The sequence below is a fragment of the Sphingobium sp. BYY-5 genome, assembly GCF_022758885.1.
Classification (GTDB): domain Bacteria; phylum Pseudomonadota; class Alphaproteobacteria; order Sphingomonadales; family Sphingomonadaceae; genus Sphingobium.
Map to the genome: position 1 here is coordinate 2331562 of NZ_JALEBH010000001.1, position 50939 is coordinate 2382500.

Below are 50939 nucleotides of genomic sequence, written 5' to 3' on the forward strand. Positions count from 1 at the left end.
TTGCCCCGCCAGACCATCGGGCAGGCCAGGATGGCGAAGCCGATCAGCAGGATCGACAAGCTGGCCGACCCGCCGGTCGGCATATCCTGCCGCAGGGCAAGACCCGCGAACAGGCCGACGAAACTCAGAAACCAGCCGATCAGCGCCATGCGCATCCCCTTTTCTGCCACAGCATAGGCCCGCCGCAGCATAAGAGGGCGGGGTTGCCGAAGGCTTAAGCCGGCCCTGCCCAGGGATCGTAGCTGCCGAAACTCCAGACATTGCCCTCCGGATCGAGCGCGGTGTAGCCGCGGCCGGGATAGCCGTCATTGTCCTTCGGCTCCTGCACCACCACCGCGCCTTCGTTGCGGGCGTGGAGGCAATGGGCGTCGGGATCGGGCACCACGATATAGAGGCAGCCGGTGACGCCGCCCAGGTCGCGCGCGGTGGACCAGGTGTAGAGCGATTCGCCCTCCACATCCTTGACGCTGCCCAGCATCACCATGCCATTTCCCAGCACCAGTTGGGCATGATGGATGATGGTCGGGTCCTGATCGTCCGGATAGACGGCGTGCCGGTCAAAACCGAAGGCGTCGCACAGGAAGGTGATGGCAGCGGGCGCGTTGGCGTAGCGCAGGCATGGAATGACAGGCGAACCGGACATAGTTCCTCTCCTTCTCACATCTGCCGTTCAGTCTAGCGCAGCGGCGCCCTAACCGCTAGGCGAAGGGACATGACCACCCGCGACGACCTGACCCTTGCCAACCGCCTTGCCGACGCCGCCGGCGCGGCCATCCGTCCCTTTTTCCGCGCTCGTTACGATCTGGAGATCAAGGCGGATAAGTCCCCCGTAACGGAGGCCGACCGCGCCGCCGAAGCCGCGATCCGCGCGATCCTGGAGAAGGAGCGTCCTGGCGACGGCATCATCGGCGAGGAATATGGGTCAGTGCGGGAGGATGCGGAGCGGGTGTGGATTCTCGATCCGATCGACGGGACGCGCAGCTTCATCGCGGGGCGGCCGATCTTCGGCACGCTGATCGCGCTGACGCAAGGCGGCTGGCCGACCATCGGCATCATCGACCAGCCGATCGCGCAGGAACGCTGGGCGGGCATGGCCGGGCAGCCGACGACCTTCAACGGCCAGCCGGTCCGCACCCGCGCGTGCAAGGCGCTGGAAGGCGCAGGCATCGCCACGACCAGCCCGCACCTCTTCGACGATGGTGACGTGCCCCATTATATGGCGCTGGTTGCCGCCGTCTCCGGCGGGGCGCCGCGCCAGGGGCCGGTCTATGGCGGGGACTGTTATAATTACGGACTGCTGGCGTCCGGCTTCCTCGACATCGTCGTCGAATCGGGCCTGAAAAGCTATGACTTCGCCGCGCTGGTGCCGGTGGTAGAGGGCGCGGGCGGCCTGATGTGCGACTGGAATGGCGAACCGTTGACGGCGGAGAGCGAAGGCCATGTGCTGGCGCTGGGCGATCCGGCGCGGCTGGAGGATGTGCTGGAGGCGCTGCACGACGCCGGGCATGACCACGACCACAGTCATCATTGATTCATTCTGACGTCATCCCCGCGGAAGCGGGAATGACGAGACTATTTTATGAGTCTGAAGTTTCATCCCTGACGGCGGCGTCGAACAGCGCGGTGGTTGCTTCGTCGAAACAGACGAAGCGGATCTGGTCGAAGGCTTCGGGATCGCGGCGCAGCGCGGACGCCACGGCGGCGGCGGCGATGCGCGCCGCCTGATCCTTCGGGAAACCATAGACGCCGGTCGAGATCGCCGGGAAAGCGATGCTGCGCAGCCCATGATGCCGCGCCAGGGCCAACGAATGGGCATAGCAGCTTGCCAGCAGGTCGCGCTCGCCCCGGCTGCCGCCGCTCCAGACCGGCCCGACCGTGTGGATGACATAGCGGGCGGGCAGGCCATAGCCGCGCGTGATCCGCGCCTCGCCCGTCGGGCATCCGCCGATGGCGCGACATTCGGCCAGCAGTTCAGGCCCGGCGACGCGATGGATCGCCCCATCGACGCCGCCCCCGCCGAGCAGGCTGTTGTTGGCGGCATTGACGATGGCGTCGGTGGCGCAGCGAGTGATGTCGCCAGTCACGACATCCCATCGGGTCGCGCCGACGATCATCCGCTTACGCCTTTACCGGGCCACCGATCGACCAGACATGGCCGAACGGATCGATCAACTGGCCGTAGCGCGCGCCCCAGAACTGGTTGTCGATCGGGAAACGGACGCTGGCGCCGGCTTCCAGGGCGCGGTTCCACCAGCGATCGGCGTCGTCCACTTCCAGATGGAGCGTGACGCTGGCCGGCGGCGGCGCGGGATTGCCGTCGGCCATCTCATGGAAATGGTCGTTCAGCATCAGCGGGCCGTCATTGACGATGAGGTGCGCGTGCATGATGCGGGCGCCGTCATCGGCCAGATGGCGCGTCTGCTCGGTCGCGCCGAAGGCCGCCTTGTAGAAGCCGATCGCATCGGCCGCCTTGCCGTCGGCGATAGTCAAATGCGCGGTGACGCCCGGCATGACGAAGGGTGTCTCGCTCATGATCCTCTCCTTCTCGAGTCGTTGATGGCCAAAGATAGACCCTGCCCGTGACGATCAGAAGAGACTGGCAGAAGAGACTGGCAGAAGAGACTGGCAGAAGAGACTGGCAGAAGGGGCCGGACGCGCCGCACCGGGATTTCCGCTCCGAATCGCTTGCTTTTGCGAGCGCGCCCGACTATGCGCGCCCTTCGCGATATTCGGAAGAACCGCCCGGCTAACTAGGGCTGCCGTGGCCGTTCGTAATCGTCGCGCTCAAAAAGGAGACGAAAATGCCCAAGATGAAGACCAAGAGCGGTGTGAAGAAGCGCTTCAAGTTCACCGCCACCGGCAAGGTCAAGCACGGCGTCGCTGGCAAGCGTCACCGCCTGATCTCGCATAACGCCAAATATATTCGCCAGAACCGCGGCACGTCCGTCCTGTCGGATTCGGATGTTGCCCATGTGCGCCTCTGGGCGCCCTACGGCCTGAAGTAAGGAGTAGAGGCACATGGCACGCGTCAAACGGGGTGTAACCACCCGCGCCAAGCATAAGCGGATTCTGGATCAGGCGAAGGGCTATTATGGCCGTCGCAAGAATACGATCCGTATCGCCCGCCAGGCCGTCGAAAAGGCCGGCCAGTACGCTTACCGCGACCGTAAGGTCAAGAAGCGCACTTTCCGTGGCCTGTGGATCCAGCGCATCAACGCCGGCGTCCGCGCCGAAGGCCTGACCTATTCGCAGTTCATGCACGGCCTGAAGCTGGCCGGCGTGGAGCTGGACCGCAAGGTTCTGGCCGACATCGCGATGCACGAAGGCGAGGCGTTTAGCGCCATCATCGCCCAGGCGAAGGCTGCGCTGCCCGCAGCCTGAACCAGTCGATCGCAAGATCGTCAAAGGGGCGCCGGGGCAGATGCTTCCGGCGCCCTTTTTGTTTTCCGACTACCCCAATCCCCGTTCGGGCTGAGCTTGTCGAAGCCCTGCACTTTCTTGAAGAGAGGAGCGGCCCTTCGACAGGCTCAGGGCGAACGGATTTCATAATGAGCCTGCGGCCTTGAGGAGACCAATCCCATGTCGCTGCATCTCTGGTGGTTGTACGTTACGGCGGTTTTCCTGATCTCGGCCACGCCGGGTCCGAACATGCTGCATGTGATGACGCAGAGCATCGCCCATGGCCCGCGCAAGGCGCTGGCCACGATGGCGGGCTTGATGAGCGCGGTGCTGCTGTGCCTGATAGCGTCGGCGCTGGGCCTTGGCGCGCTGCTGAAGGCGTCGCCGGGGCTGTTCGACATATTGCGCTATGCCGGCGTCGTCTATCTGGTCTGGCTGGGCGTCAAGGCGTGGCGCGCGCCGGTCGGCGGCAGCGCGAACAGCGCCACCAACGCCCGCTCGCCCCGCGTGCTTTATGGGACCGGCCTGCTGACCGGCCTCGCCAATCCCAAGCTCATCATCTTCGCGGCGGCGCTCTTCCCCCAGTTCATCGACCTCAATCGCCCCTTCTGGCTGCAACTGGGCATCCTGATCGTCAGCTTCGTGGCGATCGAGAGCTTCTGGTATTCGGTCTATGCGCTGGGCGGCCTGCGCCTCGCCCGCTGGCTGGAACCGATCAACCGGCAGAAGCTGTTCAATCGCGGCACCGGGCTGCTGTTCATCGGCTTTGGCGGGGCGCTGCTGGGAGCACGGGCGTAACCCCAAGTCCGTCATCCCCGCGAAAGCGGGGACCCATCTCCGGGGATGTGAATGAAGCGCGAGATCAGCCCAACCGTCTATATCCTTGCCAGCCGACGCAACGGCACGCTCTACACTGGCGTCACGGCTGACCTGATAAAGCGGCTATACGAGCACCGAAACGGCTTGATCGAAGGCTTCACCAAAGACTACGGCGTCAGGCGCCTGGTCTGGTTCGAACCGCATGACAGCATGGACAGCGCCATCCTGCGAGAGAAACGGATCAAGGAATGGAACAGGCAGTGGAAGATTGAGCTGATCGAAGCCGGCAATCCCGATTGGGACGATCTGGCACTAGGCTTTGGCTTTGAGCCTTTGTCCTCTTTACGTGGCGATTGACCGACAGGTCGGAAGATGGGTTCCCGCTTTCGCGGGAATGACGAAGGTTTGAAAAGATGACTGAGATTGCCAATCTGAAAGCCGGCCTGATCGCCGACATCGCCGCCGCCGGCACGCTCGACGCGCTGGAAGGCCTGCGCGTGGGCGCCTTGGGGAAGAGCGGCGTCGTGACCGGCCTGCTCAAGACGCTGGGCGCGATGTCGCCTGAAGAGCGGCTGGCGAAAGGCCCGCCGATCCAGGATTTGCGCGAAGCCGTCACCGCCGCGATCGCGGACAGGAAGGCCGCACTGGAGCAGGCCGCGCTCGACGCCCGCCTCGCGTCGGAAAAGATCGACATGACCCTGCCCGCCGATCTCGGTGCGCAAGGGTCCGTCCATGCCGTCAGCCAGGTGATGGACGAGCTGGCGGAAATCTTCGCGGACCTGGGCTTCTCGGTCGCCACCGGTCCGGAGATCGAGGACGACTGGCATAATTTCACCGCGCTCAACATCCCCGAAACGCACCCGGCGCGCGCCATGCACGACACCTTCTACTTCCCGGACGAGGACGGGCAAAAGAAGATGCTGCTGCGCACCCATACCTCACCGGTGCAGATCCGCACGATGATGACGACGCCCCCGCCGATCCGCATCATCGCGCCCGGCCGCGTCTATCGCAGCGACAGCGACGCGACGCACACGCCGATGTTCCATCAGATCGAGGGGCTGGTGATCGACAAGGGGATCACGCTCGGCCACCTCAAATGGACGCTGGAAACCTTCCTCAAGGCCTTTTTCGAGCGCGAGGATATCGTCCTGCGCCTGCGCCCCAGTTACTTCCCCTTCACCGAACCCTCAGTCGAGGTCGATGTCGGCTATACCCTGACCAATGGCCAGCGCGTGATCGGCGGCGACGGCGATGCGCCCGACGGCGGCTGGCTGGAAGTGCTGGGCAGCGGCATGGTCAACAGGCGGGTGATCGAGGCGTGCGGCCTGGACCCCGACGAGTGGCAGGGCTTCGCCTTCGGCACCGGGGTCGATCGCCTCGCCATGCTCAAATATGGAATGAACGACTTGCGCGCTTTCTTCGACGGCGACCTGCGCTGGCTCAAACACTATGGCTTCTCAGGCCTCGACGTCCCCACGCTGAGCGGAGGAGTGGGCGCATGAAGTTCACCCTCTCCTGGCTCAAGACGCATCTCAACACCGATGCTGACCTTGCGACGATCCTCAAGACGCTGAACGCCATCGGGCTGGAGGTCGAGGGTGTCGAGAATCCGGCGGAGAAGCTGGGCGCGTTCAAGATCGCGAAGGTGCTGACCGCCGAGCGTCATCCGCAGGCCGACAAGTTGCAGGTGCTGACCGTCGATCATGGCGACGGTACGCCTCTTCAGGTCGTCTGCGGCGCGCCCAATGCACGTGCCGGGCTGATCGGCGTGTTCGGGGTCGAGGGCGCGGTGGTGCCGGTCAATGGCATGGTCCTGAAGAAGACCGCGATCCGTGGCGTCGAATCCAACGGCATGATGTGCTCCACGCGCGAGCTGGAACTGGGCGAGGATCATGACGGCATCATCGAGCTTCCCGCCGACGCGCCGGTGGGACAGGTCTATGCGCAATGGGCGGGTCTCGACGATCCGGTCATCGACGTGTCGATCACCCCCAACCGTCAGGATTGCATGGGCGTGCGCGGCATCGCCCGCGATCTGGCGGCGGCGGGCCTGGGCACACTCAACGCCATCATCGTGCCGACCATCGAAGGCGCGGGTCCGGGACCAGACGTGCGTACGGACGACACGGACGGCTGCCCCGCCTTCTTCGCGCGCACCGTGCGCGGCGTCACCAATGGCGCGTCGCCCGAATGGATGAGCAAGCGCCTGAAGGCGATCGGGCAGAAGCCGATCAGCACCCTGGTCGACATCACCAACTATATCATGATCGACCTCGGCCGCCCGCTCCACGTCTATGACATGGCGCCCCTCAAAGGGGGTCTCGTCGCGCGCAAAGGCAAGCCGGGCGAAGAGGTGCTGGCGCTCAACGGCAAGAGCTACACCGTCGACGAGACGATGACCGTCATCGCCGATGATGAGGCTGTGCATGATATCGGCGGCATCATGGGCGGCGAACATTCGGGCGCGCAGGACGGCACGACCGACGTGCTGATCGAATGCGCCTATTTCACGCCGGAGCGGATCGCCGTGACCGGACAGAAACTCGCCCTCACCAGCGACGCGCGCGGCCGGTTCGAGCGCGGAGTCGATCCCGCTTTCCTGGATGACGGCCTGTCGATCGCGACCAGCCTGGTCGTCAGCCTGTGCGGCGGCACGCCCAGCGAAGCGACCCGCGCCGGCACCCCGCCCGCGACACAGAAGACCGTCCTCTATACGCCCGACCAGTGCCTGGCGCTGGCCGGGGTGGACGTGCCCGCCGACGAACAGAAAAGCATCCTGCAAAGCCTGGGCTTCGGGGTCGAGGGCGACGCATCCTATGTCGACTATCAGGACGGCGTGCCCGTCACCATGCCCGAACGCTGGACGATCAGTGTCCCGACCTGGCGCCGCGACGTCGATAGCTGGCCCGATATCGTCGAGGAAGTGGTGCGCATCGTCGGCCTCGACCAGGTGCCTTCCACCCCGTTGCCGCGCGTGCCGGGCGTCGCCCGCCCGACCGCCACGCCGGAACAACTGGTGGAACGCCGCGTGCGCCGCACCGCCGCCGCGCGGGGCCTGGCGGAAGCGATCAACTGGTCCTTCATCTCGGACAAGGAAGCCGCCGCCGTGGGCGGGGGCGACTGGACGCTGGCCAATCCGATTTCCGAAGACCTCAAGGTCATGCGGCCCTCGCTGCTGCCCGGCCTGCTGTCGGCGACCAAGCGCAATATCGATCGCAGCGCCACGAGCGTCCGCCTGTTCGAACTGGGCCGCCGCTATTTCAAACAGGGCGAGCGCGCGACCGTCGGCTTCGTGCTGGCGGGCGAAAAGACCGCGCGCGGCTGGCAGTCGGGCAAGGCACAGTCGTTCGAGGCCTTTGACGCCAAGGCGGAAGTGATCGCCCTGCTCGCCGCCGCCGGTGCGCCGGTCGGCAATCTCCAGAGCTTCGGCGAAGCTTCGGCCGCCTATCATCCCGGCCAGTCGGGCACGCTGCGCCTCGGCCCCAAGGTGGCGCTCGCCGAATATGGCGTGCTGCACCCCAGCCTCGCCAAGCAGTTCGGCCTGACCGGCACCGTCGTCGCGGGCGAGATTTTCCTCGACGTCATCCCGGCCAAGCGCAAGTCGGGCTTCATGCGCGCGCCCTATGCGCCGCCCGCCTTGCAGGCGGTGAAGCGCGACTTCGCCTTCCTGGTGCCGAAGGCTGTCGAGGCCGATGCGCTCGTGCGCGCGGTCAGGGGCGCGGACAAGAAGAGCATCGTCGACGCCCGCTTGTTCGACGTCTTCGTCGGACCGGGCGTGGACGACGGCAGCAAGTCGCTCGCCATCGAGGTCACGCTCCAGCCGGGCGAGAAGAGCTTTTCCCAGGAAGAGCTGGAAGCGATCAGCGCCGCCGTGGTCAAGGCCGCGCAGAAGCTGGGCGGTTCCTTGCGGGGATAATCCACATCGGGACTGGACCCCGGCCTGCGCCGGGGAACAAGGCGTCATGGTATAACCCCCTTCGTTTCGAGCGAAGTCGAGAAACGCATCTCGACACGTGCGAAGCGAACGGACGATAGTTACTTCTTCTCGCCTTCTTGCTTCTCCGCCGCCACCGGCCTGGGCGGCGCGATCGGCGCGATCTTGCAGCCTTTGGCGCTCGCCAGCCCGCGCAGATAGCCGCGCCGCGCGATGCCGGCCGTCACCGCCGCCTGCAACCGGCGCTCGGCCGGCGCCGCGCCGCTGATCTCACGCACCAGGCCGCGGAAGGGGATCACCGAATTGACGATGGTCTTGCCCACCGCCTCGGCGATCTTGCCGGTGCGATTCTCATTGGCTTCCTTGCCGACGGTGAAATCCTCGCCCAGCACGGCGTTCAGTTCGCCCAGCCCGGCATTCAGCCCCTTGCAGGTCCGGCTGGCGGGCGCGGCATAGGGATTTTCCACGGCCTTTAGCAGCACCGGCGGAATCTGGTCCTTGTCGATGCCCACGTCGCGCGCAGGCTGGGTCGCGATCTTGCCGGCCTTGTCCAGCGTCTGGTCCCTGGGCCTGTCCTGCTCCTGTGCCAGCGCCATGGCAGGCAGCAGCAGCGACAGGGTGATGGCGGTCATGATCCGTTGCATTTGCATTCTGATCCTCCTGTCCCCCCAACCTGTGGCGGCATCGATCGGTTCCCCTGCCGAAACGATCACGCTCCTGAAACGATTCCAGGACAAGACTCTTGTCCGACGCAACGCTATGCGAAACCGCACCCCGCAGGAGGCCCCATTGTCCGACACCCGCATCGCCATCGCTTCATCCGCCCTGTCCGCGCAGATCGACCCGCTGGGCGCGGAACTCTGGTCGTTGAAGGACGCGCAGGGGCGCGACCTGATGACCGATGCCGATCCGCGCTGGTGGACCGGCCATGCGCCCCTGCTCTTCCCCTTCGTCGGCCGGTCGCGCGGCGATATCTATCGCTTCGACGGACGCGACTATCCGATGCCGCAGCATGGCTTCGCCCGCCACCATGCATTCGCGCTGGTCGAACGCAGCGACGACAGGGTGCTGTTCCGGCTGGACGCGGATGGCGAGACCCGCGCCGCCTATCCCTTCGACTTCCGGCTCGACATGGGCTTTGCGCTGGAGGAAGCGACGCTGCGGATGACCGCCACCGTGACCAACCGGGGTGAGGCGGACATGCCCTTCTCCTTCGGCTATCATCCCGCCTTCGCCTGGCCCCTACCCTATGGCGGCGCGGCGGAGGCGCATCGCATCGTCTTCGAACAGCCCGAACCCGCCCCGATCCGCAAGGTCGGCAGCGAACCCGGCCTGATCGCGCGCGAGTCCGTTCCCTCCCTGGTCGAGGGCGCTACGCTCGCGCCGACCCATGCCATGTTCGAAGGCGACGCGCTGATCTGGGACGATCTCGCCAGCCGGTCGCTGACCTGGGGCGTACCGGGCAGGCCGCATCTCAAGATCGATTTCCCCGACACGCCCTGGCTCGGCCTGTGGCAGAAGCCGGGCGCCCATTATCTGTGCGTCGAACCCTGGGCCGGCATGGCCGATCCGGTCGGGTTCGAGGGCGATGTCTGGGACAAGCCGGGCATCATGCGGCTGGAACCTGGCGATTCACGATCCTTCCGCATGGACGTGAGCCTCGTGGACGTGTAACGGGCGCACCCAAGGTTCCGTTCGGGCTGAGCGAAGTCGAAGCCCCCCACTGAGCGCAGCGAAGTGCCTCGCCTCCGCTCGGCATGGCCCTTCGACTTCGCTCAGGGCGAACGGGTTTTGTTACTCGCGACCCAGAAAATCATCATGACCATCCCATCCCGCCGCACCTTCGCGATCATTTCCCACCCGGATGCGGGCAAGACCACGCTCACCGAAAAGCTGCTGCTGGAAGGCGGCGCGATCCATCTGGCAGGGGAAGTCAAGGCGCGCGGGCAGAACCGCCGCGCCCGGTCGGACTGGATGAAGATCGAGCAGCAGCGCGGCATTTCCGTCACCTCCTCCGTCATGACGTTCGAACGGACGCGCGATGGGGAGACAATCACCTTCAACCTGCTCGACACGCCGGGGCATGAGGATTTCAGCGAGGATACCTATCGCACCCTGACCGCCGTCGACAGCGCCGTCATGGTGATCGACGCCGCCAAGGGCATCGAGCCGCAGACGCGCAAATTGTTCGAGGTCTGCCGCCTGCGCAACGTCCCCATCATCACCTTCGTCAACAAGGTGGACCGAGAGGGCCGCGAAACCTTCGGCCTGCTGGACGAGGTGGCGGACCAGCTCCAGCTCGACGTCTGTCCGATGAGCTGGCCGGTCGGCATGGGCGGCGAGTTCGAGGGGATTTACGACTTCGCGACCAACCGGCTGATGCAGCCCACGGGGCCATCCAAGGAGTTTGACGGCACCCGCCACCAGTTCACCGGCCTCGATGATCCGAAGCTGGCCGATTTTCTTTCGCCGCAAGGGCTGGCGAAGCTGCGCGAGGAAGCGGAACTTTCCCAGGGCGGCTATGCCCATTTCGACCTCGCCCGCTATCGTCATGGCGACCTGACGCCGGTCTATTTCGGCTCAGCCTTGAAGCTGTTCGGCGTCACCGAACTGATCGACGCGCTCTCCGCCCACGCCCCGCCGCCGCGCGCCCAGCCCGCCGAACCTGCGGCCGTGGAGCCGGAGCAGAGCGAAGTCACTGGCTTCATCTTCAAGGTGCAGGCCAATATGGACCCGATGCACCGCGACCGCATCGCCTTCATGCGGCTGGTGTCGGGCAAGTTCAAACGCGGCATGAAGCTGACGCCGAGCGGATCGGGCAAGCCGCTCGCCGTCCATTCGCCCATCCTTTTCTTCGCGCAGGATCGCGAACTGGCGGACGAGGCCTTCCCCGGCGACATCATCGGCATCCCCAACCATGGCGCGCTGCGCGTGGGCGACACGCTGAGCGAAAAGCCGGGCCTGCGCTTCACCGGCCTGCCCAATTTCGCGCCCGAAATATTGCGCCGCGTGGCGCTGAAAGACCCGACCAAGACCAAGCAGTTGCGCAAGGCGCTGGACGACCTCAGCGAAGAGGGTGTGATCCAGGTCTTCTACCCCGAAATCGGCAGCAACTGGATCGTCGGCGTGGTCGGCCAGCTCCAGCTCGAAGTGCTGATCTCGCGCCTTGAGGCGGAATATAAGGTCGCGGCGGGGCTGGAACAGTCGCCCTTCGACACCGCCCGCTGGATCAGCGGCGACGATGCGGCGGTCAAGGATCTCGTCTCCTATAACGGCGCCAACATGGCCAAGGACCGCGACGGCAACCTCGTCTTCATGGCCAAGAGCACCTGGGACATCGGCTACCAGCAGGAACGCCACCCCAAGGTGAAGTTCAGCGCGACGAAAGAGCGCTAGGACCAGTCATCCTCCCCTGGCAGGGGAGGTGGCTGGCCGCAGGCCAGACGGAGGGGTGTCCCGCTATCGATAGGGTGACACCCCACCACTTCGTGGTCCCCCTCCCCTTACAGGGGAGGATTTTCAGGCCGCCACCCAATCCTTGCGCAACGCCCTGCCCGCCAGCGCCATGAACAGCCCCGCGAGCAGATAGAAGCCAAGCGCCGCAACAATGGCGTAGCGCAGCGCCTCCACCCCATAGGCCGGCGTCAATGCATCGGACAGCGCGCCCACGCTCCACGAGCCAAGCCCCAGCCCGACCAGATTGTTGATGAGCAGGAAGCTCGCCGCCGCGCTCGCGCGCATATGGGCGGGGACGAGATGCTGCACGGCGGTCAGCACCGGGCCGAGCCAGACATAGACCAAAGCCTGCGGGATCAGGAACAGAGCGAAGGCCAGGCCCACGCTGTTCGACAGCACGCCGACCACGAACAGCGGCATCCCCACCACATAGCTGACCGCCGGCACCCAGGCGTAGAAGGCCTTGTCCCGGCCGCCCATCGCATCGCCCAGCCAGCCGCCCAGCAGCACGCCCGCCACCCCGCCGATCAGCAGCAGCGCGCCCAGAAACTGCCCTGCCCCAAGGATGTCGAGGCCGAAGCTGCGCATCAGCAGGCTGGGCAGCCAGAAGGCGACGCCATAGCCGCACATCGAACTGCATGCCGCACCCAGCGCCAGGAACCAGAAACTGCGCTTGGCCGCGAGGATGCCGAACACCGCCGATACCGGCACCGCATCCGCCGCCTGCATCGGCCGCGCAGGCTCCCGCACCACCAGGCGGAAGACGGGGGCGATCAGCAGCCCCATGACGCCAACCGCGATGAAGGCGGTGCGCCACTCGACGGTCTGCGCGATATAGCCGCCCAGCAGCACGCCCCCCGCCGATCCCAAAGGGATGCCGAGCGAATAGATGGACAGCGCCCGCGCCCGCTGATGCGCCGGGAAATAGTCGGAGATCACCGCATAGGAGGGGGCGACGCCGCCCGCCTCCCCCACGCCCACGCCGATGCGGAACAGGAACATCTGCGCGAAACTGCCCGCCATGCCGCAAAGCGCGGTAAAGCCGCTCCAGACGGCGAGGCTGACGGTGATGACCCAGGTCCGGCTGGTCCGGTCGGCCAGCAGCGCCAGCGGGATCGCCAGCGTCGAATAGAGAAGCGCGAAGGCTATGCCGCCCAGTGCGCCAAGCTGCGTATCGGTCAGATGCAACTCCGCCTTGATCGGCCCGGCCAGGATGCCGAGGATCTGCCGGTCGAGGAAATTGAACGTATAGACCAGCAACAGCATCGCCAGCACGACGCCACGATAGGCGGGGGAAGAGGTTCGGTCGGTCATCACGCCTGCTTTATTCCTTGATAGCCGATCATGCCACCCGGCCGTTCCCCGGCGAAGGCCGGGGAACGATCCCTGTCATCGGGCACCGTGAACCGCCCTAAAACTTCACCGTCCCGGTCACGAACACCTGCCGGGGATTGCCGTAAAAGGCAGTCAGCGTGCCTTCGCGGCCCAGCGAGGGGGTCGGGAAACCGGCAGCATTGTTGATGATCGCCCCCGTCACCGGATTGGCCGCGACGAAGGTGTAGCCCGACGTCTTATATTCCTTGTCCAGGATATTCTTGCCATGGACGCCCAGCGTCCAGCGGTCATTGGGCGCGGTATAGACGATGCTCGCGTCCCACAGCGCGTAGCCCTTCTGATCGATATAGGGGTTGGGAATCTCGAACTGATAGGTCTTGGACCGCCAGGACAGGGTGCTGCCGAGATAGACGCTGCCGTCGCCCACCGGCGCGGTGTAGCTCAGCGTCCCGCTGGCGGTCCATTTGGGCGTGTTCTGCACGCGCCGATATTGCGCCACGTCGGTCGGCACGCTGGCGATATTGGCGATATATTCGCGATATTCCGCATCGATATAACCGATCGCGGTCGACAGGTTCAGCCGGTCGCCGCTGGACAGGATATCCCGGCCCAAACGCGCATTGCTTTCAAACTCCAGCCCCTTGAAGCGCGCCTTGCCGGCATTGGACACGATGCCGCAGAAGGAAGGCGTCGCCACGCCGCCGACATTGACGGAGCAGGCGACGGACCCCGGAATCTGCACATCCTTGTAATCGGCATAGAAGCCGGCGACTGCCACAAAGAGCGCGCCGTCCATGAAATTGCCCTTGTAGCCGACCTCATAGCTGTCCACCTGTTCCGGGCGGAAGCTGAGGAAGGACGCGATCTCGCTCTCCTGCCTTATGCCGTCGCCATTCAGGTCCGGCGCGTTGGTGCCCACCCCGCGCGGGTCGAAGCCCCCGCCCTTGAAGCCCTTGGAATAGCTGGCGTAGAGATTATGATCCGGGGTCGGCTTGTAGCTGACCGAGAAGCGCGGCGTGAATTTCTTATATTTGGCCGATCCGCGGAAGTCGGTGCTGGGCGCGCCGAAGGGCAGGCCAGCCCCGCCGAAGATAGGCGATCCGCCACCGACATAGCTTTGCCGCAAAATGTCCGCCCGCCGCTCGTCCCACGTATAGCGGCCGCCCGCCGACACGCTGAACCGGTCGCTGAAATCATAGGTGAAGTCGCCGAAGACCGCATAGGTTTCAGTGTCGACATTGGCCTGGGTGAAGGCGGTCAATCCCGCTACGGTCGTGAAGATGCGCGTATCGAACGAGGTGTCGGCGCTGGCGTCCAGATAATAGAAGCCGACCATGCCCTTGAGCGGTCCGGCGTCGAGCAATAGCTGGAATTCCTGGCTGAGCTGTTCGTTGAAATAATAGGCCGGCACATCGACATCGACGGCAGGCAAGGCATCGAAGTCGATCGGCGACGCGCTGTCATCCTTGCGCCAGGCGCTGATCGACCGCAGCGTCACCGCGTCGCTCAATTCCGCCGTGACGTTCATCGAAAGCCCGTAGGATTTCACATATTGCTTCGGGTCGATAAGACCGCCGCGCGTGTCGAACACATTGTCCAGCACCGGCGCGCCCGACAATTGGCCGGGGATCAGGCGATGGCCGCCGCGCGGATTGCTGTTGTCCTTGGTATAGTCGCCGGTGATGCGCATCAACACCGGCTGGCCATAGCCGCCCATTTCGAACGTGGCGCGCCCGGCCCAGATATCCTTGTTGTAATTCTCCTCCCCGGTGGTGAGGTTCTTGCCGAAGCCGCCGCGCGACAGGCGAGCGAAGGCGCCACCGACGCGGATCAGGTCGCCGATCGGGGCCGAAGCCGTGATGATGCCGTCAGCCTGGTCATAGGTGCCATAGGTGCCCTTGATCTTCAGCGAGAAGTCCTGCGGCAGCATCCTGGTCACATATTTGACCGCGCCGCCGATGGTGTTGCGGCCATAGAGCGTCCCCTGCGGCCCGCGCAAAATCTCGATCCGCTCGACATCGTAAATGTCCAGGATCGCGCCCTGCGGCCGGTTCAGATAGACATCGTCCAGATAGATGCCGACGCCCTGTTCGAAACCCGACACCGGGTCCTGCTGGCCGACGCCGCGGATGAAAGCGGTCAGCGTCGAATTGGTGCCGCGCGACGCCTCCAGCGTGGTGTTGGGGGTTACATTGGCCAGATCGGTGATGTCGATCGCGCCGCCCCGCTCCAGCGCTTCGCCGGAAAAGGCGCTGACCGCGATCGGCACGCTGACCAGTGTCTCCTCGCGCCGGCGGGCGGTGACGACGATCGCGGCCTCGTCGTCCGACGCGGCCTGCGGCGCGCCTTGCTGCGCCAGCGCGGGAAGGACGGTCGCCCCGCCCCAGGCGGCGGAGGCAAGGGCAAGAGCGCGAATGGTCTGATGAGCCTTCATCGGGTCGATCCTCTCCTGAAAACGGCGCCCGGTCTGCCGGATCGCTTGCGTTGCCTGATTCGATAATGAAAGTTGAACCATCTTTCAACTTGAAATAAGAGGCAGGTGACGGAACCCTATCGTTGCGGCAAAAACAACACAGGATGGCAGGAGTAGAGATGACCGACGAAGGCAAGGCGTTGGAGGGCGCGAAGGACGACAAGACCCCGCGCACCCCCAGGGGCGAACGCACCCGCCGCGCATTGCTGTCGGCGGCGGCGGCGGAGTTTGGCGAGAAGGGATTCCACGACGGGTCGATCAGCGGCATTACCCGCCGCGCCGGCTGCGCGCTGGGCAGTTTCTACACCTATTTCGATACCAAGGACGACATCTTCCGCGCGCTCGTCGCCGACATGTCGGGCCAGGTGCGCGACTATGTGGGACCGCGCATCGCGCAGGCGCGCGACGGCATCGACGCCGAACGCATCGGCCTGCTCAGCTTCCTGGAGTTCGCCCGCACGCACAAGGAAATCTACCGCATCATCGACGAAGCCGAGTTCGTCGATCAGGCCGCCTACCGCGCCCATTATGAAAATACGGCGACCCGCATGGCCGCGCGCCTGGCGAAGGCGGCGGAGCATGGCGACATGCGCGCGGACGTGGAGGAAGTCCATGCCTGGGCGATCATGGGCATGAACGTCTTCCTGGGCCTGCGCTACGGCGTCTGGGACGACAGCCGCCCGGCCGAGGAGATAGCGGCGATCGCCAACGCGCTGATCGAACGGGGGATCGGGAAGCGGGGATAGGGTCCGCCCCCTTATCGGACGTTCAGGCCCAGCTCGCCAAGCAATTGTCCGGCCTGATTGCGCGAAATGGTCGCGCCCCTGAACAGCCCCGCATCGACCAGTCGCAGGCCGCCCAGATCCGCATTGCGCAAATCCGCGCCCTCGAACCGCGATCCGGCCACATTGGCATCACGCAGGCTGCAATCATCCAGGATCGTGTGCCGGAAATCGCATTTGCGCAGATCGGCCTGCGAGAAATCGACCTTGCTCACCGCCTGTTTGAGGAAGGAAAAGCCGACAAGTTTGGCGTTGATAAGCAGGCTCTCCTCGAACCGCAGGTCCAGCGCCCTGGCGTCGGTGAAATCGGCGCCCGTCAATTTCGATCCCGCAAATGCGGCGGAGGTCAGGACCGTCCGGCGAAAGCTGGCATTGTTGAAATCGCTGCTCACGAATCGCGCTTCGCTCGCGTCGGCCCCGGTGAAATTCGCAAAGGCGCCCCGGCAGGACTTCCAGACGCTTTCCGAAAGCCTTGCCCCGCTCAGGTCGCTCTTGCGAAGATTGCACCGTTCAAAGACCCATCCCGTCAGGTCCAGGCCGGACAAATCCGCTTCCTCAAAATCGCAGTCGACCAGCCGGTGCGAGGCGCCGGACAGCCCTTCAACATCGGCACGCGACAGCGTTTTGCCTTCGACCGCACGTTCGGAAAACAGATCGTCCATTCCCGGCTGGTAGCGCATGTTCGGGGACCGGGCCAGCGCCGCCGATCGGGAAGGGAAGCCGGCTCTATTTCCGCAGCAGGAACACCGCATGTTCGGCGAACAGGTTCGCGTTGGCGTGGGTGGTTTCCCGGTCGCCCTTCAGGAACCATTGGCCCTCGATATGCCAGCCGCGTTCCTTCACCAGCGCGCGGAAATCGTCGACCGTGACATGGTGGATGTTGAGCGTGTCGTACCAGGTGTCGGGCAACAGCCGCGTCACCGGCATCCGCCCGCCCAGCATCAGGGACAACCGCCCGCGCCAATGCGCGAAATTGGGGAAGGAGACGAAGGCCTGCCGCCCGATGCGCAGCAATTCCTCCATCACCTGGTCGGGCCGGCGCGTGGTCTGCAGCGTCTGGCTGAGGATCGCATAGTCGAAGCTGGCGTCGGGATAATAGCTGAGGTCGGTGTCGGCATCACCCTGCACGATGGACAGGCCGCGCCCGACGGCGGCGGCCACGTTGGACCCGTCAATCTCCAGCCCGCGCGCATCGACCTGCTTGGCGTCGCGCAATGCCGCCATCAGCGCGCCGTCGCCGCAACCCACGTCCAGCACGCGCGCGCCCTGCCGCACCGTGCGTGCGATCAGGGCCAGGTCCGGCCGCAACGCCTCTCTCATGCCCGGCCGCCCCGCAGGAAGCCGTCCACCACCCGGTTGAGTTCGGGGCATTCGAGCAGGAAGGCGTCATGGCCGAAGGGGCTGGACAATTCGACGAAGCTCGCCTGCGCGCCGCTGGCGTTCAGCGCATGGACGATCACCCGCGATTCCGCCGTGGGATAGAGCCAGTCCGTATCGAAGCTCACCAGGCAGAAGCGCGCGCTGGTCGGGGCGAAGGCCTTGGCCAGCAATCCGCCATGATCCTCGGCAATGTCGTAATAGTCCATGGCGCGGGTGATATAGAGATAGGAGTTGGCGTCGAACCGCTCGACAAAGCTCAACCCCTGGTGGCGCAGATAGCTCTCCACCTGGAAATCAGCGTCGAAGCCGAAGGTCTTGGCGTCACGCCCCTGCAACCGCCGCCCGAATTTCTCGGTCAGCCCCGCTTCGGACAGATAGGTGATGTGCGCCGCCATGCGCGCCACCGCCAGCCCCGCGCTCGGCACCTGCCCATCGGCATAATAATCGCCGCCGCGCCAGTTGGGATCGGCCATGATCGCCTGCCGCCCGACCTCGTGGAAGGCGATATTCTGCGCGCTGTGCCGCGCCGTAGAAGCGATGACGATGCAGCTTTCGACCCGATCGGGGAACAGCGTCGGCCAGGTCAGCGCCTGCATCCCGCCCATCGACCCGCCGATGACGGCGCTCAACCGGTCCACGCCCAGATGGTCGAGCAACAGCGCCTGCGCCCGCACCATGTCGGCGATGGTGAGGACCGGGAAGCGCATGGCGTGCGGCTCTCCGGTGGCGGGATCGATGCTCGCCGGGCCGGAAGAGCCCATGCAGCTCCCGATGACATTGGAGCAGATGATGAAATGCCGCGCCGGATCGACCGGCTTGCCCTCGCCCACCAGCCGCCACCACCAGCCGGGCTTGCCGGTGACGGGATGGTCCGACGCGACATATTGGTCGCCGGTCAGCGCATGGCAGATCAGGATGACATTGGATTTGTCCGCATTCATCGCGCCATAGGTTTCATAGGCGATGTCGACCGACGCCAGGCTGGCGCCGCTGGACAGGCGCAGCGGGCTGGCGAGGCGGGCCTGACGGCGCAGGCCGAAACGGCTGTCTTCGCTGATGGGGACGCTGGCCATGATCGAGTGGGGCTAGGACCATGGCCCCTCCCTGTCAATCTGGCCCCGGCAATCTGGCCCCTTCAATCTGGCACAGTGGCGACAAAGCCCCTAGAGGAACCGCATGACCGATGCCCAACGCCCCCCGATCGTCGCCTATGGCCCGCTCTACCCCTATCTGACGCAACAACTGGAGCGGCGTTTCACCGTCCATGCCGTGGCGGCCGACGCCGACCTGGCCGCCCTGCCGCCGCCGGTGCGGGAAGCACGGGCGTTGGTGAGCTTCGGATCGGTGGGCGCATCGGCGGCGGCCATGGACGCGCTGCCCAGGCTGGAGATGATCGGGCTGTTCTCGGTCGGCTATGACAAGGTCGATGTCGACCATGCCCGCGCGAACGGCATTCGCGTCACCAACACGCCCGACGTACTGACCGACGATGTCGCCGACCTCGCCGTCGGCCTGCTCTACGCCACGATACGCAACATCGCCGCCAACGACCGGATGGTGCGATCGGGCGCCTGGGCGCGGGGCGGGAAGCCACCCCTGTCCGGCCGGGTCACGGGATCGCGCATCGGCATATTGGGGCTGGGCCGTATCGGCCGGGCGATCGCGAAGCGGCTGGAGCCGGTGGCGGGCGAAATCCTCTACCACAACCGGCGGGAGGCGGTGGACACGCCCTATCGCTATGTCGCCGACCCGATCGACTTCGCGCGGGCCAGCGACGTCCTGATCGTCGCCACATCGGGCGGGCCGGAAGCCGCAAAGCTGGTCGATACGGCGATGCTCGACGCGCTGGGGCCGGAGGGGGTGATCGTCAACATCAGCCGGGGCGGCGTGATCGACGAAGAGGCGATGGTGGCGGCGCTGGCGGACAAGCGCATCGCCGGCGCGGGGCTGGACGTATTCGCCCACGAACCGCATGTGCCGGAAGCGCTGCTCACCATGGACCATGTCGTGCTGCAACCCCATCAGGGCAGCGCCACGGTCCACACCCGCAAGGCCATGGCCGACCTGGTCCTCGCCAATCTGGACGCATGGTTTGCGGGCGAGAAGCTGCTGACGCCGGTGGTGTAGGGCGTGGGCAGGTAAATACCGGGTTGTATTGATTGGAACCATGCCGATCCGTTCCCCGACGCAGGCCGGGGTCCAGCTCCAGCGTCAGAACTGGACCCCGGCCTGCGCCGGGGAACAAGCAACCGAAGTTGATGAGTCATTCTCTACGCAGCTCGGTATAAGTCGCATCACAGAAGAGGGGGGCGGCAGGCCTGCGAGAGCATAAGCTAAACGGCTGTGACTGACCGATTGTTGCCATTTTTCCCACGTCATGCCGAGTTTAACCCGGCATCCCACTTCTTTCTCAAGCAAAAGCGGGACCCCGGATCAAGCCTGTCCTGAGCCTGTCGAAGGGTCCGGGGTGACGGTCGTATAAATGGCTGAAGTGTCGTTATCGAAACCGTAATTGCTTCAAATGATCTAACGTCCAGCCGTTCAATTCCATCATTCCTTCAAGGTAACTGGCGAACTGTTCAACGTCGGTGAAAAATTGCGACTCCCGTATCCGTGGCGAACTGGATCCACGTTTGAAAGCGGCGTCGCTCCAATTGGTCACGAACGCAACTGCGTGAGCATCGGATAACAGGAACGCTGCCAACGCCCGCGCCATGATGTGTTGCACAGCGGGCGGGTATCGCTTGAAGATTGCTTCAGAGCACAGCCGGGCATATTCACGGCATGACAGGAGTGCGTGGGCTTGGCTGTGACGCAACTCTCCGAAGTCAGTTTGGTAAAACAGTTTCACGGATTCGGCTTGGCGTTCGGTCGCTGGCATTTCACATGTTGCGTCGGGCAGTGTGAAATTTAGGTGCATACCGAAGTCGTGGCGTTCTGGACTGCCCACGGGCAGGGCGATTTCGCTCCAATCCATTATTGCAACTTTCGTCGTTGGAGGGCCGCAGCGTCCGTCGCTGACGGCTTGAACCATTCGCCGTTAGTGCGCCGGTTATCGTTCCATGCGGCCGAACCCGCCGATATGAACAAATTATACATGCATCCTTGCTCCCATTTTCATGGCCTAACCTACGTGAACAAGGGCAGCAACCGTGCTGTATGCCTATAACCTACCCGCGCCTGCCACCCTTAGCTATCCATCCGCACATCCCCCTTCCAATGTAGGATTTCCTCTGGTTTATCCTGTCGGATGGAACAGCCTTCTCCCGCTCCCGCCATCCCCCTCTCCCCCAGCCGCGCGTCCGCCCAACTGTCGCGCAGGTGGCGCGTGCGTGGCGCGCTACTGGCGCGTCGGTGTCGCCCATTCGTCGCGCTGCTGGCGCGTCGCGGTAGCGTTCCTGGCGCGTCCCCGGCGCATTCCTGTCCCGATTTCCGCGAATCGCGCCAAAAAATTTCCCGGAACGGTGTGAACTTCTGGCTGTGACCTTCGCGAAACCCGGTCGGTCTGGTGCTTTGCCTTTGGCGCGGAAGCCGCTAAAGCCCGCGTCCATGACAAAACCTGCTCCCAAGGACTGGATCCTCGGCATTTCGCCTTATGTGCCGGGCAAGTCGGCGGCCGACGATGGCCGTCCTCTCATCAAGCTCAGCGCCAACGAAAATCCGCTCGGCACCGGCGCAGCCGCCCGCGCGGCGCTAGTCGCGGCCACCGCCGACCTCGCCACCTATCCCGATCCGGGCGCGGCGAAGCTGCGCGAAGCGATCGGCGCGGCGCACGGGCTGGACCCGGCGCGGATCATCTACGGCACCGGGTCGGACGAACTGCTGCACATCGCCGCCAGCGCCTATGCCGGGCCGGGCGATGAGGTGCTCTTCGTCCGCTACGGCTTTTCGGTCTACGACATCGCCGCGCGGCGCGTGGGCGCAACGCCGGTGGAAGCACCGGACAAGGATTATGCGACCGATGTGGACGCGCTGCTGGCGGCGGTGACGGAGCGGACCAAGGTCGTTTTCCTCGCCAACCCCAACAACCCGACCGGCACCATGACCAGCCGTGAAGAGATTGCCCGGCTCCACGCGGGGCTGCGCCCCGACATATTGTTCGTGCTGGATCAGGCCTATGCCGAATATCTAGATGCAGACGAGGATGATGGTGGGCTGGAACTGGCGAAGACCGCCGCCAACATCTTCGTCACGCGCACCTTCTCGAAAATCTACGGGCTGGCCGCCGAACGGATCGGCTGGGGCTATGCCTGTCAGGATGTGATCGACATCCTGCACCGCATCCGCGCGCCGTTCAATGTGACGACGGCGGGCCAGGCGGCGGCGATAGCGGCGATCGGCGACACCGCCTGGGTCGAACAGAGCCGGACGCACAATGCCCGCTGGCGCGAATGGCTGGCGGGGGAGATCGCCTCGCTCTCCAATTACGGCCTGCGCGTGGTGCCCAGCAAGACCAACTTCCTGCTGATCCTGTTCGACGGCAAGCTGACTGCGGAGGCCGCGATGAAAGGGCTGTGGGACGAAGGCTATGCCACGCGCTGGCTGCCGGGGCAGGGCCTGCCCAACGGCCTGCGCATCACCATCGGCACCAAGGCGCAGACCCGCGCGGTCGCGAACAAGCTGCGCGCCATGGCGGAGGCGGCCTGAACCGATGCTGCCTTTCGCCCGCATCACCATCATCGGCCTGGGGCTGATCGGTTCCTCGCTCGCCCGCGCGATCCGGGCGGAGATGCCGACCGTGCGCGTGACCGGCCATGATGCCGATCCGGCGGTGCGGGACATCGCCCGGCGCATCGACCTGTGCGACGATGTGACCGACACGGCGGGCACATCCGTCACGGACGCCGATCTGGTGATATTGTGCGTGCCCGTGCGCGCCATGGGCGCGGCGGCAGCGGAGATTGCCGACGACCTGCCGGCCGACGCCATCGTCAGCGATGTCGGATCGTGCAAGGTGGATGTGCTGGCGCAGCTCAACGCCGCCCTGCCGGGGCGGACGATCATCCCGGCCCATCCGGTGGCGGGGACGGAGAATAGCGGGCCGGAAGCAGGCTTTGCCACCCTGTTCAAGGGCCGCTGGTCGATCGTCACCCCGCCCGCCGACGCCGATCCGGTCGCCGTCGAGCGGGTCGCCGAACTGTGGCGGCGCGTGGGCGCCAATGTCGAGATGATGGACCCGGCGCATCACGACCTGGTGCTGGCGGTGACGAGCCATCTGCCGCACCTCATCGCCTACACCATCGTCGGCACGGCCAGCGATCTGGAGAATGTGACCCAGTCCGAAGTCATCAAATATTCGGCGGGCGGCTTTCGCGACTTTACCCGCATCGCCGCGTCGGACCCGACCATGTGGCGCGATGTGTTCCTGGCGAACAAGGATGCGGTGCTGGAAATGCTCCAGCGCTTTTCGGAAGATCTGTCCGCGCTCCAGCGGGCGATCCGCTGGAATGACGGCGACGCTTTGTTCAACCTCTTCACCCGCACCCGCGCGATCCGCCGGTCGATCATCGAACAGGGGCAGGACGACGCCAAGCCGGACTTCGGCCGGTCGCACTGAGCGTCAGTTCAGGGCGTTGATCGCGGCATGAACCCGCGCCTCGGCATCCTTGCGGTCGAGGCCGACGGGGACGATCTCCCCCACCTTGTAGGTGATGACGCCGGCGTGCTTCAGGAACTTGCCGCGCGGCGAGACACGGCCGCTGTCCACCGCGATCGGCACCACCGGCAGGCCCAGCAAGCTGTAAAGTCCGGCGAACCCGGCCTTGAGCGGCGGTGCCTCACCATGCGGCACGCGGGTGCCTTCGGGGAAAAGGCAGACGGCGCGTCCCTGCGCGGACGCCGCCTTGGCCGACACACGCAGCGCCCGCAATGCGCTGGCCCCTGCGGTGCGCTCGATCGGGATCAGGCCGTAGCGCCGGGCGATCTCCCCCCAGAGCGGAATATCGAGCAATTCGCGCTTAGCACCGATCGCCGGTCGATCGAACAGGCAAAGCAGATCGATCGTCTCGAACATCGATTCATGTTTGAGGATGTAGAGATATGGTCCCTGCGGCAGGTCGCCTTCCACCACCACCTTCTGCCCCAGCAGCCAGCGCGCGCTGGCGCGATGGAAGCGGCTCCAGCCGGTGGCGATCCGTTGCACCGACGTGGGCGCGATCCAGGCGAACAGCAGCGCCGACAGGACGAAGAGCAGGCTGCCGCTGTAGAAGACCAGCATGAACAGAAGGGAGCGGATGGCGGTAATCATAAGAAAAAGCCGTCAGATGCCGATCAGCGCCGCGCCGCGCCGCAGCAGATATTTATTATATTCGCGCAGCAGCATGGTCAGGCTTGGGCGGCTGGGAACGGCGTCATAAACCAGCGTGACACGGCCGGGAAGCGCCTGCCGCAGTTCCAGCGCGGAACGGCGCATATGCCAGTCGGTAGTGATGAGCCGCACGGTCTTATAATCGCGCCGCTCCAGCCAGCGCGCCGTCTCGATCGCATTGGAACGGGTGTCGATCGCCTCGCGGCCCAGCGTGATGCAGCAGGTGAAGAGCTGCTCCGGCGCCTTATATTGCGCCGCCAGCTCGACCGGACGAACCGCGCGGTCGACGCCCGATATCAGCATCCGCTTGGCCGCGCCGTCCCGCAACAGGGCAATACCGCGGTCGATCCGCCCCGCCCCGCCGGTCAGCACGACGATGGCGTCGGTCCGGCGACCGTCGAGCGGCTGGGGCAGGAAAATGGCGAACCAGGCAAAACCCAGCATCCAGGCCAGCAAAGTGACGGCGGCAAAACGGACGATCATAGCGATCGTCCCAGCGCACGCAGCACCGTCCAACGTGCGGTGAGCATGGCAAGAACCACCCCCAACACCGGCAGCAACGCCAGCAACACCCAGCTCAGCATGTCGAGCGTGACGGCGCCCAGCAGGTCCGATCCCATCGCCGACAGGCGCAGGCCGATCACCATGATGACCAGAATGGCGAAGGCGAAGCCCAGCGCGCTGCCCAGAAAGGCGTCGAGGCCGATGCGCCGCTGGAACAGGCGGGCGATCTGCACATCGGTCGATCCCATCAGGTGCAATACGTCGATCGTCCCGCGATGGCTGTCATGCGCGCCGCGCGCCGCCAGCACCGTCACCGCACCGGTGGCGAGGATCATCAGCGCAACCACTCCCGCGGCCAGCCAGCCCAACGCGCTGAGCAGGCCAGCGAGCGGCTGCAAGAAGGTGGCGTGCGGCTCGATCCGCAGCTTGGGCGACAGGCCGACCAGCAGGCGGCGCACGCGATCGACCTTCGCATCCGCCTCACCCGGCGTCAGCGTCACGTCGATCAGCGCCGGCACGGGCAGATCACCACTGGTCGCCGCATCGCCCAGCCAGGGACGAAGCTGGTCGGCCAGTAATGCCGGATCAACCGGATCGGCAGACCGCACGCCCTGCGCCCCGCGCAACAATTGCAGTGTGCGGGCCGCCAGCCCGTCGCGCGCTTCCGCATTGGCCTCCACCACCTGCACGCTGGCGCGCCCGGCCAGGTCGGCGCTCATCGACCGAACCGCCGCGCCCAGGCCCAGGCCAGCGGCAGCGGACAATATCGTCAGGAACATCATGATTGCGATGATCCAGGGCATCGGTCCCGCCACCCGGCCCGCAGGCAGCAGGCGATGACGCGCGGCGGCGGCAGCCCTGCGGTTGGCGCCGCTTGCCATCAGGTCCGCTCCTGCGGACGCGGCGGATAGCGCAACATGCCGGTGGGATCGGCCAGCCTGCCCCTGTCCAGCTTCATCATCTGCGCGCCCTTGACCTGTGCGATCAATGGCAGGTCGTGGGTGGCGACCACGATGGTCGTCCCCAGGCGATTGAGCGCTTCGAACAGGCTCATGAGGCGGCGGGCCATGTCGGCGTCGACATTGCCGGTCGGTTCGTCCGCGACCAATATTTCCGGACGGCCGATCACCGCGCGAGCGATGGCGACGCGCTGCTGTTCCCCGCCCGACAGGGTGGCGGGCCGCGCTTGCCCGCGATCGCCCAGCCCTACCCAATTCAGCATTTCGACGACCGGTGCGTCGATCGCGCTTTCCTCCATCCCCGCGACGCGGAGCGGCAGGGCGATATTATCATAGGCCGACAAATGCGGGACCAGCCGAAAATCCTGGAAGACGACACCAATGCGACGGCGGAAGCCGGGCAGGCGCTTGCGGGGCAGCGTCACCACATCTTCTCCGAACAGCCGGATGACGCCGCGACTGGGGCGCTGGGCGAGATAGAGGAGCTTGAACAGCGAGGTCTTGCCCGCGCCCGAAGCACCGGTCAGGAAGTAAAAGCCGCCACTGGCGAGGGTGAAGCTGACGTCGGATAGCGTCTCGCTGTCCAGACCATAGCGCAGACCGACATTTTCGAACTGGACGATGGCCGACATATGCTGCGATGTGGCGCTGGTGCGCTCCCTGCTTCCCGAAGGTGCAGCCATGGCACAGGCAACGGGCTGCCGTAAAGCCCGCGCCGCGCGATCTCGCGAGTCGCGCCTATGTTGTTGGCGCTTGCGCGCGAGTCCCTGCCATGCCTATGAAGCGACATGATCCTGGTGTGTCCCAATTGCGCGACGCGATATGTCGTGCCCGATAGCGCCGTAGGCCCCAATGGTCGCCAGGTCCGCTGCGCGGCGTGCAAGCATAGCTGGTTCCAGGAGCCGGTTGCCCTGCCGGTGCGCGAGGAAGCGCCTGTCGCGCCGTTGCCCGTGCCTGCTCCGGTCGAAACAGTTGCCCCTCCGCCGCCACCTCCTGCCGCGCCGGAAACGCCCGTGGCCGAGCGGGAGCCGGAAGTCCCGGCCGTCACCGAACCTGTCGCGCCTGAACCGACGTCACCGGAAGAGGTCGCGCCGCCCAGCGCCGCGCCGGCCGATCATCGTTTCGATGACATTTATGCCGGAGTCCGGGTCGACCCGGCGGAAGAGGATTCCTTCGCACCGCTCGCGCCGATCAGGCCCCGTCGCAACATGCTCAAATTCTGGACCTGGGCTGCCGCCGGTTTCTTTCTGCTCGTGGCCGCGGCGGGCGGGGCGCTCTATTATTTCGGACCGCCCGCCTGGATGGTGGCCATGGGCATCGTTCCCGATGAAGGCGATCCCGACCTGCTCTTCTACCTGTCCAAGCCGGCCGAGCGACGCAAACTGCCGACGGGCGAGGAATATTTCGCCTTCGGCGCGCGGATCGTGAACAGCGGCGCCCAGGCGCTGCCTGTCCCCCCGGTGCTGGTGCAGTTGCGTGACCGGCAGAACCGGTTGGTCTTTAGCTGGACCACCAAGGCCGACAAGACCAGCCTCAAGCCCGGCGAGGAAGCCTCCATCAATGAGAGCCGGATCGACATTCCCAAAAATGCCGAAAATCTCTCACTGACCTTCGTGCAGTAATGTCCCGACCGGACGGGGCTGTTCCCGATCCGGATCGAAACGAACGGCGGTCGATCAGGGATAGCTGACCGTCTTGGGCCGTCCCTGCGGGATGGGGATGAACTCCTGATCGTCGCCGGGGATGAGGGGGAAGCGCATCGCGTCCCAATCCTCGCGCGCCTGCATCAGCCGGTCCTGGGTCGAGGCGACGAAATTCCACCAGACGTGACGGGGCGAGGTGAAGGCTTCGCCGCCGCACAGGACGACCCGGCCGCCATCGACGCTCATCAGCGTGGCGGAGACGCCGGGACGCAGGACATAGAGCATCTGGGGCGCCAGCATCTGCCCGTCGAGCGCCGCGTCGCCGCCCGATACATACAGAGCACGCTCGTCCGCCGACGGATCTATGGCGATGCGTCCGCCGGGGGCCAACTGGATGTCGGCATAGATGGTGTGGGCATAGGTGGTGACAGGCGACGTCTCACCCCAGAGCGACCCCATGATGACACGGGCGCGGACGCCCCCATCCTCGATCACGGGCAGGCCGCCCTCCCCCACATGCTCGAAGGCGGGGTCCATTTCCTCGAACCGGTCGGGCAAAGCGAGCCAGGTCTGGATGGCGGAGAGCTTGGACGCCTTCGCGCGGTCCTCGTCCGGGGAACGCTCCGAATGGACGATGCCCTTGCCCGCCGTCATCAGGTTGACCGCGCCCGGCTCGATCAACTGCTCGGTGCCGAGCGAGTCGCGGTGCATGAAGGCGCCTTCATACATATAGGTGACGGTGGAGAGGTTGATGTGCGGATGCGGGCGCACGTCGATGCCCTGCCCCGGCGCGATCCGCGCCGGTCCCGCCTGGTCGAAGAAGATGAATGGGCCGACCATGGTGCGCCCCTTGACCGGCAGCGAGCGGTGAACCTTGAAATCGCCCAGGTCATGTGTGGTCGGCGTGATCGTCTGGATGATGCTGTCGATGTCGGTCATAAGGCGTCCTCTTGCGTCTGCGCACGCGGAAGCTGGGTCCAGAGCGCGATCAGGTCTAGCGGGAAATAGGGTTCGGGGCAGGCAACCAGCTCCTCCGGCGTCCACCAGCGATGGCTGGTCATGACTCGTTGCTCCAGCGCGGTGTGGCCGATGAGGGACAGGGTATAGTCCTGCGGATAGACGGGGTAATAGCGTTCCTCCGCATCGACTTCGACACCCTCGATCGTGACGAAGCGGACATGGCGGACCGCGACCTGCGGGCCGATGGGGCAGGTAAAGCCGGTTTCCTCGAACAATTCACGCCGCGCCGCCTGCTCGAAACTTTCGCCCGGATCGAGCGCGCCGCCGGGCGTCACCCAGAAGGGCGCACGGTCGTCGGGCGTAAAGCGGAAGAGCAGCAGCCGATGCCGCTCATCCAGCACCAGCAGCCGCGCAGCGGGACGTTGCGGCCGGGCGCTCATTCGCCGGGCGCGCGCGCCTTGATGGCGAGGGCATGAACCTTGTCGCGCAGCAGGTCGGCGAGCGCGGCATTGACCAGGCGTTGACGGCCAACGCGGCTCTGGCCGGTGAAGCGATCGGACACGACCTCTACCGTGAAATGGCTTTCGCCCGAACCGTCATGACCGGCATGACCGCGATGCTTTTCGCTGTCGTCGATGACGGCGAGATGGTCGGGCGATAGGGCGGCGCGCAGCCGCGCCTCGATTTCGGTGGCAACGGGGCCTTTGAGGTCGGTGGTCATATCGCCTATATAAGCTGCTTTGCCAGTCATTCCATCAGGACAATCTTGAGCAGCGAATCCTTCTCGACCCGTCGTTTCAATCGTTTCCATGGCCGCGTCGACGGCGAACGCCCCTGCGCGGTGGAAGGCTGCCCGGAACCGGGCGAGTTTCGCGCGCCGCCGTTGGAAGGCGGCCAGCCAGGCCAGGAGGGGCCGCGCTGGCGCTGGCTGTGCTTGGACCATGTGCGCGCGTTCAACCAGGGCTATAATTTCTTCACCGGCATGAGTCCGGAAGAGATCGCCGCCGCCCAGCGCCCCTATGCGGGGTGGGAACGGGAGACGCGCGCCTTTTCCTCCAACGCCACCAGTCCGCCACCCAAATGGTCGGATTTCCAGGACCCGCTCGATGCGATCGGGGCCAGGTTCAAGGAGCGCGTCGCCAAGGCGTGGGCCGACAGCCAGATGCGGCAGGACGGGAAATTCCTGTCCAACGAGGACCGCAGGCAGCTTATGGTCATGGGCCTGCCGATCGACGCGGATCGCAAGGCGTTGCGGGCGCGCTATACCGAATTGCTGCGCCGCTATCATCCCGACCATAATGGTGGCGACCGCAGCCATGAAGGCGCGTTGCAGGGTGTGATCGAGGCCTATGGGCATTTGCGCAAGGCGGCGGCTTTCGCTTAACTTCGCACATTTCCCGTAAAATTTGAAATTTTCATGCTGAAGTTGGAAATTTCGTTACAAGCCAGAGGTGGGTGAAGGCGTCGGGCACATATATTGCCATGGCCAGGGACTGTAGGACAGGCTGAACCATGCCACGGCCCATCGTCCGCGGGTTTCGTCCTGATAGGCAAGGAGGCCAATTTGGCGAAAAGGGCCGCTTGATCGTCACGGAACGAGGCTCCACTCTATCGACATGCCCTTTGGATATGGGTTAGGGCGAGAAGGAATCGCAGAAAGATGACGACCCGATGACCGATATTTCGAACGTCCAGCCCGACACCCGCGCCGACACGCTGCTGGAAGCGCCCGACCGTGAGGTGGACGCACGCGAGGTCTTCGGCATCGACGTCGACATGAAGATCCCGGCCTTTTCCCAGGCCGACGAGCGCGTGCCGGACCTGGACCCCGCCTATGTGTTCGATCCGGACACCACGCTCGCGATCCTGGCGGGCTTTGCCTATAATCGCCGCGTCATGGTGCAGGGCTATCATGGCACCGGCAAGTCGAGCCATATCGAACAGGTCGCCGCGCGCCTGAAATGGCCGTGCATCCGCATCAACCTGGACGCGCATATCAGCCGTATCGACCTGGTGGGCCGCGACGCCATCGTCCTCAAGGACGGGCAGCAGGTGACGGAATTCCGGGAAGGCCTGCTTCCCTGGTCATTGCAGCGCCCCGTCGCTCTGGTGTTCGACGAATATGACGCCGGCCGCCCGGACGTGATGTTCGTGATCCAGCGCGTGCTGGAGACGGACGGCAAGATGACGCTGCTGGACCAGAATCGCGTGATCCGCCCGAACCCGCATTTCCGCCTGTTCGCGACCGCCAACACCGTTGGCCTGGGCGACACGACCGGCCTCTATCATGGCACGCAGCAGATCAACCAGGGCCAGATGGACCGGTGGAACCTGGTGGTGGCATTGAACTATCTGCCCGCCGCGACCGAGGCGCAGGTGGTGCTGGCCAAGTCGGGCGAATATGATCATGAGGGCGGCCGCAAGGAAGTCGAGAATATGATCAAGGTGGCGGAACTGACCCGCCAGGGCTTCATCAACGGCGATATCTCGACCGTCATGTCGCCCCGCACCGTCATTAGCTGGGCACAGAATGCGCTGATCTTCAAGAATGTCGGCTTCGCCTTCCGCCTGAGCTTCCTCAACAAATGCGATGAAGCCGAGCGGGCGCTGGTCGCCGAATATTATCAGCGCGTGTTCGGGAAGGATCTTCCCGAGAGCGTGGCGAGCCGGGCGAACTGAAGGTTCGCCCTGCGCCGACGGCAGGGAGACAAAGCATGATCGTCGTCGAACGAATCGACCCGAACGGCACCGCGCACCGGATCAGCATCCGCGGGCACGAGATCGTCGCCGACATGTCGGCGCCCGATGGCCATGACGCCGGGCCGGATCCACACGACCTGTATGATTCGGCGCTGGGCGCGTGCAAGGCGATGACCATGCTCTGGTATGCGCAGCGCAACGGCATCCCGGTGGAGGATATCCATGTCGGCGTCGTCCGCGACGCCAGCCAGGAACGGCAGGGCGTCTACAAGCTGACCACCCGCATCGCCATCACCGGCCCCATGACTGACGAACAGCATAACAAGCTGATCGCCGTCGCCGCCAAATGCCCGGTCCACAAGCTGATGAGCGAAGTCGAGACGCAGATCGAGACGATCGCCGTCCCCCGTGTGGGTGAAGCGGAGCGGCCGTGACCGAACGTTCGCCCATCGACGCCTTCAAGGACGTGCTGTCCGGCGCCGCCCGCGCGATCACGCGCGATGCGGAGGTTGAGGTCGGCTTCACCGCCGATACGCCCCACGCCGCCGGCAAGGCGATCAAGGTGCCGACGCCCGGCCGCGCCCTGCCCGCCGATCAGGTGGCGCTGGCGCGCGGTTTTGCCGACGCCTCTGCGCTGAAGATGCGCCATCATAATGCGAAGGTCCATGCGTCCTCCGCCCCCACCGAAGCGGTGGCGCGCGCGGTGTTCGACGCGGTCGAGCAGGCGCGGGTCGAGGCGATCGGCGCGCGGGCGATGGAGGGCGTACGCGCCAACCTCAACCATGCGCTGGACCTGCGGCTGAAATCCGATGCGATCCGCCGGGCGCGATCGGCTGATGAAGTGCCCTTGTCGACCGCGCTGGCGCTGAAGGTGCGTGAACGGTTGACCGGGCAGCCCATTCCCACGGATGCCGCGCCGGGCGTCGCCATGGTCGATCAGTGGATCGAGGACAAGGCCGGGACTGATCTCGACGCGCTCGGCATGGCGATCGACGACCAGCGCGCCTTCCAGAAGCTGGCAACCGCCATGCTGGAGCATCTCCAGCTCATCGACGCCGACGTGCCGCCGGATACGGACGAAACTGAATCGCAGGACGAGAGCGAGGATCAGGAAGACCAGCAGGAGGAAGGCGACAGCGGCCAGGACGAGGCCGGCGACAGCGACATGAACGCCGAGGCGCGCGCCGAAGATCAGGGCGGTGAGACCGAGGAAGGCGAGACCGACTATAGCGACGAGTTCGACGCCGACAGCGACGAGGGCGCCGACGACATGGGTGAGGAAGGCATGATGCCGGTCCGGCCCAACCGGCCGATGTCCGACCTGCCGCCCGGCTTCGACTATAAGGCCTATACCACCAAGTTCGACGAGATCGTCGCGCCTGAGGACCTGTGCGACGAAGATGAGCTGGTGCGGCTGCGCGGCTTTCTCGACCAGCAGCTCGTCAGTTTGCAGGGCGCCGTCACCAAGCTCGCCAACCGGTTGCAGCGGCGCTTGATGGCGCAGCAGTCGCGATCCTGGGACTTCGACCAGGAAGAAGGGATGCTGGACGCGGCGCGGCTGGCGCGGATCGTGATCGATCCGACCCGATCGCTCAGCTACAAGATCGAGCGGGATACCGAGTTCCGCGATACGGTAGTCACGCTGCTGATCGACAATAGCGGTTCGATGCGCGGGCGACCGATCAGCATTGCCGCGATCAGCGCCGACATCATGGCGCGCACGCTGGAACGCTGCGGCGTCAAGACCGAGATATTGGGCTTCACGACGCGCGCGTGGAAGGGCGGACAGGCGCGCGAGGAATGGCTCGCCGCCGGACGGCCGCCGATGCCGGGGCGTTTGAACGATCTGCGCCATATCATCTACAAAAAGGCCGATGATCCCTGGCGCCGGGCGCGCAAGAATCTGGGCCTGATGATGCGCGAGGGACTGCTCAAGGAGAATATCGACGGCGAGGCGCTGCTCTGGGCACATGCGCGGCTGATCGCGCGGCCGGAGGAACGGCGTATCCTGATGGTGATCTCCGATGGCGCGCCGGTCGATGATTCCACCCTGTCGGTCAACAGCGGCACCTATCTGGAGCGGCATTTGCGACAGGTGATCGACTGGATCGAGAACCGGTCGCCAGTGCAACTGGTGGCGATCGGCATCGGCCATGACGTCACCCGCTATTACCACCGCGCCGTCACCATCATGGACGCCGAGCAATTGGGCGGGACGATGGTGGAGCAGCTAGCCGGGCTGTTCGACGAAGACTGACCGGCCGCCGAGGCCGTTGTCCTGCATGATCGATTTTTCAGGAGAGGCAAGATGAGTGTCGCCTTTCGTCGCGAGAGCGACGATGAGCATATGGAGCCGAAGTTCGAGCTGCCCATTCCGCCCGGTCCCAATTGGGTGACGACGCGCGGGCTGCGGCTGACGCGCGAGAAAGTGGCGGTGCTAGAGGGCGTCGATACCGAGGCGATGGACGAAGAAGCGGCCAAGAAGCACAAGCGCGAGCTACGCTACTGGCGCACGCGGCTGGCGACGGCGGAACTGCGGCCGATGGCGAACAGCGATGCCGTCGTCTTCGGCACGCGCGTGACTTACCGGCTGAACGGCCGCGAAAAGACAGTAGCGATCGTCGGTGATGACGAGGCTGATCCGAACGAGGGGCGGATCAGCTTCTCCTCTCCACTCGCCCGCGCGATGATGGACGCGGAGGTCGGCGAGAAGGTTGATTTTGCCGGGAAGGCCGAAGCGGTGGAGATTATCGGGATCGCTGTCGTGGACGAAGCATGAACCTTATCGACTGCGTCACGAAAAAGGCCCTCCGGTGGCGAACCGGAGGGCCTTTTCGCTGCTATCGTTCGGCTTACGCCCCGCGCGCCGCCTCGAACAGGAACCAGGCGCGCTGTTCGGCCTGGTCGGTCCAGTCGTCGGCAATGCCTTCGGTCGCATTGTCGCCCGCATCAGCGGCAGCTTTCTTCACCGCGCGAAAGGTTTCGACCAGCGCGAGATTGTCGTCGCGCAGCTCCTTGAGCATGTCGGCCGGGTTGACGAAATCGGCGTCATTATCCTTGACGCTCTGGTGCCGGGCGACGTCGCCGATCGAACGCAGCGTGGTGTTACCGGTCTTGCGCACGCGCTCCGCGATCAGGTCGGTCACGGTCAGAATCTCGGTCGCCTGCTCGTCGAACATCAAATGATAGTCGCGGAAATGCGGGCCGGAGACGTGCCAGTGGAAATTCTTGGTCTTGAGGTACAACGCAAAACTGTCCGCAAGCGCACCGTTCAGTGCGTCAGCGACGGACTTGGTGGCGTTGCTCTTCAGGTCGGTCGGCGTCTTCAGATCGGGGGCGGTCATCCAATATTCTCCTGTCCGCGGAATTGATTTCGAACATATAATGATCTCGCGCCGATTAGGTGCCATTTTTTCCTGCGGGAAATCCGATCAGGCTGACAAAGCCGTTCGATCAGAGCAGGCCGGTGGCGCCCAGCCCCATGATCGCGCCGGAGAGGAGCAATAAAGCCCCGCCGGTCCAGCGTATCGCGCGCAGCGGCAGGATAGCGAGCAACTGGCCGCGCACCACCACCACCGGGACCAGAGCCACGATCATGCCGATCGCACCACCGATCCCCGCGAGTATCGGATCGGCGGTGCGGGTCGCGATCCCCAGGATCAGGAATTGCGGGCCGTCGCCGAAGCCCAGGATGAAGAGGCCAAGCATGGTGGTGAGGAAGGGGCCGGTCGGCCAGCCGTCGAGCGTGTCGGGTGGCGAGACGCGCCAGAGCAAGCCGACGCCAAGGAAGAGGATGGCGAGCGCCATGAAGAGCAACCGCGCGTCCGCGCCCAGCATCGGGCCGATCCAGGCCCCGGCGATTGCGGAGATGGCGGCATTGGCCGCAGCGGCGACGACGATGCCGGCGATCACCGCACCGTCGCGATCATAACGGGTGGCGAGCGCGAGCACGAGCAACTGACTTTTGTCGCCCATCTCGCCCAGCAGGCAACCGAGCAACGCGATCAGCAAGGCGTCCATCTGCGGGCAGGGACCTCAGGCGCGCGGCGGAGTGAGACAGGCGCGAATCTGCGGGCAGGAGCCACCGCGCGCCCGCGCCGATTCGAGCGGACCTGCCAATCCGCCGGCACGATGCAGAAGGCCCATCAAAATGGCCGAAGCCCGGTCATGCCGCACGGAAAATCCTCCCAATCATTGCCGGGTCATGCTAGGCGCAGCCCGGTTAAAGGCGCGTAAAGCCTGGGCCAAGCCTTGACATCGGGCCGAATCTGGCTCATGGGCCACCGCTGAAACGGGCGGTCCGCCACTCACTTATGGCGAGCCGCTTTTCTTTTTACGTTATTTACGACCAGGGAATAGGGCCATGGCCAAGCCGGCAACCGTCAAGATCCGTCTCGTCAGCTCGGCTGACACTGGCTTCTTCTACGTCACGAAGAAGAATCCGCGCACCAAGACCGAGAAGCTGAGCTTCCGTAAATATGACCCGGTCGCGCGCAAGCATGTCGAGTTCAAGGAAGCCAAGATCAAGTAAGCCGCTGCGGGCCTTTCGCCCGCGCGCCTGATCTTTCGGCTTTCGAAAGAACATAAGCCCGCCCCTTATGGGAGCGGGCTTTTTGTCGTTGGCTTGTCCGGGTGCCTATCGGACGTCCCCCCTCCCCTGACGGGGAGGGGCTTTTCACTATGCTGCAATCAGTTGCCGACCGGCTTGGCGTCGGTGCGGCGCACGACGATGGTCGAGGAACGCGGCTCCTGGCCCGATACCGGCCAGTTACCGGTCGGGTGCTGGATGTTGATGAAGAAATTAATGAGGTCCGGCGTGTAGGCGATGCCAGTGATCTCACAGCCTTCCGGACCGACCAAGAAGCGCATCGACTTCTTGGTCGACTGGTCGATATAGAACATCGCGTTCTGACCGAATATCTGTTCGATCGTGCGCGACGAGTCGCCCGATGAACCAGGGATCGAATGGTCGGTCTGGACCCAGAGGCGACCCTTGGGGTCGATGCGGATGCCATCGGGGCTGGAGAAGGTGTCGCCGTTGATATTGCCTTCCAGCTTGTCGCCGAAGCCGACGAGCTTCGGATCGCCCGCCAGCAGGAAGATTTCCCATGTGAACTTCATGGCGAGCGGCGAATTGCCTTCTTCCTTGAACTTGATGATATGGCCGTGGCGGTTGACGGTGCGCGGGTTCGCGGCGTCGGTCGAGCGGCGGCCGCTATTGTTGGTCAGCGTCACGAAGATGGCGCTGTTGTCGGGCGCGACCGTGATCCATTCCGGACGGTCCATGACGGTGCCGCCGGCGACGCGCGCGGCCGAGATGGTGTTGACCATGACATCAGCCTGATTGGCGAAATCGACTGTCGTCGGCGCAGGTCGCGTCGCGCTCTGGCTGACATCGCCCGGATCGGAGGCCTTGAGGGTCAGTCCATTCTGGCCATGGACGAGTGCACGCCATTCGCCGGTGCCGTCCCCGTTGAACCGGGCGACATAGAGGGTGCCATGGTCGAGCATGTCACGATTGGCGGCGCGATTGCTGCTGCTGAACGCACGGTCGCAGACGAATTTATAGATGCAGCCCGGCGTGCCGTCATGCCCCATGTAGAAGGCGACACGGCTATTGCTGTCGACCATATGCGCGACATTTTCATGGTCGAAGCGACCGAGCGCGGTGCGCTTGGTCGGCGCGTCCAGTTCCTGATAAGGGTCGATTTCGACCACCCAGCCGTAATCTTCCTCCGCCTGCGTCGGATCGAGATAGTTGTCGGTCGATTCTTCGCAGGTCAGATAGGTGCCCCAGGGGGTGCGCCCCGACGAGCAGTTGTTCAACATGCCCTTGATCGTGCCCGACAGCAGACCCGAAGCCGGACCGCTCGCCCTGTAACTGCTGTTGCCGGTGTAGCGCTTGTTATATTTGGAACCCGGCTTGACGGCCCATTTGCCATCGGTGCCCTTCGCGATCTCGACCACGCCGATGCCGACGGCGGACAGAGCGAGCGCCTTCTGATCCGCCGTCGCCTTGGCGGCGTCATAGCTGCCCGACATCAGGATGTTGAAGTCGGGATATTCGAAGTTGATCGCCAGCAGGCCGCCATTGTTGGGATCGGTGCCGGACAGTTCGAAATATTCCATGCCGTCATGGTTGCCGCCAGCCCATTTTTCGGCATTGGCCGGGGTCGGATAGCTGCCCGAATAGGGTGTGCCGGTCTCGATCGAATCGCCAGCCTTCAGCAGAATGTCGACCGTGTAGCCCGTGGGCACCGTGACGGTATCGTTCATGTTCGCGGCGACCGGCGCGAAGCTGATGCCGTAGCTAGGCGCGGGTGTGGGTGTCGGGGTCGGCGTTGGGCTGCTTGAATCATCATCGTCATCGTCGCACGCCGCCAACGCGCCCAGCATCGGCAGAATCGACAGGCCGAGCAGGCCGTTCTTCAATATGGTGCGGCGCGCGGGATTGGCGGCAACGATCGCCTCCAGGCTGTTGTCGCCCAATTCGATGATGGGCTGCGCGTCGCGATAGGGCGCGCGCGCCTCGTCGGTCAGATGAGACATGGATACTACCCCTGTAATCAGGCTGTCGGCAGAGCGCCGCGCCATGGCGCAGGGGGGTGGCAGAGGGGAATGACGCCAACACTTCCGAATGAAGGCGTTGCGATGAAAGACGCATGACAATGTGGTGACGAACGGCCGTAACCGTTACAGCAATGCGTTCACCTGTTCGATGAAGCGCAATACCGAGATCGGTTTCGACACATAGGCATCCGCGCCGGCACCACGGATCCGTTCCTCATCCCCCTTCCCCGCATAGGCAGTGACCGCCATGATCGGCACGGACAACAACCGGTCGTCGGCCTTGAGGGAAAGGATGAGGTCATAGCCACTGACATGGGGCAGATAGATGTCGGTGATGACGAGGTCAGGCAGGAAGTCCCGCGCCTGGGCCAACACATCCCGCCCGTCGCGCAGCGGCAGCACGTCATGCCCATGGGCGCGCAGCAGGTCGCAAAAAAGTTTGAGATTAAGTTCGTTGTCCTCGACAACGAGCACGCGCTTTGCCACCAGTCACCCGCAATTCACCTCGTGAAGCGAGCCCCTCGATCGCTTCCCCGCCAAAGGCCCATCATGCGACCCGACAGTCCGAATCGCAAGTCAGATAGCAGCAAAGATCCCGCCATGCTGGCGTTGCTGGCGCTGGGATGGACGCTGGCCGACCCCGCACGGGCGGATCGGCTGCTGGCGTTGACGGGACTGGACGCGGACGCATTGCGCATGGGGATCGACAACCCCGGCGTATTGGGCGCGGTGCTCGGCTTCCTGGCGGACCATGAGCCTGATCTGATTGCCTGCGCCGAAGCGACCGACACCACGCCCGCCGCCCTGATCGCCGCGCAGGAGAGTCTGAGCCGATGACACGCCCCCTCATCATCACCGACTGCGACGAGGTGCTGCTGCACATGGTCGTGCCGTTCCGCCAATGGCTGGACGAGACGCATGATGTGCATTTCAACATGTATGACCGCCATTTCGGTGAGGCATTGCGCCACAAGGACAGCGGCATCGTGCTGGAACGCGAGCTGGTCTGGGCGCTGCTGGTCGAATTTTTCGATACGGAAATGCACCGGCAGGCGCCGATCGCCGGCGCGGTCGAGACGCTGGGGCGGCTTTCCCGGATCGCCGACATCGTCGTGCTGACCAATATCGGCGAGCGGCATCATGGCGCGCGGGTGGAGCAGCTTGCCAGCCATGGCCTGGAGCTGCCGGTGCAATGGAACCATGGCGGCAAAGGTCCGCCACTGGCGCGCATCGCCGCCGAACGGCAACCGTGCGTCACCCTATTCATCGACGACCTGGCCGAACATCATGCGTCAGTCGCAACCCATGCACCGGATGTGTGGCGGCTGCACATGGTAGGCGAGCCGGAGATCGCGCCCGGCGTGTTCGCCGCCGTCCATGCTCATGCCCGGATCGACGATTGGGCGCAGGCCGAACGCTGGATCGAGGCACGCCTGGCCGACGGTCCCGCCCCTTCCCCTCTTCTTCCCCATGATGGAGCCACAGCATGAGCATTGACGCCCGCCTCGCCGAACTCGGCATCACCCTGCCCCAGCCCGCCGCCCCGGTCGCCGCCTATGTGCCGGCGGTGGAAGCCAATGGCCTGCTGCATATCAGCGGACAGATCGCGCTGGCCCCGGACGGCCTGATGACCGGCCGCCTGGGCGAGGACAAGGACCTGGACTATGGCGTGGCCGCCGCCCGCATCTGCGGTCTCAACCTGATCGCGCAGATGAAGGCGGCGCTGGGCAGCCTGGACCGGGTAGAACGGATCGTGAAGCTGGGCGCCTTCATATCCAGCGCGCCGTCGTTCGCCGACCAGCCCAAGGTCGCCAACGGCGCATCCGAACTGATGGTCGATGTGTTCGGCGAAGCCGGCAAACATGCCCGCAGCGCGGTGGGCGTGCCGGTGCTGCCGCTCAACAGCGTCGTCGAAGTGGATGCGATCGTCCTTGTCCGGCCGGCGGCCTGACCCGGCCTTCCTGACGGCCCGCCCCTTCGCGCATCGTGGGCTGCACGGGGCGGAGGCGAGCGAGAATGGCATGGCGGCGTTCGACGCCGCCATCGCTGGAGGCTTCGGCATCGAATGCGATGTGCGGGCGAGCCGGGACGGCACCGCTTTCGTCTTTCATGACGCCACCCTGGCGCGGATGACGGAGCACAGCGAGGCGATCGCTTCGCTGGAAAGCACCACGCTGGACGGAATCGCGCTGCCCGACGGCGGCATGATCCCCCGACTTTCAACCCTGCTGGCACGTTGCGACGGCGCGGTGCCGCTGCTCATCGAGATCAAGTCGGACGACCGGCATGTCGCGGGCCTGTGCAGCGCGGTTGCGGGGAAGCTGGGTGGCCGGGACGCAGCGCCGGTAGCGGTCATGTCCTTCCACCCCTATGCGATGCGCTGGTTCGCGCGCTACCGGCCGGAGGTGATGCGCGGACTGGTGATGACGCAGCAGGGCAAGGGGTGGCTGCGCGGAAGAATCGAGCGCAACCTTGCGCTTTGGCTGGCGAGACCCGATTTTCTCGCCTGTGACATTCGCGACCTGCCATCCCGCTTCGCGGCCCATGCCCGCCGACGGGGTCTGCCCGTGCTGAGCTGGACCGTGCGCAGCGACGAAGAGCGCGCCCGTGCCGCGCGTCACGCCGACCAAATCATCTTCGAGCGGTCGCATGACTGAGGTCATCGCGCGAATCGCCGCCGGCGTGGCCGACCTGCCCAGGGAGGAATGGGACGCCTGCGCCGGGACGGCCAATCCCTTCGTCAGTTGGGATTTCCTGGTGGCGCTGGAACGATCGGGCAGCGTCGGGGACGCAAGCGGCTGGCAACCGCTGCCGCTGGTGATCGACGGGCCGGACGGGCGGATCGCCGCCGCCGCGCCGCTCTATGCCAAGAGCCATAGCCAGGGCGAATATGTGTTCGATCATGGCTGGGCCGACGCCTGGGAACGGGCGGGCGGGCGCTATTATCCCAAGATCCAGATCGCCGCGCCCTTTTCCCCGGTGCCTGGTCCCCGGCTGCTGCTGCGCGATCCCGATGCGGCGCCAGCGCTGATCGCGGGGATCGAGACGCTGGTGGAGCGCAACGGGCTATCGTCGGCCCATGCGACCTTCATCGCGCAGAACCAGGTGCCGTTGTTCGAGGCAGCGGGCTGGCTGATTCGCGAGGACAGCCAGTTCCACTGGACCAACCGGGGCTATGGTGACTTTGAGGATTTCCTGGCGGACCTCTCCAGCGAGAAGCGCAAGAATATCCGCAAGGAACGGCAGCGCGCGGTCAGGGGGCTGGAGATCGTCCATCTGAGCGGCGGCGACCTGACCGAAGCGCATTGGGACATATTCTGGGACTTCTACCAGGATACCGGCGCGCGCAAATGGGGACAGCCCTATCTTACCCGCCACTTCTTCTCGATCCTGGGGGAGATGATGGCCGACCGGGTGCTGCTGATGCTGGCGCTGCGCGATGGGCGGGCGATCGCAGGGGCGCTTAATCTGGTGGGAGCGGATACGCTCTATGGCCGCTATTGGGGCTGTAACGAGGACGTTCCCAACCTGCATTTCGAACTATGCTATTATCAGGCGATCGACGTCGCGATCGCGAAGGGCCTCCGCAAGGTGGAGGCAGGCGCGCAAGGCGGCCACAAGTTGGCGCGGGGCTATGCGCCCGAACCGACCTGGTCCGCGCATTATATTCCCAATTCCGGCTTCAGGCGCGCGGTGGCTGAATATCTGGCCGTCGAGCGGAGTGACGTTCAGCACGACCGGCTTCGGCTGGCCGAACGAACCCCGTTCCGGAAAGACGATTAGCTCAGGCAGCGCGCAATTGCGTCGCGGCGATGATGGCCCTGGCCTGACGCTGTGCCTCGGCAATCTCGCGCGCAGTCATCTCCCCGGCGATTTCCGCGCGCATCGACTGGCCCTCTCCGCTGCCGCGCAGGGCTGCCAAGTTGAACCATTTATGCGCCTCAACGAGGTCGACCGACAGACCGCCGGTGCCACAGCTATAGGCGACACCCAGGTCGAAACACTCATCCGCCGATCCGCCCGCTGCCCGCAATTGACGGGCCTCCATCAGAAATTGCGCGCTTTTGATGCTGTTGCCCATGATACCGATCCCCTGTTCCAGACTAACGCAACGCTCGACCCTTTGGTTTTTTCATGGGATGCAGTCTGGTCCGGCAGCCGATAAAAAATGGTTAACGGAATGACAGCTATGTTCTGGAGGGCCTGCCGACATCGATCCACCTATTGTCTGCTAGACTGGAGGCGATAAGGGCTGGTGTCGGCGCGCCGGAGTCCGCATAGGCTCCCCATGTCCCAAACCCCTCCCCCCGGCACGACGCAACGGAGCAAAAATATCGGATTCCGTGAATTCGTGCTGCTGTGCGCCTGCCTGATGGCGATGAACGCACTGTCGACCGATCCGATGCTGCCCGCGCTGCCCGCAATCAGCCAGGACTTGGCGATCCCGCATCCCAACGACCGGCAGCTCATCATCAGCCTTTATTTTCTGGGGCTGGGGCTAGGCTCGCTGCTGTTCGGGGTCCTTTCCGACCGGTTCGGGCGCAAGCAGGTGCTGGGCGTCTCGATGGTGTTCTTCATCCTTTCCTCGGCATCCTGCGCAGCAGCCTCCAGCTTCTCCATGCTGCTGGTCAGCCGCGTCTGCGCGGGATTCTTCGCCGGGGCGAGCCGCGTCGTCACCGTCGGCATCGTGCGCGACCAGTTCAAGGGCGACGCCATGGCGCGCGTGATGTCGCTCATCTTCGCCGTCTTCATGCTGATCCCGGTGATGGCGCCCAGCTTTGGCCAGGCGATCCTGTGGGTCGGGCCGTGGCGCTGGATCTTCTGGGCGCTCGCCCTCCAGGCGAGCCTGATCCTGCTGTGGATGCTGCTGCGGATGCCCGAAACGCTGAAGCCGGAGAACCGGATGCGGATCACACCGGGCACGTTGCTGGGCACGATCGGGACAGTCATCCGCACGCGCAGTTCGATCGGCTATATGCTGGCAAGCGGCGTCGTGATGAGCGGCCTCGTCGGTTTCATCCTGTCGATTCAGCAGATCTTCTACGACGTTTTCAAGGCGCAGACCTTTTTCCCGATCGGCTTTGCCCTGATCGCCGGATCGATGGGCGTGGGCAGCCTGGTCAACAGCCGCCTGGTGTCACGTTTCGGCGCACGGCGGCTGAGCCAGAGCGCGCTGCTGGCCTTCATCGCCATCGCACTGATCCACCTGGCGGTGATCCTGTCCGGCCTGGAAACGCTCGCCACCTTCCTGGTGCTGCAGGGGATGACGATGCTGACCATTTCCTTCACCGGGTCCAATTTCAGTGCCATCTCGATGGAGCCTTTTTCCAAGGGCGCCGGCATCGCCTCCTCTTTTCAGGCGTTCCTCACCACTGCCTTGTCGAGCGCGCTCGGCAGCATTGTCGGTCGCGCCTTCAACGGTACGACCTTGCCGCTGACGCTGGGACTGCTGGTGTTCGGATCATTCGCTTTCCTGATCGTGATCTGGGCCGAACACGGCAAGCTCTTCACCCGGCCCCATCACAACGCGCTGCGGGAAGCGGAGTTCGACGCGGTACACTGATGAAGGGACAAAAAAAGGGGCGGTTTCCCGCCCCTTTTTATTCTGGATCAGGCGTCCTGCCCACCCGGCGTAGGCGCGCCGGGCAGCGGCGGCACCGGCTGCGGCGGAATGCCCGGCTGGTCCTCCGCCACATCCACCACACCGCGGCCGACATGGCTGCGGTTACGGCTGTAGCCAAAATAGACCAGCAGGCCGACCGCTGCCCAGCCAACGAACATCAGCTTGGTTTCCACCCCCAGGCTCCAGAAGAGATAGGCGCAGCCCGCTATCGCGATCGGCGCGGTGACATTGACGATCGGCGTCCGGAACGGACGGGCGCGTCCGGCATCGGTCCTGCGCAGCACCATCACCGCGATCGAAACGGCGGCAAAAGCGAACAAGGTGCCCGAATTGGAAATGTCCGCCAAAATGCCAACCGGGAAGAAGGCCGCAAACAGCGCAACGAAGATGCCGGTCAGGATGGTGATGACATAGGGCGTCTTATAGGTCGGATGGACCTTTGAGAACATCGCCGGCAGCAGGCCGTCGCGGCTCATGACGAAGAAGATGCGGGTCTGGCCGAACATCATCATCAGGATAACCGACGGCAGGGCCAGGCCGGCTGCGAGGCCGAGCAGGTTGCCGATCTGTGGCCAGCCGATTTCACGCAGCGTCCAGGCCAGCGCTTCCTTCGAGCAAGTGACCGCTTCGGTGCCGGCGGCGGCCAGCGCGGCGCACTGCTGCGACAGGGCGGTCGAGCCGGGAGCCAGCGCAACACCGCCTTGTGCGATCGGGATACCGCCCGCCGTCACCGGCTGCGCGCCGACGGTGCCGATGACGCCGGCCGCGACCAGCATGTAGAAGAGGGTGCAGATGCCGAGCGAGCCGATCAGGCCGATCGGCATGTTGCGTTGCGGATTCTTGGTTTCCTCCGCCGCGGTGGAGACGGCGTCGAAACCGACATAGGCGAAGAAGATCGAAGCTGCGGCCGCTGAAACACCCGAGAAGCCGAGCGGCGCGAACGGGGTGAACTTGTCCATGTTGATGACCGGCAGCGCCAGGACGATGAACAGGGTCAGCGCCGACACCTTGATGGCGACCAGCACGGCGTTGACCGTGGCGCTTTCCTTGGTGCCGATGACCAGCAGCCAGGTGACGAGCGACGCGATCAGCATCGCAGGCAGGTTGATCATACCCCCGTCGAACGGCCCGCGCGTCAGCAGATCGGGGATATCGATATGGAATGTATGTTCGATGAGGCCCACGACATATCCGGACCAGCCGACCGACACCGCACCGGCGGCCACGGCATATTCCAGGATAAGCGCCCATCCCACCATCCAGGCGATGAGTTCGCCCATCACCGCATAGCTGTATGTGTAGGCAGACCCCGACACCGGGACCATGGCGGCCATTTCGGCATAGCAAAGCGCCGCCACGGCGCAGACGAAGCCAGCGATGATGAAGGAGAGCATCATGCCCGGCCCCGCCTTTTGGGCGGCTTCAGCCGTCAGCACGAAAATGCCGGTGCCGATGACGGCGCCGATGCCCAACATGGTGAGCTGGAATCCCCCCAGCGAACGATGCAGCGATTTCTTCTCTGCCGTCGCCAGAATGGCGTCGAGAGGCTTAACGCGCCCGAATATCATGAAGACCTCTTATTCCCTTAGCCCGGCACGCCACCGGACGTACCCCTTTTGCTTATGGGAGGAGGAGACTATCGCCTAATCCGGCGCGCGCAAGTATGTTGCGCGACCATGACATGAAAGTTGGGAAGGGCCGGCGTGATCGAACTGCTGAAGGCACGGGTGCTTGGGGATATGCCGCATGGTTTTGCCGGGCGGAAAGGCGGGGTATCGACCGGGCTTTATGCCGGGCTCAATGTAGGATTGGGATCGGATGACGATCGCACGGCGATTTTACGCAACCGAGAGTTAGCGCTCGATGCGGTGCTGCCGGGCGGACAGCTTGTCACCGTGCGGCAGGTACATTCGCCGGACGTGGTGACAGCGACGCAGGTCTTCGCCGATGATGCGCGACCCGAAGCGGACGCGCTGGTGACGGATCGTCCTGGGCTGTTGCTGGGCATATTGACGGCGGACTGCGTGCCGGTGCTGTTTGTCGATGCGACGGCGGGGGTGATAGGGGCCGCCCATGCAGGCTGGAAGGGTGCGATTGGCGGCGTGACCGATGCAACATTGACGGCCATGGTTGCTCTGGGCGCACGGCGGGATCGGATCTCGTGCGCGATCGGTCCATGCATTGGGCGCTCCTTCTATGAGGTGACGGAGGATTTCGCGCATCGCTTCGAGGAAGCGGATGCGGAAAATGGCCGCTTCTTTTTGGAAGGACGCGCGGGGCATATGCAGTTCGACATTGGCGGCTATGTCGCGTCGCGCCTTGCGGCGGCCGGCGTTGGCTGGGTGGAGATGCTGGACGAAGACACATATAGCCAGCCGGAACGGTTTTTCAGCTATCGTCGGTCCTGTCATCTGGGCGAACCCGGCTATGGGCGCCAGATCTCGATGATTGGCTTACCGGGCTGAGCGTCTGCTGCAGGCTGAGGCGCGGGAGAAGGGCAAAGAAACACCCCAGGAGATCGTTGATTTCCTGGGGTTATCTAACTTGGTTTCGATGGTTGCGGGGCTCGCAACTACTGGAACCGACACTCTCTCAAAGTGGCAGTTTGAGAACGTCATTCTAAACGATGGTTAGGGTCATCACATAAAAGTGCGAATCCCTCCCTCGCCATCATTCAATAGGCTTATCATACTTATTTTAAACGATAAACTTATTGCCTCCTTCAAACAAGAACCTCATCTATTTGTTGATTTCCACTGAGAAGTGACCCGGGTAGGGCGTAAATTTCCACTGAGAATTGACCCATGTTGAACTCGTCCCTGGCTTTGACAAGCGAGGGTATATGGAGTGTTGGACATGGCGTTATTAAGCGTTATCCGGCGCTGGCATTTTCGCGATCATCTACCGATCCGGGAGATAGCGCGGCGCACCGGACTATCACGCAACACGATCCGCAAATATTTGCGGTCCGAGACGATCGATCCGCGGTTCAAGGTGCCCGATCGACCAAGCAAACTGGACCCATTTGCTGAGCATCTGGCGGCCTGGCTGCGGCGCGAGATGGGCCGATCGCGCAAGCAGAAGCGCACGATCAAGCAGTTTCACGCCGATCTGGTGAGCCTGGGCTATGAAGGATCCTACAACCGGGTTGCCGCTTTTGCTCGGGACTGGCGCGAAGATTATCGGCGCCAGCAACAGATTGGCGGGCGTGGGACATTCGTGCCCCTATCGTTCGCGCCGGGGGAAGCTTTTCAGTTTGATTGGAGCGAGGACTGGGCAATCATCGCCGGGGTTCGGACCAAGCTGCAGGTCGCGCATTTCAAGCTCAGTTACAGCCGGGCATTCATCGTGCGTGCCTACCTTCTGCAAACCCATGAGATGCTGTTCGACGCCCATAATCACGCCTTCCGCGTGCTGGGCGGCGTGCCGCGCCGGGGTATCTATGACAATATGCGCACTGCCGTCGACAAGGTCGGGCGTGGCAAGAAACGCACCGTCAACGCACGCTTCCTGACGATGGTCAGCCACTATCTGTTCGAAGCTGAGTTCTGTAACCCGGCTGCGGGATGGGAAAAGGGGCAGGTCGAGAAGAATGTCCAGGATGCGCGGCACCGTCTGTGGCAACCAACGCCGCAGGCCGAGAGCCTTGATGCGCTGAACCTGTGGCTGGAGGAGCGCTGCAAGGCGTTATGGGAGGACATCCCTCACGGGATCGAACCCGGATCGGTTGCCAATGCCTGGGCCGATGAATCTGAGTGTCTGATGGTTGCGGGCAGGCCCTTCGATGGTTTTGTGGAATATCGCAAACGGGTATCGCCGACCTGCCTCATCCACTTTGAGCGCAATCGCTACAGCGTACCGGCCTCTTTCGCCAATCGCACTGTCAGCCTGCGCGTCTATCCTGATCGCTTCCAGGTCGTCGCCGAGGGACAGCCAATCTGCACGCATCAGCGCATCATCAACCGCTCTCACGACGGTCCAGGTCATACGGTTTATGACTGGCGCCATTATCTGGCGGTCGTGCAGCGCAAGCCCGGCGCCCTGCGCAACGGTGCGCCCTTCCTTGAGCTACCCGATGCGTTCCAGCGTCTGCAGCGACATCTGTTGCGCAATCCTGGCGGCGACAGGGAAATGGTCGAAATACTGGCGCTGGTTCTTCATCATAATGAGCAACTGGTGTTGACGGCGGTCACCATGGCGCTGGAGGCTGGCGTTCCGACCAAGACCCATATCCTCAATCTGCTCTACAGGCTGGTCGACGGAAAACCGATCTCCACGCCGCCGGTGACGGCGCCCCAGGCGCTCAAGCTGGTCAGCGAGCCGATGGCCAATGTCGAACGCTATGATGATCTGCGCAAGGAGAAGCGTCATGCGTCATGACCCTGCCAGCGGCGCCATCGTCGTCATGCTCCGCAGCCTCAAGATGCATGGCATGGCGCAGGCCGTCACCGATCTCATGGAACAGGGATCTCCAGCCTTCGAAGCCGCCATTCCGATCCTCTCCCAGTTGCTCAAAGCCGAGACAGCAGAACGGGAGGTTCGATCTGTGGCCTATCAGCTTAAGATCGCGCGCTTCCCTGTCTATCGCGATCTGGCCGGCTTCGACTTTACCAGTAGCGAGGTCAATGAAGCTCTGGTGCGTCAGTTGCATCGCTGCGACTTCATCGACATCGCCGACAATATCGTGCTGGTCGGCGGTCCTGGCACCGGCAAGAGCCATGTGGCAACGGCGCTGGGCATCCAGGCCATCGAACATCATCGAAAGCGCGTCCGCTTCTTCTCGACGGTCGAACTGGTCAATGCGCTCGAGCAGGAAAAAGCACAGGGCAAGGCCGGTCAGATCGCCAATCGCCTCCTGCACTCTGATCTCGTTATCCTGGATGAGCTTGGATATCTGCCGTTCAGTGCTTCAGGGGGCGCGCTGCTCTTCCATCTGCTGAGCAAACTCTACGAGCGCACCAGCGTCATCATCACCACAAACCTCAGCTTCAGCGAATGGGCCACCGTGTTCGGCGACGCCAAAATGACCACGGCGCTTCTCGATCGGCTTACCCATCATTGCCACATCCTGGAGACCGGCAACGATAGCTTCCGCTTCAAAAACAGCTCTGCCAAGCAGATCAGAACCGAAAGGAGAAAACCACGGGTTGACCCGCCCATGACACCCGAAACATAATCCGCAGACGGGTCACTTCTCGATGGAAAACCCGGGTCACTTCTCAGTGGAAATCAACAGATCGACGGCTATGAGATGGCGTTGCTTCCCTGGAGCGACGATGCGCCGGGCGCGAGCGGGGCCTTGGCCAAAGGCGATGTCTATGTGCCCTCGAAGTCCGGGAGCATCCTCTATTTTTCCGTTGAGGATATTGATGGCGCCTTGGAAAGAGCGGAAGCAGCGGGGGGATGCGTGCTCTATCCCAGGAAGGCGCTCGGTCAGGCCGGTTTTGTAGCGGAGATTGAGGATAGCGAGGGCAATCGCATTGCTCTTCATGCCAAGCTGCTCTGCGGCGTGGAAGCATAGGCAAAGAAATACCCCAGGAGATCGTTGATTTTCTGGGGTTATCTAATTTGCCTTTTGGTTGCGGGGGCAGGATTTGAACCTGCGACCTTCAGGTTATGAGCCTGACGAGCTACCGGGCTGCTCCACCCCGCGACACCGAAGCAAAAAGGGCGGCCGTATTTTACGGGCCGCCCTTTTAGGATGTGAATGGGTTTTGTTTGAACAAAGCGCGAGCTTCAATGCCTGGCGACGCCCTACTCTTCCGGGGCTTGAGCCACAGTACCATCGGCGCAGTCAGGTTTCACGGCCGAGTTCGGGATGGGATCGGGTGGGTCACTGACGCTATGGTCACCAAGCAATGGAGCTGGCGCTTTGTTTTGGGTTTAATCGATGTCCGTGCACGTTTGTATGTGTGTGTTGATATCTGGGCTGGCTTAACAAGCCGCCATGTTTCGACAGTTTCAAGGCTGTCGTTGATGGTGGGACTCTATGATCCATATGGATCACTTAAGCGCGAACAGAGCAATTAGGATCGGTTAGCTCCATGCGTTACCGCACTTCCACATCCGACCTATCAACGTCGTGGTCTACGACGGCTCGATGAAATCTTATCTTGAGGGAGGCTTCCCGCTTAGATGCTTTCAGCGGTTATCCCGTCCATACATAGCTACCCAGCTGCGCTCTTGGCAGAACGACTGGTACACCAGAGGTATGTTCAACCCGGTCCTCTCGTACTAGGGTCAACTCCTCTCAAATTTCGACGCCCACGGCAGATAGGGACCAAACTGTCTCGCGACGTTCTGAACCCAGCTCACGTACCACTTTAATTGGCGAACAGCCAAACCCTTGGGACCTGCTCCAGCCCCAGGATGTGATGAGCCGACATCGAGGTGCCAAACGATTCCGTCGATATGAGCTCTTGGGAATCATCAGCCTGTTATCCCCGGCGTACCTTTTATCCGTTGAGCGATGGCCCTTCCACGAGGGACCACCGGATCACTATGACCGACTTTCGTCTCTGCTCGACTTGTCAGTCTCGCAGTCAGGCGGGCTTATGCCATTGCACTCTAACAGACGGTTTCCAACCGTCCTGAGCCCACCATCGCGCGCCTCCGTTACTCTTTAGGAGGCGACCGCCCCAGTCAAACTACCCACCACAGAGGGTCCCTGTACCGGATAACGGTACGAGGTTAGACATCAGAAAACAGCAGGGTGGTATTTCACCTATGGCTCCACATCATCTGGCGACAATGCTTCAAAGCCTCCCACCTATGCTACACAGCTCTTTCCTAATGCCACTCTGAAGTTGCAGTAAAGGTGCACGGGGTCTTTCCGTCTAACCGCGGGTACTCCGCATCTTCACGGAGAATTCAATTTCGCTGAGCATATCCTGGAGACAGTGGGGAAGTCGTTACGCCATTCGTGCAGGTCGGAACTTACCCGACAAGGAATTTCGCTACCTTAGGACCGTTATAGTTACGGCCGCCGTTTACCTGGGCTTCAATTCAGAGCTTGCACTCCTCCTCTTAACCTTCAGGCACCGGGCAGGCGTCAGGCCCTATACGTCGTCTTGAAGCCGACTTAGCAGAGCCCTGTGTTTTTGCTAAACAGTCGCTACCCCCTGGCCTGTGCCCCCCACAAAAAGTTGCCTTGATGTGGGGCCTCCTTCTTCCGAAGGTACGGAGGCAATTTGCCGAGTTCCTTCAGGATACTTCTCTCAAACGCCTTGGTATACTCTACCATTCCACCTGTGTCGGTTTAGGGTACGGTCTATACGGAGGGGCTATTTCCTGGGACAACTTCCCTGCCCTACCAATCCAATAAGGTAGAACAAGTTACGCCATCCGTCACACACCTCCAGGCCCACGAATATTAACGTGGTTCCCATCGACTACCCCCTTCGGGCTCGTCTTAGGGGCCGGCTTACCCTGCTCAGATTAGCTTTAAGCAGGAACCCTTGGAATTTCGGCGACAGTGCATCTCACACTGTTAATCGCTACTCATGTCTGCATTCGCACTTCCGATACCTCCACGGTCGGTTACCCTCCCGCTTCAACGGCCTACGGAACGCTCCGCTACCGCTCAGTCAAAGACTGAACCCTAAGCTTCGGTGCACGTCTTGAGCCCCGTTACATCTTCGCCGCAGAACCTCTTATTTAGACCAGTGAGCTGTTACGCTTTCTTTAAAGGATGGCTGCTTCTAAGCCAACCTCCTGGTTGTTTTGGAAGTTCCACATGCTTTCCCACTTAGACGTGACTTGGGGACCTTAGCTGTAGGTTAGGGCTGTTTCCCTTTTGACGACGGACCTTAGCACCCGCCGTCTGTCTGCCGGACTAGACTCGTTGGTATTCGGAGTTTGGTTAGTATTGGTAGATCTCGCGACCCCCGCAACCATCCAGTGCTCTACCCCCAACGGCAATCATCCGACGCTCTACCTCAATAGATTTCGCGGAGAACCAGCTATTTCCCGGCTTGATTGGCCTTTCACCCCTAAACACAACTCATCCGATAATTTTTCAACATTAAACGGTTCGGCCCTCCAGTGCGTGTTACCGCACCTTCAGCCTGGTCATGCCTAGATCGCCGGGTTT

Annotated in this window: 54 protein-coding genes, 1 tRNA gene and 2 rRNA genes (2 of these 57 only partly in view); 30 read left to right on the forward strand and 27 right to left on the reverse strand. The window is 63.7% G+C overall.

What is annotated here, in order from left to right; genetic code table 11:
- Positions 1 to 149, reverse strand: the 5' portion of a protein-coding gene (locus MOK15_RS11175) for a hypothetical protein (protein ID WP_242931680.1). The gene continues 88 nt to the left of window position 1, outside the view; 149 of the gene's 237 nt are visible here — the first part of the coding sequence; it begins with the start codon at positions 147 to 149; the stop codon falls past the left edge of the window.
- Between the two features lie 65 nt (positions 150 to 214).
- Positions 215 to 643 (reverse strand): VOC family protein, encoded by a 429-nt coding sequence (locus MOK15_RS11180; protein WP_242931681.1) that lies wholly within the window; start codon positions 641 to 643, stop codon positions 215 to 217.
- Between the two features lie 69 nt (positions 644 to 712).
- On the opposite strand from MOK15_RS11180, the gene hisN reads away from it, so the two are divergent.
- On the forward strand, positions 713 to 1531 hold the full coding sequence (hisN, locus tag MOK15_RS11185) for a histidinol-phosphatase (protein ID WP_242931682.1): 819 nt from the start codon (positions 713 to 715) through the stop codon (positions 1529 to 1531).
- A gap of 46 nt (positions 1532 to 1577) precedes the next feature.
- Here hisN and MOK15_RS11190 read toward each other — a convergent pair whose 3' ends face one another.
- A complete protein-coding gene (locus MOK15_RS11190) occupies positions 1578 to 2114 on the reverse strand; it encodes an O-acetyl-ADP-ribose deacetylase (RefSeq protein ID WP_242931683.1) in 537 nt (178 codons plus the stop codon).
- 4 nt (positions 2115 to 2118) lie between these two features.
- The gene (locus MOK15_RS11195) at positions 2119 to 2532 is read right to left on the reverse strand and encodes a VOC family protein (RefSeq protein WP_242931684.1); all 414 of its coding nucleotides are present in this window, start codon (positions 2530 to 2532) and stop codon (positions 2119 to 2121) included.
- Between the two features lie 269 nt (positions 2533 to 2801).
- Between MOK15_RS11195 and rpmI the strand changes: the two genes are divergently transcribed.
- From rpmI to pheT, 6 genes are all read left to right on the forward strand, one after another.
- Positions 2802 to 3005: a 50S ribosomal protein L35 gene (gene rpmI / locus MOK15_RS11200; protein WP_056690492.1), complete on the forward strand. Its 204-nt coding sequence runs from the start codon at positions 2802 to 2804 to the stop codon at positions 3003 to 3005.
- A gap of 13 nt (positions 3006 to 3018) precedes the next feature.
- Positions 3019 to 3381: a 50S ribosomal protein L20 gene (gene rplT / locus MOK15_RS11205; protein WP_242931685.1), complete on the forward strand. Its 363-nt coding sequence runs from the start codon at positions 3019 to 3021 to the stop codon at positions 3379 to 3381.
- Positions 3382 to 3579: 198 nt separating this feature from the next.
- Entirely contained in the window at positions 3580 to 4197 is a 618-nt protein-coding gene (locus MOK15_RS11210; RefSeq protein WP_242931686.1) for a LysE family translocator, read from the forward strand.
- Positions 4198 to 4248: 51 nt separating this feature from the next.
- Positions 4249 to 4575 (forward strand): GIY-YIG nuclease family protein, encoded by a 327-nt coding sequence (locus tag MOK15_RS11215; protein WP_242931687.1) that lies wholly within the window; start codon positions 4249 to 4251, stop codon positions 4573 to 4575.
- A gap of 56 nt (positions 4576 to 4631) precedes the next feature.
- Positions 4632 to 5723 (forward strand): phenylalanine--tRNA ligase subunit alpha, encoded by a 1092-nt coding sequence (gene pheS, locus MOK15_RS11220; protein ID WP_242931688.1) that lies wholly within the window; start codon positions 4632 to 4634, stop codon positions 5721 to 5723.
- Positions 5720 to 8137: a phenylalanine--tRNA ligase subunit beta gene (gene pheT / locus MOK15_RS11225; RefSeq protein WP_242931689.1), complete on the forward strand. Its 2418-nt coding sequence runs from the start codon at positions 5720 to 5722 to the stop codon at positions 8135 to 8137. Before pheS ends, pheT begins: the two co-directional genes overlap by 4 nt.
- Before the next feature lie 119 nt (positions 8138 to 8256).
- Here pheT and MOK15_RS11230 read toward each other — a convergent pair whose 3' ends face one another.
- Positions 8257 to 8787 (reverse strand): hypothetical protein, encoded by a 531-nt coding sequence (locus tag MOK15_RS11230; protein ID WP_242931690.1) that lies wholly within the window; start codon positions 8785 to 8787, stop codon positions 8257 to 8259.
- A 157-nt stretch (positions 8788 to 8944) separates the two neighbouring features.
- On the opposite strand from MOK15_RS11230, the gene MOK15_RS11235 reads away from it, so the two are divergent.
- Entirely contained in the window at positions 8945 to 9829 is an 885-nt protein-coding gene (locus tag MOK15_RS11235) for an aldose 1-epimerase family protein (protein ID WP_242931691.1), read from the forward strand.
- A 144-nt stretch (positions 9830 to 9973) separates the two neighbouring features.
- Positions 9974 to 11551, forward strand: coding sequence for a peptide chain release factor 3 (locus MOK15_RS11240; RefSeq protein WP_242931692.1), 1578 nt, complete (start codon positions 9974 to 9976; stop codon positions 11549 to 11551).
- A gap of 123 nt (positions 11552 to 11674) precedes the next feature.
- Here the strand turns inward: MOK15_RS11240 and MOK15_RS11245 are convergent, their stop codons facing one another.
- Both MOK15_RS11245 and MOK15_RS11250 read right to left on the reverse strand, forming a co-directional pair.
- The gene (locus tag MOK15_RS11245) at positions 11675 to 12925 is read right to left on the reverse strand and encodes an MFS transporter (RefSeq protein ID WP_242932724.1); all 1251 of its coding nucleotides are present in this window, start codon (positions 12923 to 12925) and stop codon (positions 11675 to 11677) included.
- A gap of 97 nt (positions 12926 to 13022) precedes the next feature.
- Positions 13023 to 15380 (reverse strand): TonB-dependent receptor, encoded by a 2358-nt coding sequence (locus MOK15_RS11250; RefSeq protein WP_242931693.1) that lies wholly within the window; start codon positions 15378 to 15380, stop codon positions 13023 to 13025.
- Positions 15381 to 15538: 158 nt separating this feature from the next.
- Between MOK15_RS11250 and MOK15_RS11255 the strand changes: the two genes are divergently transcribed.
- Complete coding sequence (locus tag MOK15_RS11255; protein WP_242931694.1) at positions 15539 to 16165, forward strand: TetR/AcrR family transcriptional regulator; 627 nt, start codon at positions 15539 to 15541, stop codon at positions 16163 to 16165.
- Positions 16166 to 16176: 11 nt separating this feature from the next.
- Here the strand turns inward: MOK15_RS11255 and MOK15_RS11260 are convergent, their stop codons facing one another.
- The 3 genes from MOK15_RS11260 to MOK15_RS11270 form a co-directional block, all read right to left on the reverse strand.
- Positions 16177 to 16863 carry a pentapeptide repeat-containing protein gene (locus MOK15_RS11260; protein ID WP_242931695.1) on the reverse strand — a complete coding sequence of 229 codons (687 nt, stop codon included), beginning with the start codon at positions 16861 to 16863 and terminating at the stop codon, positions 16177 to 16179.
- Positions 16864 to 16927: 64 nt separating this feature from the next.
- Positions 16928 to 17521: a methionine biosynthesis protein MetW gene (metW, locus tag MOK15_RS11265; protein ID WP_242931696.1), complete on the reverse strand. Its 594-nt coding sequence runs from the start codon at positions 17519 to 17521 to the stop codon at positions 16928 to 16930.
- The gene (locus MOK15_RS11270; protein ID WP_242931697.1) at positions 17518 to 18654 is read right to left on the reverse strand and encodes a homoserine O-acetyltransferase; all 1137 of its coding nucleotides are present in this window, start codon (positions 18652 to 18654) and stop codon (positions 17518 to 17520) included. Before MOK15_RS11270 ends, metW begins: the two co-directional genes overlap by 4 nt.
- A gap of 103 nt (positions 18655 to 18757) precedes the next feature.
- On the opposite strand from MOK15_RS11270, the gene MOK15_RS11275 reads away from it, so the two are divergent.
- Complete coding sequence (locus MOK15_RS11275; protein ID WP_242931698.1) at positions 18758 to 19708, forward strand: 2-hydroxyacid dehydrogenase; 951 nt, start codon at positions 18758 to 18760, stop codon at positions 19706 to 19708.
- Positions 19709 to 20078: 370 nt separating this feature from the next.
- Here the strand turns inward: MOK15_RS11275 and MOK15_RS11280 are convergent, their stop codons facing one another.
- On the reverse strand, positions 20079 to 20558 hold the full coding sequence (locus MOK15_RS11280; protein ID WP_242931699.1) for a hypothetical protein: 480 nt from the start codon (positions 20556 to 20558) through the stop codon (positions 20079 to 20081).
- Between the two features lie 572 nt (positions 20559 to 21130).
- Here MOK15_RS11280 and hisC point away from each other — a divergent pair.
- Together hisC and MOK15_RS11290 are read left to right on the forward strand one after the other, a co-directional pair.
- Positions 21131 to 22228, forward strand: coding sequence for a histidinol-phosphate transaminase (gene hisC, locus MOK15_RS11285; protein WP_242931700.1), 1098 nt, complete (start codon positions 21131 to 21133; stop codon positions 22226 to 22228).
- A 4-nt stretch (positions 22229 to 22232) separates the two neighbouring features.
- Positions 22233 to 23138, forward strand: coding sequence for a prephenate/arogenate dehydrogenase family protein (locus MOK15_RS11290; protein WP_242931701.1), 906 nt, complete (start codon positions 22233 to 22235; stop codon positions 23136 to 23138).
- A 3-nt stretch (positions 23139 to 23141) separates the two neighbouring features.
- Here MOK15_RS11290 and MOK15_RS11295 read toward each other — a convergent pair whose 3' ends face one another.
- Genes MOK15_RS11295 through ftsE form a run of 4 tightly spaced genes read right to left on the reverse strand, consistent with a single transcriptional unit; the run spans position 23142 to position 25983 of the window.
- Positions 23142 to 23828, reverse strand: a complete 687-nt coding sequence (locus MOK15_RS11295) for a lysophospholipid acyltransferase family protein (RefSeq protein ID WP_242931702.1) — start codon at positions 23826 to 23828, stop codon at positions 23142 to 23144.
- A 12-nt stretch (positions 23829 to 23840) separates the two neighbouring features.
- Positions 23841 to 24371: a YdcF family protein gene (locus MOK15_RS11300; protein WP_242931703.1), complete on the reverse strand. Its 531-nt coding sequence runs from the start codon at positions 24369 to 24371 to the stop codon at positions 23841 to 23843.
- Complete coding sequence (locus MOK15_RS11305; RefSeq protein ID WP_242931704.1) at positions 24368 to 25273, reverse strand: FtsX-like permease family protein; 906 nt, start codon at positions 25271 to 25273, stop codon at positions 24368 to 24370. Before MOK15_RS11305 ends, MOK15_RS11300 begins: the two co-directional genes overlap by 4 nt.
- On the reverse strand, positions 25273 to 25983 hold the full coding sequence (gene ftsE / locus MOK15_RS11310; protein WP_242932725.1) for a cell division ATP-binding protein FtsE: 711 nt from the start codon (positions 25981 to 25983) through the stop codon (positions 25273 to 25275). Before ftsE ends, MOK15_RS11305 begins: the two co-directional genes overlap by 1 nt.
- Positions 25984 to 26139: 156 nt before the next feature.
- Here ftsE and MOK15_RS11315 point away from each other — a divergent pair, with 156 nt between their 5' ends.
- On the forward strand, positions 26140 to 26973 hold the full coding sequence (locus MOK15_RS11315) for a zinc-ribbon domain-containing protein (RefSeq protein WP_242931705.1): 834 nt from the start codon (positions 26140 to 26142) through the stop codon (positions 26971 to 26973).
- Positions 26974 to 27027: 54 nt separating this feature from the next.
- Here MOK15_RS11315 and MOK15_RS11320 read toward each other — a convergent pair whose 3' ends face one another.
- Genes MOK15_RS11320 through MOK15_RS11330 form a run of 3 tightly spaced genes read right to left on the reverse strand, consistent with a single transcriptional unit; the run spans position 27028 to position 28675 of the window.
- Positions 27028 to 27933: a pirin family protein gene (locus MOK15_RS11320; protein ID WP_242931706.1), complete on the reverse strand. Its 906-nt coding sequence runs from the start codon at positions 27931 to 27933 to the stop codon at positions 27028 to 27030.
- Entirely contained in the window at positions 27930 to 28394 is a 465-nt protein-coding gene (locus MOK15_RS11325; RefSeq protein ID WP_242931707.1) for an NUDIX domain-containing protein, read from the reverse strand. Before MOK15_RS11325 ends, MOK15_RS11320 begins: the two co-directional genes overlap by 4 nt.
- Positions 28391 to 28675, reverse strand: coding sequence for a BolA family protein (locus tag MOK15_RS11330; protein ID WP_242931708.1), 285 nt, complete (start codon positions 28673 to 28675; stop codon positions 28391 to 28393). Before MOK15_RS11330 ends, MOK15_RS11325 begins: the two co-directional genes overlap by 4 nt.
- A 45-nt stretch (positions 28676 to 28720) precedes the next feature.
- On the opposite strand from MOK15_RS11330, the gene MOK15_RS11335 reads away from it, so the two are divergent.
- The 5 genes from MOK15_RS11335 to MOK15_RS11355 all read left to right on the forward strand — a co-directional run bounded on the left by MOK15_RS11335 (position 28721) and on the right by MOK15_RS11355 (position 33433).
- Positions 28721 to 29338 carry a J domain-containing protein gene (locus MOK15_RS11335; RefSeq protein WP_242931709.1) on the forward strand — a complete coding sequence of 206 codons (618 nt, stop codon included), beginning with the start codon at positions 28721 to 28723 and terminating at the stop codon, positions 29336 to 29338.
- Between the two features lie 287 nt (positions 29339 to 29625).
- The gene (cobS, locus tag MOK15_RS11340) at positions 29626 to 30633 is read left to right on the forward strand and encodes a cobaltochelatase subunit CobS (protein ID WP_242931710.1); all 1008 of its coding nucleotides are present in this window, start codon (positions 29626 to 29628) and stop codon (positions 30631 to 30633) included.
- Positions 30634 to 30668: 35 nt separating this feature from the next.
- Positions 30669 to 31088 carry an OsmC family protein gene (locus MOK15_RS11345; RefSeq protein WP_242931711.1) on the forward strand — a complete coding sequence of 140 codons (420 nt, stop codon included), beginning with the start codon at positions 30669 to 30671 and terminating at the stop codon, positions 31086 to 31088.
- Entirely contained in the window at positions 31085 to 32911 is a 1827-nt protein-coding gene (gene cobT / locus MOK15_RS11350) for a cobaltochelatase subunit CobT (RefSeq protein ID WP_242931712.1), read from the forward strand. The genes MOK15_RS11345 and cobT overlap by 4 nt, the downstream gene beginning before the upstream one ends.
- A gap of 51 nt (positions 32912 to 32962) precedes the next feature.
- The gene (locus MOK15_RS11355; protein ID WP_242931713.1) at positions 32963 to 33433 is read left to right on the forward strand and encodes a GreA/GreB family elongation factor; all 471 of its coding nucleotides are present in this window, start codon (positions 32963 to 32965) and stop codon (positions 33431 to 33433) included.
- Between the two features lie 73 nt (positions 33434 to 33506).
- On the opposite strand, the gene MOK15_RS11360 is transcribed toward MOK15_RS11355, so the two are convergent.
- Entirely contained in the window at positions 33507 to 33998 is a 492-nt protein-coding gene (locus MOK15_RS11360; protein WP_242931714.1) for a DNA starvation/stationary phase protection protein, read from the reverse strand.
- Between the two features lie 109 nt (positions 33999 to 34107).
- A complete protein-coding gene (locus MOK15_RS11365) occupies positions 34108 to 34674 on the reverse strand; it encodes a TMEM165/GDT1 family protein (protein WP_242931715.1) in 567 nt (188 codons plus the stop codon).
- A gap of 343 nt (positions 34675 to 35017) precedes the next feature.
- Here MOK15_RS11365 and rpmG point away from each other — a divergent pair, with 343 nt between their 5' ends.
- Entirely contained in the window at positions 35018 to 35185 is a 168-nt protein-coding gene (rpmG, locus tag MOK15_RS11370) for a 50S ribosomal protein L33 (protein ID WP_021226203.1), read from the forward strand.
- Between the two features lie 158 nt (positions 35186 to 35343).
- Here the strand turns inward: rpmG and MOK15_RS11375 are convergent, their stop codons facing one another.
- A complete protein-coding gene (locus MOK15_RS11375) occupies positions 35344 to 37203 on the reverse strand; it encodes a PhoX family phosphatase (protein WP_242931716.1) in 1860 nt (619 codons plus the stop codon).
- Between the two features lie 144 nt (positions 37204 to 37347).
- Entirely contained in the window at positions 37348 to 37710 is a 363-nt protein-coding gene (locus tag MOK15_RS11380) for a response regulator (RefSeq protein ID WP_242931717.1), read from the reverse strand.
- A 63-nt stretch (positions 37711 to 37773) separates the two neighbouring features.
- Here MOK15_RS11380 and MOK15_RS11385 point away from each other — a divergent pair, with 63 nt between their 5' ends.
- The 5 genes from MOK15_RS11385 to MOK15_RS11405 are packed head-to-tail and all read left to right on the forward strand — an operon-like array spanning position 37774 to position 41007.
- Positions 37774 to 38061, forward strand: a complete 288-nt coding sequence (locus MOK15_RS11385; RefSeq protein WP_242931718.1) for a DUF3572 domain-containing protein — start codon at positions 37774 to 37776, stop codon at positions 38059 to 38061.
- The gene (locus tag MOK15_RS11390) at positions 38058 to 38714 is read left to right on the forward strand and encodes an HAD family hydrolase (RefSeq protein WP_242931719.1); all 657 of its coding nucleotides are present in this window, start codon (positions 38058 to 38060) and stop codon (positions 38712 to 38714) included. The genes MOK15_RS11385 and MOK15_RS11390 overlap by 4 nt, the downstream gene beginning before the upstream one ends.
- Complete coding sequence (locus tag MOK15_RS11395; protein WP_242931720.1) at positions 38711 to 39175, forward strand: RidA family protein; 465 nt, start codon at positions 38711 to 38713, stop codon at positions 39173 to 39175. The genes MOK15_RS11390 and MOK15_RS11395 overlap by 4 nt, the downstream gene beginning before the upstream one ends.
- Entirely contained in the window at positions 39156 to 39881 is a 726-nt protein-coding gene (locus MOK15_RS11400) for a glycerophosphodiester phosphodiesterase family protein (protein WP_278254146.1), read from the forward strand. The genes MOK15_RS11395 and MOK15_RS11400 overlap by 20 nt, the downstream gene beginning before the upstream one ends.
- The gene (locus MOK15_RS11405; protein WP_242931721.1) at positions 39874 to 41007 is read left to right on the forward strand and encodes a GNAT family N-acetyltransferase; all 1134 of its coding nucleotides are present in this window, start codon (positions 39874 to 39876) and stop codon (positions 41005 to 41007) included. The genes MOK15_RS11400 and MOK15_RS11405 overlap by 8 nt, the downstream gene beginning before the upstream one ends.
- Before the next feature lies 1 nt (position 41008).
- Here MOK15_RS11405 and MOK15_RS11410 read toward each other — a convergent pair whose 3' ends face one another.
- Complete coding sequence (locus tag MOK15_RS11410; RefSeq protein ID WP_242931722.1) at positions 41009 to 41305, reverse strand: hypothetical protein; 297 nt, start codon at positions 41303 to 41305, stop codon at positions 41009 to 41011.
- A gap of 207 nt (positions 41306 to 41512) precedes the next feature.
- Between MOK15_RS11410 and MOK15_RS11415 the strand changes: the two genes are divergently transcribed.
- Positions 41513 to 42787 (forward strand): MFS transporter, encoded by a 1275-nt coding sequence (locus MOK15_RS11415; protein WP_242931723.1) that lies wholly within the window; start codon positions 41513 to 41515, stop codon positions 42785 to 42787.
- Positions 42788 to 42834: 47 nt separating this feature from the next.
- Here the strand turns inward: MOK15_RS11415 and MOK15_RS11420 are convergent, their stop codons facing one another.
- The gene (locus tag MOK15_RS11420) at positions 42835 to 44415 is read right to left on the reverse strand and encodes an amino acid permease (protein WP_242931724.1); all 1581 of its coding nucleotides are present in this window, start codon (positions 44413 to 44415) and stop codon (positions 42835 to 42837) included.
- Between the two features lie 135 nt (positions 44416 to 44550).
- Here MOK15_RS11420 and pgeF point away from each other — a divergent pair, with 135 nt between their 5' ends.
- From pgeF to MOK15_RS11440, 4 genes are all read left to right on the forward strand, one after another.
- Positions 44551 to 45312, forward strand: a complete 762-nt coding sequence (pgeF, locus tag MOK15_RS11425; RefSeq protein ID WP_242931725.1) for a peptidoglycan editing factor PgeF — start codon at positions 44551 to 44553, stop codon at positions 45310 to 45312.
- Positions 45313 to 45703: 391 nt separating this feature from the next.
- The gene (gene istA, locus MOK15_RS11430) at positions 45704 to 47227 is read left to right on the forward strand and encodes an IS21 family transposase (RefSeq protein WP_242930107.1); all 1524 of its coding nucleotides are present in this window, start codon (positions 45704 to 45706) and stop codon (positions 47225 to 47227) included.
- Positions 47217 to 48023, forward strand: coding sequence for an IS21-like element helper ATPase IstB (gene istB, locus MOK15_RS11435; RefSeq protein ID WP_242930106.1), 807 nt, complete (start codon positions 47217 to 47219; stop codon positions 48021 to 48023). Before istA ends, istB begins: the two co-directional genes overlap by 11 nt.
- Positions 48024 to 48098: 75 nt before the next feature.
- Complete coding sequence (locus MOK15_RS11440; RefSeq protein ID WP_242931726.1) at positions 48099 to 48368, forward strand: hypothetical protein; 270 nt, start codon at positions 48099 to 48101, stop codon at positions 48366 to 48368.
- A 55-nt stretch (positions 48369 to 48423) separates the two neighbouring features.
- Here MOK15_RS11440 and MOK15_RS11445 read toward each other — a convergent pair.
- The 3 genes from MOK15_RS11445 to MOK15_RS11455 all read right to left on the reverse strand — a co-directional run.
- A tRNA-Met gene (locus tag MOK15_RS11445) sits at positions 48424 to 48500 on the reverse strand.
- 88 nt (positions 48501 to 48588) lie between these two features.
- Positions 48589 to 48703 (reverse strand): 5S ribosomal RNA (rrf, locus tag MOK15_RS11450).
- Between the two features lie 151 nt (positions 48704 to 48854).
- Positions 48855 to 50939, reverse strand: a 23S ribosomal RNA gene (locus MOK15_RS11455) (it continues 706 nt past the right edge of the window).

Excerpts from the sequence above, each read along its gene's own strand:
- MOK15_RS11180 (WP_242931681.1), bottom strand. The coding sequence starts at position 643 with ATGTCCGGTTCGCCTGTCATTCCATGCCTGCGCTACGCCAACGCGCCC.
- hisN (WP_242931682.1), top strand. The coding sequence starts at position 713 with ATGACCACCCGCGACGACCTGACCCTTGCCAACCGCCTTGCCGACGCC.
- MOK15_RS11190 (WP_242931683.1), bottom strand. The coding sequence starts at position 2,114 with ATGATCGTCGGCGCGACCCGATGGGATGTCGTGACTGGCGACATCACT.
- MOK15_RS11195 (WP_242931684.1), bottom strand. The coding sequence starts at position 2,532 with ATGAGCGAGACACCCTTCGTCATGCCGGGCGTCACCGCGCATTTGACT.
- rpmI (WP_056690492.1), top strand. The coding sequence starts at position 2,802 with ATGCCCAAGATGAAGACCAAGAGCGGTGTGAAGAAGCGCTTCAAGTTC.
- rplT (WP_242931685.1), top strand. The coding sequence starts at position 3,019 with ATGGCACGCGTCAAACGGGGTGTAACCACCCGCGCCAAGCATAAGCGG.
- MOK15_RS11210 (WP_242931686.1), top strand. The coding sequence starts at position 3,580 with ATGTCGCTGCATCTCTGGTGGTTGTACGTTACGGCGGTTTTCCTGATC.
- MOK15_RS11215 (WP_242931687.1), top strand. The coding sequence starts at position 4,249 with ATGAAGCGCGAGATCAGCCCAACCGTCTATATCCTTGCCAGCCGACGC.
- pheS (WP_242931688.1), top strand. The coding sequence starts at position 4,632 with ATGACTGAGATTGCCAATCTGAAAGCCGGCCTGATCGCCGACATCGCC.
- pheT (WP_242931689.1), top strand. The coding sequence starts at position 5,720 with ATGAAGTTCACCCTCTCCTGGCTCAAGACGCATCTCAACACCGATGCT.
- MOK15_RS11230 (WP_242931690.1), bottom strand. The coding sequence starts at position 8,787 with ATGACCGCCATCACCCTGTCGCTGCTGCTGCCTGCCATGGCGCTGGCA.
- MOK15_RS11240 (WP_242931692.1), top strand. The coding sequence starts at position 9,974 with ATGACCATCCCATCCCGCCGCACCTTCGCGATCATTTCCCACCCGGAT.
- MOK15_RS11245 (WP_242932724.1), bottom strand. The coding sequence starts at position 12,925 with ATGACCGACCGAACCTCTTCCCCCGCCTATCGTGGCGTCGTGCTGGCG.
- MOK15_RS11250 (WP_242931693.1), bottom strand. The coding sequence starts at position 15,380 with ATGAAGGCTCATCAGACCATTCGCGCTCTTGCCCTTGCCTCCGCCGCC.
- MOK15_RS11255 (WP_242931694.1), top strand. The coding sequence starts at position 15,539 with ATGACCGACGAAGGCAAGGCGTTGGAGGGCGCGAAGGACGACAAGACC.
- MOK15_RS11260 (WP_242931695.1), bottom strand. The coding sequence starts at position 16,863 with ATGGACGATCTGTTTTCCGAACGTGCGGTCGAAGGCAAAACGCTGTCG.
- metW (WP_242931696.1), bottom strand. The coding sequence starts at position 17,521 with ATGAGAGAGGCGTTGCGGCCGGACCTGGCCCTGATCGCACGCACGGTG.
- MOK15_RS11270 (WP_242931697.1), bottom strand. The coding sequence starts at position 18,654 with ATGGCCAGCGTCCCCATCAGCGAAGACAGCCGTTTCGGCCTGCGCCGT.
- MOK15_RS11275 (WP_242931698.1), top strand. The coding sequence starts at position 18,758 with ATGACCGATGCCCAACGCCCCCCGATCGTCGCCTATGGCCCGCTCTAC.
- MOK15_RS11280 (WP_242931699.1), bottom strand. The coding sequence starts at position 20,558 with ATGGATTGGAGCGAAATCGCCCTGCCCGTGGGCAGTCCAGAACGCCAC.
- hisC (WP_242931700.1), top strand. The coding sequence starts at position 21,131 with ATGACAAAACCTGCTCCCAAGGACTGGATCCTCGGCATTTCGCCTTAT.
- MOK15_RS11290 (WP_242931701.1), top strand. The coding sequence starts at position 22,233 with ATGCTGCCTTTCGCCCGCATCACCATCATCGGCCTGGGGCTGATCGGT.
- MOK15_RS11295 (WP_242931702.1), bottom strand. The coding sequence starts at position 23,828 with ATGATTACCGCCATCCGCTCCCTTCTGTTCATGCTGGTCTTCTACAGC.
- MOK15_RS11300 (WP_242931703.1), bottom strand. The coding sequence starts at position 24,371 with ATGATCGTCCGTTTTGCCGCCGTCACTTTGCTGGCCTGGATGCTGGGT.
- MOK15_RS11305 (WP_242931704.1), bottom strand. The coding sequence starts at position 25,273 with ATGGCAAGCGGCGCCAACCGCAGGGCTGCCGCCGCCGCGCGTCATCGC.
- ftsE (WP_242932725.1), bottom strand. The coding sequence starts at position 25,983 with ATGTCGGCCATCGTCCAGTTCGAAAATGTCGGTCTGCGCTATGGTCTG.
- MOK15_RS11315 (WP_242931705.1), top strand. The coding sequence starts at position 26,140 with ATGATCCTGGTGTGTCCCAATTGCGCGACGCGATATGTCGTGCCCGAT.
- MOK15_RS11320 (WP_242931706.1), bottom strand. The coding sequence starts at position 27,933 with ATGACCGACATCGACAGCATCATCCAGACGATCACGCCGACCACACAT.
- MOK15_RS11325 (WP_242931707.1), bottom strand. The coding sequence starts at position 28,394 with ATGAGCGCCCGGCCGCAACGTCCCGCTGCGCGGCTGCTGGTGCTGGAT.
- MOK15_RS11330 (WP_242931708.1), bottom strand. The coding sequence starts at position 28,675 with ATGACCACCGACCTCAAAGGCCCCGTTGCCACCGAAATCGAGGCGCGG.
- cobS (WP_242931710.1), top strand. The coding sequence starts at position 29,626 with ATGACCGATATTTCGAACGTCCAGCCCGACACCCGCGCCGACACGCTG.
- MOK15_RS11345 (WP_242931711.1), top strand. The coding sequence starts at position 30,669 with ATGATCGTCGTCGAACGAATCGACCCGAACGGCACCGCGCACCGGATC.
- MOK15_RS11355 (WP_242931713.1), top strand. The coding sequence starts at position 32,963 with ATGAGTGTCGCCTTTCGTCGCGAGAGCGACGATGAGCATATGGAGCCG.
- MOK15_RS11360 (WP_242931714.1), bottom strand. The coding sequence starts at position 33,998 with ATGACCGCCCCCGATCTGAAGACGCCGACCGACCTGAAGAGCAACGCC.
- MOK15_RS11365 (WP_242931715.1), bottom strand. The coding sequence starts at position 34,674 with ATGGACGCCTTGCTGATCGCGTTGCTCGGTTGCCTGCTGGGCGAGATG.
- rpmG (WP_021226203.1), top strand. The coding sequence starts at position 35,018 with ATGGCCAAGCCGGCAACCGTCAAGATCCGTCTCGTCAGCTCGGCTGAC.
- MOK15_RS11375 (WP_242931716.1), bottom strand. The coding sequence starts at position 37,203 with ATGTCTCATCTGACCGACGAGGCGCGCGCGCCCTATCGCGACGCGCAG.
- MOK15_RS11385 (WP_242931718.1), top strand. The coding sequence starts at position 37,774 with ATGCGACCCGACAGTCCGAATCGCAAGTCAGATAGCAGCAAAGATCCC.
- MOK15_RS11390 (WP_242931719.1), top strand. The coding sequence starts at position 38,058 with ATGACACGCCCCCTCATCATCACCGACTGCGACGAGGTGCTGCTGCAC.
- MOK15_RS11395 (WP_242931720.1), top strand. The coding sequence starts at position 38,711 with ATGAGCATTGACGCCCGCCTCGCCGAACTCGGCATCACCCTGCCCCAG.
- MOK15_RS11405 (WP_242931721.1), top strand. The coding sequence starts at position 39,874 with ATGACTGAGGTCATCGCGCGAATCGCCGCCGGCGTGGCCGACCTGCCC.
- MOK15_RS11410 (WP_242931722.1), bottom strand. The coding sequence starts at position 41,305 with ATGGGCAACAGCATCAAAAGCGCGCAATTTCTGATGGAGGCCCGTCAA.
- MOK15_RS11415 (WP_242931723.1), top strand. The coding sequence starts at position 41,513 with ATGTCCCAAACCCCTCCCCCCGGCACGACGCAACGGAGCAAAAATATC.
- MOK15_RS11420 (WP_242931724.1), bottom strand. The coding sequence starts at position 44,415 with ATGATATTCGGGCGCGTTAAGCCTCTCGACGCCATTCTGGCGACGGCA.
- istA (WP_242930107.1), top strand. The coding sequence starts at position 45,704 with ATGGCGTTATTAAGCGTTATCCGGCGCTGGCATTTTCGCGATCATCTA.
- istB (WP_242930106.1), top strand. The coding sequence starts at position 47,217 with ATGCGTCATGACCCTGCCAGCGGCGCCATCGTCGTCATGCTCCGCAGC.
- MOK15_RS11440 (WP_242931726.1), top strand. The coding sequence starts at position 48,099 with ATGGCGTTGCTTCCCTGGAGCGACGATGCGCCGGGCGCGAGCGGGGCC.